Source organism: Natrinema limicola JCM 13563 (assembly GCF_000337475.1).
Lineage (GTDB): Archaea > Halobacteriota > Halobacteria > Halobacteriales > Natrialbaceae > Natrinema > Natrinema limicola.
This window is the reverse complement of record NZ_AOIT01000065.1, coordinates 1-57,671: the sequence shown is the minus strand read 5'-3', so window position 1 is coordinate 57,671 and position 57,671 is coordinate 1. Positions and strand designations below refer to the sequence as shown.

The following is a 57,671-nucleotide window of genomic DNA, read 5'->3' as shown; positions in this document are numbered from 1 at the left end:
CGATGCCCTCCGCAGTGACCTCGACGACGCGACGTTGACCGACGAGGAGATGGACGCCGACTGGGCTGCCTTCGAGGACCGCTTCCCAACGTTTGGTGGCGAAGAAAACGCCGAAGACACGACCGAACAGAACGATCAGACGAGCGAGGATCAAGCCGAGGAGATCGGCCTGTCGGGCTAACGATGCCGTCGCAGCGCTCGCTCTTTCAGACGGCTGTCGATGCAAACGTGCCGCGCCAGACGCGTGAGACTGCCATCAATGGGCTTGCCATGGCGGGTGCGACGACGCAACTTCGCGTCATCGTGGTCACGAGCGGTCTCGCCGGACCGTATCGTCGGCAGGCACTGTCTGCACTCGATCTGTGTGGAGCGACCGACGAACTCGAGCGACTCGCTGCCGACTCGAGCCTTCACCGATCGCTCCGAAAACAGGCCGAAGCGTCGGTGTAGTCCCACTTCTCGCGGTTCGCTTTTCGTCGCGTCACAACTGAAGATCGGATTTACGATATCGGCGCAGCCGAGAGAACACAGCGGGCGAGGATCACGGATATCCCCTCAAGTGGGGTGTGCAGGATCAACTGCGGTCCGGCGTTGTCTCCGTGAATCTGGACAACTCGCGAGGAGTCGCTCAGCAACTCGACGCGCACCGACGACGTTCCGAGCCAGTGGTCCGACCGTCGTCTCCGCGAGTTTCCCCGCGACAAATACCCTCGAGTCGGTGCCGTCAGTTCGTCGCCAGGCGAGTGTCCGATCGTTGAGGACGGGAAAGCCGTTTGCACCCCGCTCGAGTCCAAGCGTCTCGGCGATCTGGCTGACCAGCGGATGGTCGGGTGCCGGCTCGAGGCCCGTCGCAAGCAGGACCTGTGCGTTCGCTGTGGACCATCCATCAGCGAACCGGACGAGCAAGCCATCGCCGGTGGCGTGGGCGCATGCAATCTCGCCGATACGGATCGTGAGGTCACCCCGATCACGGGCATCGGTCAGTCGGTCCATAACGTAGGGTGGGATCGTCGCATCGTTCCTGGCGTTCCGAATTCGGTCGTGTCGCGCCTGAGACCCGGCTGGGAGCGTGTGGAGGTGGGTCTCGATATGTCCCCAGTTGATCCAGTATGGGTCGGCTTCCGCGAGTGCTGTCTTCAAGTCGTGTCGAGAAAGCAGTGTTACGTGCGTCTGCTCCGCGAAGCGGCATGCAAGCTGTGCGGCCGTGATGCCGCCACCGACGACGATCGTCGTGCCATCGAACCCTGTCGCCGCCATCGGATCGAATCCGTCGTCCCAGACGTGGGCGAGGGGCGCGGTGTCTGGCACCGTCGCAGTCCACACCGGGTACGTCGGCTGCGGACCGAGCCCGAGAGCGAGAACGACGCGACGAGTATCAAACGCCCCAGCATCCGTCTCGACTCGAAGGGAGTCTCTGGCGTCCGGATCCGTAATCGCGCTCACTGTTCCCCGGACGTGACAGTCCGCGAGACCGTGGCGGTCGATAACGTATCTGGCATGGTCGAGAAAGAGTTCGAGGGTGGGTCGGTTCGGGTAGTCGTTCGTTGCAACGAGTTCGTCCCCACGGTCGTGTCCCGTTGCGAACGTCTCGAGGGAGAACGGCTCGGTATCGATGTGGTGGACGAACGACGAACGGAGCGTCCGCATGCCACACTGTCGCGCTTTGGTGGCGAACGATGCGAGCAACTCCTCGTGGGGGTCGATGATCCGGAGGTCGTCGTGCGTGCAGCCGCCGCTATCGAGGAGGTGATTTGCAAGACAGGTTCCGTGAACGCCGCCGCCGATGATGACGTACTCGTACATTGGATTTCGGTCGGTGATTGTTGGGTGGCTGTGTGCTACTGCTGCTCGTCGCCGCCGTCAGCCTCGAGGACATCTCTGGAACGGCCGGTTCGACGTCGATCGAGACGTCCTCGAGAACCGGCCGCTCACCGTAGCGAAACGTCACCTCGTCGACGCTGACGATCGGGTCCGCTAGGTGCCGTTCGGTCGCTGTTTCGGCCGTCATCGCATGTCCTCGAGCTCGACGAACGAGTCGCCGTGGGCCGTTATCCACGCCGTCGTCCGATAGGGAGCGGCCACATCCGGAGGGAAGATGGTACAGGCTGCCTGCGCTCCTGATCCGACGACGACCGCTAGCAGTCCCGAACGCGATGGGCCGGTCGCCCCTGGTTCTGCCGATCCGGTCCACTCGGGGTCGGAATCGGTCGGCATTGAGTCGCTCATTACGCGTCGAGAGCCTCCGTCAGCGTCTCGAGATTGACGTTCTCCATAATCTCGACGTACCCCCAGCCGTCATCGGCCCACTCCTGGGTCTGTCCGGGGATCGGCGTCAGTGGAAGCACGTCCGTTGCATCCGTTGCTTCGACGAGTCGCTCCGCTGCCGTCTGTGATTCGAGCGGATCAGCACAGACGTACTCGAGGTCGTGATCGGCGATGATCTCCTGGGCTCGCTCGATGTCCTGTAGCGTGGGCTGGTCGTCCGGCGAGAGACTGGTGAGCGTTTGCACAGTGAACTCGTAGCGTTGTCCGAGATACTGGAAGGCGTTGTGCCCGGCGACGAACACGACGTCTTTGGACGCGTTCTGGAGTTCGGACTGGAACGTGTCGTCGAGTTCGTCCAGCCTGGTGCTGTACGCGTCGGCGTTTTCGGTATATACCTCGGTATTGTTGCCGTCGACATCGGCGAAGCTGTCGCGGATAGTCTCGACTGCCTGTTTGGCGCGCATTGGATCGAGCCAGAAGTGCGGATCGCGACCGCTGGCGTGGTCGTGATCGTGACCGTCATCGTCATCCGCGTGTGCTTCCTCGTCGTCACCGGCGTGGTCGTCCTCGGCTCCATGCTCGTGATCGTGCTCGCTGTCGTCACGAGAGACACCTTCCGCTAGCACCGTTACAGACGACCCGGTGTCACCGGTAAGCTCGAGCGTGACAGTCCCCGTTTCGGTGTGAACCACGTAGTATTCCTCCATACCCTCGCAACTCTCGACGCTGTGGGCTTCGTGAACGACGGTGCCCGAAGTCGGGCGGACCACATCGTGAGTGTCCGTAAAGAACGCGTACTCACCGCTCTCGTCGGCTTCGAAAGCAACGTAGCCGGTCGCTTCGGGAAGCTCGACGGCGTACGGCTGGTGGGTTTGTGAGAACGTCGCTGCGTTCGCTGCAGACGGGGCTGCGGTGAGTGGGTCCGTATCGTCGTCTTCCATGTGGCCACACGCGTGAGACACCGCGTGACTGTCGAGGGGGTCGTCACTGTGTGCTTCGTCGTGACCGCCCTCGCGGAGGGGTATCCCCTCGCCAACAGCCACGGTTTGCACGTCGGCGTCGTCTCGAACGCTCTGGACGAGGTCGTCAGCCCAGGGCTGGAACCCTTCCATCCCGTGGATGAACAGATCAGACTCGAGAACCGTTCCTTGGACCTTCGGGCCTGGTTCCCATCCGTGTCCATGCTGTCCGATCGGGACGAGCGTCTCTGCGGTAGCAGTGTCGCCTGCGACCTTGCTCGCAAAATCCCCAAACACGAAAAAGGATGACTGTGCCACTGTCCCGTCGCTGCCCGAAGAATCCGAGAGACATCCTGCGATCGTCCCGAGCGTGGCTGCTCCAAGGCTCGTTGCAATAACTTGTCGGCGGGTATGTTGCAGCATCTGTTACTAACTCGCCCACTCTAGATAATAATAGCTGTGATTTGGGTAGCTAATATTAATAATAGCAGCTGCCATTTTCCAAAATGGTATCAACATCGGTGTAAGAATTCACTCTCCCCCACCAGTCAACCGCCTCGGGGTCACGCCCTGTGGCATCTGCCTCATAATTCCGTGAAACCCGGTGCAAGCGAGCGCGTGTGCGCCAGTTTATTTGTACAAATTATTATGCGCATCGACAACGCGATGACCACCGTTCGCTGGACGTACAACGGCAAAGAGTGACCGCAGGAGACTCTCGAGGAGGTTACTCGCTTTGCTTCCGTTCCGCTTCAAGCGCCTGCAGCGTTTCGTAAGCGTCGACCGCGTACGTCAGCGCCGGGCCGCCCCCCCCATGACGACGGCGATTTTCAGTGCATCGACGATTTCGTCATGGGTTGCCCCAGCCTCGAGTGCGGCGTCTGTATGCCAGAGACTGCAGTGGTCACAGCGGGTGACGACGCCGATCGCGAGCGACAGCAGCTCCTTGGTCTTGTGATCGAGAATGGTGGTAGCTTCTGCCGACTCGATAAAGCCCGAAAACTGTTTCAGTTCCGGAGCTTCCTCTACGAGGTCGCCGAGCGTCCCCTTGAACTCGTCTAGCTCCTGTGTGCGTGACATCAAGTAGCTACTCACCGAGGAGAATTAAAACGTGATGGGGCCTCGAGTCATCGTTCTCCGCGATAGCAAATAGGCAAATCATCTCTCAATATTATATATAATCTTAAACTAATCAGGATCCAATATAATGTGGCTCTTCAGAGAGACTCCATCGAGCGATTCAGTCGCTGGCAACGCGCTTTCTGACAGTTCATTCAGTGTCAAGAGAAACTCACGGTTGATACGGAGACGATTTACCGAACTTTACACCTTGCTTTCATTCTCTACTATAATGATCCCGGTTCGATTCTGGACTGTCTAACTATAGTAACAACTGAAACTGTTTACACACTTATCGCACAGTCTCGTGCGATCAGATGTGTATTGATTTTCAGTGGCTACTATAGCCCAAAGCGTATCCTCCGTTAGGAAGACTCGTTGCTATCGAGTAACTGTCCCCGGTACCGCTCGGCGATGTCTAGATCGAACTCGTCGATCGAGATGACGCTATCGTCGTCGAGATCGTCGTACTGCTCGACGTATGCCGCTGCGTCCGATTCGTCCATGAACGGCAGCGGGTTCAGTCGCATTGGGTCTTCAACGCGGTCTGGATCCATCTCGAGCACGAAACTCGCCTGGAGCGCATCGATCAGGTCACGGGTCTCGAAATCGTGCACCCACGCCCCCACGATCGGTTCGTCGGGACCGTCGAACTGCTCAGGTACGACGTAATACGTGGTCAAACAGCCAGGCGTGCAGAAGTATACCCGCATGCTGTTCTCGTGGACGAGCTGCGCGTTCCAGTCGGGAAATTCCGCAGGGACCATGTTACAGACTGCACAGTTCGTATCCGATGGAACGGCAGTCGGTTCGACCGTATCGTTCGATGCGTCAGAATCGTCTTTTGCAGCGACAGAAGCCGATGCCGTAGCCGCAGTCGTTCCGAGTGCTGCGGCTGTGCCGAGGGCCATGAGTTTACGCCTGTGAATGCCGTGAGCGGATCGCGGATTCGCTGTGCATCGTGGGTCATCATCAGCCATACCCTCCCACACACCGTCGCTGGTAGTAAAGCCGACACCTGCAATGATATCGAATCGTGATATAAACAGTCGTTAGTAGCATGGTTCTTTATCCAGAAATATGCCTGATACGGACTGCTGTAAGTCAGCTCCGGTGCAACCGTACCCCGCACTGCGGTTGCACCGGGAAATCGTTGCAGCAGACCGTATGAAACCGAATCGGGCAATTCGGTAACTACAACTGCATATTGACCGAAAGATCTCTCCTCGATTAGGTCTGCGAGTGAGTCCGCTTCGAAACAATAAAATATACCAGCCCAGAGGGCGCTGCAAGTAGGCCAATAGTAAACCAAACACCCTCATCGGACAAAATTGAGAATAGCGGACGAGATGGCTGCATTATTGCTATCCCCACGATACTGCCACTAACAAACATCAGTAGAAAAAACGCTGTGCCAAGAACAGGCCGTTTCCGTAGATACTCGTTCACTCTATTGGTCATGTTTATAGTCATATGTGTGTTGTTTGCGTAGTAAAACGTTATGCCGTACTGAGCGCTAACTCTTCGCGCTGTACTGAACGATACGTGCTTCACTGTGTTGACCGTGACCGGGCAAGATGTATCAACTACAGAGGATTTCAATAGAGCCACGCTTCCTATTACCTCTTCGATAACTCAGTACAGTCAATATGAACAGTTGCCTGATACTACTGGACAGAAGTCAATACGAAGCCGGTCGCATGTATGCGGCCGTCACCTAGGGGACGGCCGCAAATTCGCGACCGGCTTCACGTCGTTCTATCCGGCAGTATGAAATCCACGACGGATCGGAAGTTAACACATATATCCGACAACCGTGTATCCTACTTTATATGCAATTCTGTGACGAGTGTGGTTCGATGATGCATACGGAGGGCGACACGTGGGTGTGTCGCTCCTGTGAGAACGAGGAGCCGCGCGACTCGCAAGCAGAAGCGGCGATGGCGACCCAAGATGGACAGCGGGACGACGGGGCACCCGCCGTGGCCGACGCGACCCAGAACTCCACCGAGACGATGCAGGAGCCCTGTCCGGCGGACGACTGCGACAGCGACCGGGCCTACTCCGAGTTGATGCCGAAGCCGGGCGGCTCCTACGAGGTTCGGCTGTTCACCTGCGTCGAGTGCGGCCACAAGTGGCGCGAGTCCTGACGGCGCATCTCGCGAACCCCGCCGCTTAAATATGTACAGACCGCCACATCAGACTCTCAACTCCCGGGGTTACTCGATCTCAAGTGGAGCCACACATCGACTCCAAACCAACCCCCACAACGTTCTTGATACTACCGGACAACAGTCAGTGACTACTCGATCGCGTCTCGACGGCTGTCACCGTCGGCGACACGTCTTAGGGATCGAGGGATGAACCGTTTTGTCCGGCAGTATGAGGCTATCAACAACCTCTGTCACAAGAGCCTTTGTTGGGATGTTCATTCCCCCGATTATCGGTACGGTAATCGTTGGAACACTCTCTCCAGAAACGGAACCGAAGACGGGGCAGTGTTCGGACTCCTCGGTAACCCAAAACACTCAATTCACAGGCCCAGTGAGCAGCTGGTTTAACGTCTCTGGCACGAAAGAAAAGAAGCCGCCGTGCTGCATGGTGCCTCTGAGTCGGTCACGCTATTCCTGACAGGAGTCGAGTAGTTTGAATTCTCCCTGCTGAACCCACAGCGCGAATGTGGTATGAGGTAACGGTCGATGATAAGAAGCGAAGGTCGGTCAGTACAGAGCGTACATTTATCACTCCACTCGAGCTGCTTTCCGTTTAGAATATGTCGGGAGAGCCACTGATACAACGGGTTCACGTTCTGAGATCGACCGGAGTCACTGTTCGTAAATGTAGATGAACCTCTCCCCGGAATGCCTGCCTGCGACGATTGTTGTTCCGTTTGTGGTCGCTATCACGTCGCCGAACTGCTCGGACGTATCGGGTGCTGTGAAATATATACCTCGCGGGTCGTTTGTACTGGACGGCTGATCCAGTTTGTATACCGCACCGACCGAGTCGCCGAACTGGACGTGCGGTGTGCCGACTAGCAACGTATTGCCGTCCATCGCAACTGTGTCACCGAAGTACTGAGACGAATCACCACTGGTCGCGGTGTACATCTGCTCGCGAGACCAGTGATCGTCTGAGAGGCTGAACACGTACGCTGTATCGTTGATGTAATCGCCGATCAATGCCTTCCTACCGGCCACCGAAACCGACCAGCCGAAGTGATCGCTCCCCGTCGCTCCGGAGAGGGTCGTCTGATGGTTCCACCTGTCTCTTATACACATCTCNAGAGATGTGTATAAGAGACAGCTCGCCATCAGCCGCAACTGATCTGACGATCCGTCCGTCATTCCGATTGTCAGCAGACAGCGTCTGTCGCTGTCCCCATTCTCCGTTTTCGCGCTCAAAGACATCTACGAGCTCGTCGCTGTCTGCCGTCCGCAGGACGGCCGTATCACCGTCCACGGCCATCGATTCGACGTAGACGCGCTCAGTTAGTTCCGTCGCCAGTTCCCAGCCGTCACCGTTCGATCGCTCAAACACCGACACGGGGATTCGCGACGTCCCCGAGTAGTTGTACTCGTTGCCGATCAGCAGCGTCGACCCGCTGGCTGCGATCTGTCCGCCGAAATAGTCGCGTTTATGTTTCCGACCAGTCAGTGTCGCTGTCTGCTCCCATCCATTCCCCAATTGTTCAAACACGGCCACGATTCCGGCTTTTTTGACGCCATCGGGAGTAGCTTGGGGCACGCCGACGAACACAGTATCGCCCGTCGTAGCGACTACCCGCCCGAAAGATTCCGATCGATTGGAGCCGCCGAATGTGGCTATCGGAGAGCGGGATTTGGCGACGGCGGTAAACGGGTTTGGCGAGACAGTCTTCCAACTTTCATCTTCGGATTTGGGACCGCTTGCGTTCTCCGAGAACATTTGCAGGCAGCCACCCATACCGGCGAGCGTTCCACCTGCAAGGGATCCCAGGACTGCCCGCCTCGTTGGTCGGTTCATACTAGAACGGAAGATGCAAATTGATAAAAAAGTTGTTAGTGGCTAAACAAATACTGGTGTTTCTATCGGCCTCACGTTATGTTACCGTAGATTAGTGTTGTACGACCTATTCTGATCGAAGTTCCACCTCCCCTTCTTTCGAAGCACGGTGAATACGCATATCTACTAAATATCTAATTCAACGCACCTAGTGTAAAATGTATAGGGTATCGTGCTGAACTCACCCTCTACATCTTGCATGCAATCTCTATCAGGGATTGGTCAGATCACAATCTGTCGCGTTACATCCTTCGCCTGTACTTGCCATTCGTTTCACGATCTACGCTAGATAAAGGAATGGCATTACCAACTACTGTAAACGCTGATCCACCCACTTGTATCGTGCGGCGTCTGCCGGTGAAGATTGAATAGGGGCCGACCTGAATTCATCACGATGACCGGTCCGTTCGGCGACCGTCTCGAGTCGGCACTCGACTCGATGGTTCCCATCGTCGAGTGGGTACCGAACTATAATCCCTCGTGGCTTCGACGTGACGTACTCGCTGGGATCACGGTCACGGCGTCGGTGATCCCTGAAGGGCTAGCGTATGCGTCGCTGGCGAATATGCCGCCGGTGACGGGGCTGTATGCCGGGTTGCTGGCAACGGCTGCGTACGTGTTCTTCGGCACCTCGAGACAAGTGATATTCGGACCCACGTCAGCACTGGCGATCCTGCTGGCGGCAAGTGTCGGGTCGGTCGCGACCGGTGGGACGGCCGCCTACGCCGCGCTCGTTTTCTGGACAACGGTCCTCGTCGGCGTCTTTGCCGTCGTTGCCTGGCTCTTCCAGCTCGGATTCCTCGTTCATTTCATTTCCGATGCCGTCCTTACTGGCTTCTCTACGGGGGCAGCATTGTACATCATGTCGACCCAGCTCGGGCCGCTGTTTGGCATCGACGGTGCAAGCGGTGTCTTCTTCGAGCGACTCGCCTACGTCGGAGCACATTTGGGTGCGACGAACCCTCCGACGCTGTTTCTCGGTGTCGTCGCTATTGCCATCCTCGCACTTGGCGAGTGGCGATTTCCACGCCTTCCAACGGCTCTGATCGTCGTCCTGGCGTCGATTCTTCTCCTCACGGTCACCGATTTCCAACAGCAGGGGATCGCCATCGTAGGACAGATTCCGAGTGGTCTCCCGTCACTGACGATCCCCGCAGTGCCATCCCTATCGACAATCCGGTCACTCATCCCGATCGCCGGGGCCTTGTTCTTGCTCTCGTATGTTCAGGGAATCGGTGCGATCGAGACGTTTGCTCGAGAGAACGACTACGATATCGACGCGAATCAGGAACTCCTCTCGACCGGCGTCGCTAACCTCGCTGCCGGCCTCGGTGGGGGGTTCGCCGTGGGCGGAAGCATGTCCCGCTCGGCGCTGAACGACGCGGTCGGTGGGAAAACACAGGTCACCAGTGCGATCGTTGCGGGCGCGCTCGTGGTCGTCTTGGTGTTTCTCACGGGGATTTTCACGAACCTCCCCGAAGCGGTTCTCGCGGCCGTCGTCATCGTTGCCGTCACGAGCCTCATCGACCTCTCGGGACTGCGTCGTCTCTACACTGTCAGTACGTCCGAGTTCGCTATCGCCGTCGCAGTGTTGGTCGCTGTGCTCGCCTTCGGGATGCTCTGGGGTGTGCTCATCGGCGTTGTCCTTTCCATGCTGAACGTCATCGCACACGTTACCGTTCCAGTCACTTCCGTTCTCGGACGCATCCCAGGGACGGGTTACTTCGTCGAACAGGATCGGCACCCCGAAGCCAAGCCGGTACAGGACGTGTTCGTGTATCGAGTCGAAGCACCACTATTCTACGCAAACGCACCCACAGTCCGTGACGACCTCCTGACTCGGGTTGACGCCGAAGAAACAGCGCCCTCGCTTGTCGTGTTCGATCTCATCTCGTCGCCATCGATCGATGTCACCGCAGCAGAGATGCTCAAGGACCTCCACAACGACTTACAGAAGCGAGAGATCGACCTCCGTGTCGCAGGTGCTGACCCGCAAGTCGCTCGAGTGCTCCGAGCGACTGGACTCGAACAGACGATCGGACAACTCGGTGATGAAGAACCCGTTGTCGAGGTCATCCAGCGATGGAAACAGGATACAACAGACTGACAGTCTCTCGCACCTGAAGACGTCCCCAGAACGCTTGAGATGGTCTGCTGTCCCGATATCTCGGGACACCCATCGGGTCGCGAATGCGCCGAGTCACCGTACCAGCAGATCTACGAGCGAAGCGGAGCTTCGCGCCGACTGCTCGAGGAGATGACGATTTCTCGCCGTCCGCGACACCACTGGGTTCGTTTGCACACGAGAGATGCAATCTCTCGAATACCATGACCTCGAGGCAGGTTACTGAGCGGTGCCACCAAACCGTTCGGGGATCACTGTCCGCTCGACGAGAAACGTGACTGCAAGACCGATAACGCTGCCAAGTATGCCGACGTCGATGAAAAAGAGGAGTCCCTCAACAACGAATCCAAGTCCAATGGCAAGTGGGACACAGAGGAGCACGATACCAGTCACAACGTAACTGAGACGTTCGCGCTGTTCTTTGGAAACACGATCACGAATAAGCCACGTGATCGGACCAAAAATGAGAGCGGTCACGACAGCGAATACTGCGATCCACCCCCACGGACTGGTCTCGTAGCTACTCACACGTGTCCCCGTAACGAGTGCGATGAGAACCAGTAAGCCAATTCGTGCAAGTTGGCGTGATCGGTATGATCCTAGCATAGACCTGTCGTCGTGTTGTCGTACATCGCTCGCTAACTTCAGTATATTTGAACACTTGGAGAAAGTCACCGAATGTCGAGCAAAATGTGACGGCGGATAAAATACGAGGAGACTATTCCTCAGTGATCGATTTCGGCACCTGTCGAGTGTACCGCTCGATTTCAGCATGACGAATAAAGGGATGGCCAGTTACGCTACCTTACAGCGGTGTACGTGTTGGATAACAAATATTGACTCAGCTGAACGCCTGTGACATGGATGACCTCACAGGATTTCAACGAGACCTGCTGTACGTGATCGCTGGGTTTGATCGACCGTCTGGACAGGAGATCAAAGAAGAGGTTGAGGAATACTACAGGAGCGAGATCAATCATGGACGGCTGTACCCGAATCTCGACACCCTCGTCAACAAAGGCCTCGTCGAGAAAGGACAGCTCGACAGGCGAACGAACTACTATGCGATTACAGCGGACGGCGAGCAAGCGATCGTGGACCGACACGAATGGAAATCACAGTATATCGGCTAACGGCGAGACCCGCCGTGTTCACTGCTGTCTCGAGCAACGATAGTGCCATCGACCGCAACTTACAGTTGCGTCGAAGGAGTCCCCTCGCAGCGAACCAGCAACAAGCAAGCTGACTATGGTTTCGGGCGCTGACGTGACCGTGTAGCTATGTTCTCCGATCGCATTCGAGAACGCGTTGGTGGTATCGGTATCGCGCTTCTCGTCATCGTTCTCGCCAGCATCGGCTGGCGTCGGCGTGAGACGGCCCGGCGCGTGGCCGAGCTTCGGCAGACTGCGACCACTGGACGTGAGCGTGTGGTCACCGAAGATGATCTTGAAGGACTACCCACCCCCGTCCGCACATATTTCGACACCGTTCTGCAGGAGGGACACCCATACATCGACTCGGTCCGTCTCGAGCAGACTGGCAGGCTACGTCCCGGCGGCGCAACAGCAGCGTGGAAACCGTTTGCAGCGACACAGTACGTCACGGTCGAGCCGCCAGGGTTCATCTGGGATACGTCGGTCCGTCTCGCGCCGCTCGTCTCGGTCCGCGTCCGTGACCAATTCCACGACTGGCAGGGCACGGCAAGCGTCTCGCTGTTCGGGGTCATCCCACTCGAGAGGGGCGACTCGAGTCCGGAACTGGAAGAAGCGGCACTGATGCGGTACCTCGCCGAGGCGGTGTGGTATCCGACTGCGCTCCTTCCCACAGCGGGGGTCGAGTGGGAGTCGATCGATGAGCGGACGGCGAAAGCAACCATCGAAAACGGGGCCGTGTCTGCTTCGCTCACGTTTTCGTTTACCGAAGACGATGTGGTAGCTCGCGTCCACGCTGACCGGTATCGGCGCGTCGACGATGGATACGAGTCGACACCCTGGTCTGGCTATTGGCGGAACTACGAGACACGGAACGGTATCCGCGTGCCGACGGAGGGAGAGGTCGTCTGGCACCTCCCGGGCGGCGACATGCACGCGTGGCAGGGACGGATTACGTCGTTGCAGTACAACGAGTTGTGACAGCCGTTTCGATCGCTCATCGCGTCTGTTGGCCCACTCACTGCGAAGTAGCGATAGATTCAACAGGCCGTTTGGTATATACTATCATGGCTGCCAGGGCAGCCAACGAGGACAGTCGTTTGCCGTAACTCGAGGGTGAGGACGGTGTCTCTCCCAACACTACTCGCCCTCTCCTGTGACTCCCGGCTTCTGTTCTCCATCCGACTCCGTATCCCAACCACTAACAGACGCGTTGCTGTGACGTATCCGAGAACGTCCCGGTCCGATACTCACGCACGTTCATCTGACAGATTTGGTCTATCACGAATTATTATACCTAATTTGTTGCGAAATTCGGGGAATTGAGTTAGTTTTAAACCACCGCCAGCACTCGATTGAATATGGATCGACCACTACTCGTCCCGCAGTTTTTAGACCGTGCCCGAACGTATTTTGGCGAGGAAGAGGCCATCGTCGCTGCGAACGGCGATCGATTCACCTACGACGAGTTCGGCGAGCGAGCCGATCGACTCTCGGCGGCGCTGCAGGACCGCGGTGTCGAAAAAGGTGACCGCGTCGCCGTGCTCGCGCCCAACACCCACTACCACCTCGAGTCTGTCTACGGGATCACGCAGATCGGGGCCGTTCACACGCCGCTGAACTACCGGCTCGTCCCGTCGGATTTCGAGTACATGCTCAACGACTGCGACGTGACTGCGATCATCGCAGACCACGAGTACGCTGACCAGGTCGAGGCCGTCCGTGACGAGGTTCCGGTCGAGACGTTCATTGCGTCCAACGCCGACGAGGTCGACGGTGACTGGGAGGACTTCGACGAGGTGCTCGCAGACACCGAGCCGACGTACGACCGGCCCGAAATGGACGAAGAGGACATCATCACGATCAACTACACCTCGGGGACGACGGGTGACCCGAAAGGCGTGATGCGAAACCACCGCGGCGAGACCATCCACGCCTACTGTTCGTCGGTCCACCGCGACATCAGCGACGACGATGTCTATCTGTGGACGCTGCCGATGTTCCACGTCAACGGCTGGGGTCACGTCTTCTCGATCACCGGCATCGGCGGCACGCACGTTTGTACGCGCGGCGTCGACGCAGGCGACGTGTTCGAGACGATTCAGGAGGAAGACGTCTCGTACTTCTGTGCCGCCCCGACCGTGCTCAACATGCTCCTCGATTACTACGACGAAAACGAGCCGGTGACGACCGGCGACAACGACGTTCGCGTCGCGACCGCCGGCAGCGCCCCGCCGGAAGCGACGATCCGAACCGTCGAAGACGAGTTCGGCTGGGAACTGGCACACGTCTACGGTGCGACCGAGACCGGCCCGCTCATCGCCACCTCCGAGGTCAATCGCTTCCTCGAGGACGATCAGGCCCGCTACGACATCAAGAAGCGACAGGGAATCCCGATGCTCGGCACGGAGATCCGCGTCGTCGACGACGACGGCAACGAGGTCCCGTGGGACGATGCGACGATCGGCGAGATCGTCGTCCGTGGCAACCAGATCATGGAAGGCTACTGGGAGAACCCCGAGGAGACCGAGCGGGCGTTCAACGACCGCCTCGAGGGCTGGTTCCACATGGGCGATCTCGCCACCGTCGACGAGAACGGCATGATCGCGATCCAGGACCGCAAGAAGGACATCATCATCTCCGGCGGCGAGAACATCTCGAGTATCGAACTCGAGGACACGCTCTACGAACACCCCGAGGTCGCCGAGGTTGCCGTGATTCCGTCGCCCAGCGACCAGTGGGGCGAGACGCCGAAGGCGTTTATCGTGCCTGCCAACGGTGATCCAACGGATCCCGGTGTGACCGCCGAGGAGATCATCGACTTCACTCGTGAGAACCTCGCGAGCTACAAGGTCGTCCGCCGGGTCGAGTTCGTCAAGCAATTGCCGACGACGGCGACCGGAAAGGTCGAAAAGTACGAACTGCGCGAGCAGGAGTGGGACGAAGAGGACTCGCTGGTCGGCCAGGGATAACAGGAGCCGACAGGACACGTTCACACGGGACGTCCCCATCTCGACCGTTGTCACCGAATCGAGATCGCCGACATCGTCCCGTGGACGTATCGCCGATTCTGATCGTCGTCAGCAGGTGAATTCACAACTTTTTTGGCTGAAATACCAGAACGACAAAGATATAATCGTGCTCTCGTGATGAGGTGTATGGTTCAGTACGCAGCCTCGCGGTGTTCCACCTGTGGTGGGAAACAAAAACTACGGGCGGACAACTCTACCTGGTGCCCGAACTGCGCTCAGTTTCTCCCCTCTGCGTCGAAGTCGTAAGCCCTCGAGTCGAACAGTCCTCGAAGCGAGCGCGATTTCTGTACGTCTCCGTGAAACATCGAAGATGCTCGTTTCTATCCCCAGCACAACCTGTTGCTCAGAACGAGTCGCGTGCTCGCTTATACCGGCTATTCTCTCCGATATCTGGGTTCGGCCGAAACGGTTCGAACCCGCTGCCGTTATGCTGTTTTCGGCGAATACGGCGTCTGCACGTCGGTAAGGTTTGCACGGGGCGATAGACGAAGGGAGACAGTGGGCCAACGTCCCGTATGTCGATCGCCCTGCGGACGCTCGACGACGGCGCATGGATCAGCGTCAACGACAGTCGCCAAGTGAGCGTCAGCGACGTCTGGACCCTTACGACTGGTACGTTCTGTGACTGTAGCCCGGCGTACGTCCTGCTCGAGGCGTTCGTCGATGTCGATGTCGACGGCTCGATCGTCGTCGCCCACGCAGTCGGGCAGTGTCTCGAGTGTGGCACGCGTGATTCGATCGAGCGCCTTCCCGTCGGCCGCATCGTGAACGATGACTTCTATCCATACGACCCCGAGGACGTCCAGTGGCTCGTCGAACCCGACGGCGAACGTCCGTAAGTCGCTAGTGGCAAAGACGACCGGAACCGCCGAGACGCGGGGAGAACTGACGACAGACGACGTGTCTTATGTGTACCCTCCATATGCGGTCGTAATGCCTACCGACGTCGAGCACTGGAAGGACGAACTCTATGGAACCGAAATACGCGCCGAAATCGAGCGCTTCGCCGGGGAGGGCTGGGAGTCGATTCCCGACGACGAGCGAGACGCCTGGTTCGAGCGCTTCAAATGGTTCGGCCTATATCACCAGCGGGCTGGGCAGGAATCGTACTTTATGCTGCGGATCGGCCCGCCGAGTGGCGTCCTCGAGCCGGGCCAGTTCCGGCGTCTCGTCGAACTCGCCGACGAATTCTCCCGCGGCCCCGCCGAAAACCCCGAGTTCGGCAACGGCTGGCTCGACGTGACTACCCGGCAGGCGATCCAACTGCACTGGATCCGACTCGAGGACGTTCCCGAACTCTTCGACCGGCTCGAAGAGGTCGGTCTCTCGACGGTGCAGGCGTGTGGCGACTCCTGGCGAAACATCGTCGGCTGCCCGGTCGCCGGCAAGGACAAACACGAGCACGTCGATGCGGGTGCCCTTGCCACTGAACTCAACGAGACGTTCAAACAGAACGAGGCACACTCGAACCTCCCGCGGAAGTGGAAGGTCTCAGTGACGGGCTGTGACGAAGGCTGTGGCCAGGGCGATATCAACGACCTCTCGTTCGAACCCGCCGAGAAGGAACTCGACGGGGAGATGGTCACCGGCTACAACGTTCGCGTCGGCGGTGGCCTCTCGCGCAACGAGCCGCGATTCGCCCGAGATATCGACGTCTTCGCCACGCCGGAGCAGGCCGTCGACGTCGCGGGTGGCCTCTCGGCGCTCTTTCGTGACCACGGCGACCGCGAGAACCGCTACAACGCGCGCATGAAGTTCCTCGTCGACGAGTGGGGGCCGGAGAAAATCCGCGAGACGCTTCAGGCGGAGTACGTCGACTTCGACCTCGAGACCGCCGGCGATGACCTCCGCGAGTCATACTCGTACAACGCGGGCGACGCCGACGGCAAACACGACCACGTCGGCGTCCACGAGCAAGTCGACGGGAATTTCTATGTCGGATTGAACGTTCTCGTCGGCCGGATCGGCGTCGACGACGCCTACGAGATCGCCGACGCGGCTGAAGAATACGCGTCCGGCGAGGTGCGGCTGACACAGCGCCAGAACATCATCCTCACCGACGTTCCCGACGAGAATCTCGACGCGCTGCTCGAGGAGACGGTCTTCGAGGAATACAGCCCCGATCCCCATCCGTTCCAGCGCGGGTCGATCGCCTGTACGGGGACCGAGTTCTGTTCGCTTTCGATCGTCGAGACGAAGAACCGACAGGTGCGTTACGCCCGCTGGCTCAAGGAGAACGTCGATCTGCCGGACGGCGTGGAGGACTTCCACATTCACCTGTCTGGCTGTACGGCCTCGTGTGCCCAACCTCAGATCGCTGACGTCTCCCTGCGAGGGATGAAAACGCGCAAGAACGGCGACCCGGTCGAAGCCCTCGATATCGGGCTCGGCGGCGGACTCGGTGAGAACCCACAGTTTGCGTCATGGGTCGCCGAACGCGTCCCGGCGGACGAAGTTCCCGGTGCGATCGCGAACTTACTCGAGAACTTCGCGGCTGCCCGCGACGGCACGGAGAGCTTCCGGGAGTTCGTCCTCGAGCGAGACGACGAGGAACTGGCCGATCTCATCGAGCCAGAAGAGACGGATTACGATGATCCGTACCTGCACAATACGAAGCGCACTTGGTATCCCTACGCCGAGGACGACGACCTCGAGGCAAGCCCTGCTCCGGCACGAGCCGATGGGACACCGATCCCATCGGACGACTAACATGGCTGACCGGCTAATGAAAGTCAACGCGTACACGACTCTCGATCTCGTCGACGCCGTCGTGACGGGCCACGACTTCGAGACGGAATCGCTCGCCGTCGTGAACGCAACGGCGAATCGAGACGACCCCGACTGCGTTCGGTTGCAGTTCGAACTGGACAACATGACCGAAGCCCACCTGCCCGCACACATGGAGGCCCTCGAGTTGACACCCGAGCAAGCTCGGACGCTTGCGGCAGACCTCGAGAAACACGCCGCGCGCGTCGAGGAGGCACACGACACGCAGTCGGCTGCGGATCGTTCCGACGCCTAATTACCATCCATACGGACTCCTGTCAGTCAGTTCCGGCGGGACCGTACCCCGCACTGCGAGCCCACCGGGACAGCGGGACAGCAGCCCGTCTCAGAAAACGTAACACCTTACGTATCAATTCGCATTTGAACACTGCCGGGGGAACCAACGACCATCGAGGAGAATACGAATTACGTCGATGAGAGCTTTCGACTGGAGAGTGCGAGGACGAGCATGACGACGATGAGCACGACCGAGAGTGCGTTGATCGTCGGGGTCAGTCCCGTCCGGAGCATCGTGTAGATGACGACCGGAACGGTGCTGGTGCCCGGCGAGATGAGAAACTGCGTTGCCGTGAACTCGCCGAACGAGACGACGAACGCGATGAACGCGCCGGCGAGGATGGCTGGCGAGATAATGGGACCAGTCACGTGCCGGAACGTGGTGGCGGGATCCGCACCGAGAACGCGCGACGCGCGCTCGAGGTCCCTGTCGTAGGTAAGCAATTCCGAACGCACCAGCAAGAAGACGTACGGAAGCGACAGCACCGTGTGGCCGAGGATGAGCGCCGGAAAGCCCGACGGAAGCTGGATGGTGCTGAAATAGCGGACGAGCGCGATTCCCGTGATGACAGGTGAAATAATCATCGGGAGGAGCATGACCGTCGAGATCTGTTCTTTGTAGGGGAACTCCCCGCGGACGAAGCCGATAGCGGCGATTGTCCCGATGATGGCAGACAGGATCGCCGATACCGTCGAGACGATCAGACTCACTGTGAGCGCGTTGAGCAGTCGCTGGTCAGCCAGCAGTTCCTGATACCACTTGAGCGAGACCCCCTCCTGTGGAATCGCCGGGAAGTTCTGTTGCGTGAACGACGTCAGAACCACGATCAGGACCGGCAACAGGAGGAAGGCGAACACGAGCGTGATGAGCGCCCGGAACGTAACTCCCTCGAGTTTCGTTGTCGTACGTGTACTCATATGTTCCCAAGCACCTCCTGAAGATCGAACAGCGTGTTGAACACTAACAGGAGTCCGACAAGCAGGACTGTGTACACGATCGCCAGTGCGGAGGCGAACTGGATGTTGAAGTTGTCCAAGAACGCCTGTGCGATGACGTTCGCGATCATGGTCTGGTTTGGGCCGCCAAGCACAGCCGGACCGAGGAACGAGCCGGCTGCGAGGATGAACACGATGAGCCCGGCAGCGACCAGTCCCGGCAGACTCAGCGGGAAGATGACCTTAGTTATCGTCCGCCATTTCCCGGCACCGAGCACACGCGAAGCGTTGACTAGTTCCTCATCGATGGCGTTCAACGAGTTGTAGATCGGCAACACGGCGAACGGCAGGTAGACGTTCGCGAGGCCGATGATGACTGCCGGGGTGGTAAACAGCAGATCCGTCTCGAACCCGGTCAGGTCGGCCAGCGGACCGGCCGGTGACAGGAACAGCAGGATGCCGAAGTACCGGACGATGTACGCGATCCACAGCGGAACGATGATGAGAATCATCGCTGTTCGGACGCGCTCGGTGCTAAACGCGAGGAAGTACGACAGCATGTACGCCAACGCGAGCGTGACGACGGTCGTGACGAACCCGTAAAGGAACGACCGGACGAACGCGTCCACGTAAATACCGTTTGCCACACGCCGGTAGGATTCGAACGGCGTCGTCGACCCGAGGTTCAGACTCTCCGGGATCAACAACAGGATCGGCAGGACGAAAAACAGGCCGACGAATCCGAGCCCGAACAGTGCCAGATGTCGATTGGCGATCCGCCCCTCGAGCCCTTCGCCGATAATGTGCGTCACTCTCCCCAGACCGCCCCGTTGGACGCTCATAGGACGATCACCCGCTCGGCTGGGAACCTGAGGAAGATATCGTCGTCGACATCGATATCCGGAAACCGCGTGGTGTGTGCAAGCGCCGTCGAGCCATCTTCGAGAGTGGCCGAGAGTTCCGCGCGGTTCCCGAGGTTCGCGATATCGGTTATGATCCCGCGGAACTCGTTTTCGGCCCCCATCGGCTCCGGGCTGACCTCGATGTCTTCCGGCCGGACGTACAGTGAGACGGACTGGTCGTCGTCGATGCTCGAGTCGGGGAGCGTGATCCGCTTTTCGTCGTTGTAGACGACGGCCTGCCCGTTCTCGTGGGTGACGGTGCCGGTGAACTGCGTGGACTTGCCGACGAACTCCGCGACGAACGGATTGGCTGGTGACTCGTAGATTCGCTCAGGGCTGTCGATCTGCTGGGCTTGGCCGTCGTTGAGGACGACGACCGTATCCGACATCGACAGCGCGTCCTCCTGATCGTGGGTGACGTACAGCGTCGTGACGTTGACTTCGCGTTGGATGCGATTGAGCCAGCCGCGCATCTCTTCACGGAGGACCCGATCGAGGCCCGTGAGAGGTTCGTCGAGCAGGAGGATGTCGGGCTCGTAGGCGAGCGAGCGAGCCAGCGAGACACGCTGTTGTTGGCCACCGGAGAGTTCGCCCGGTTTGTGATCGCCGTGGTCGGGCATATCGACGAGCTCGAGTGACTCCTCGACGCGGTCTTCGACGTCGGCCGCGGAGTAGCCATGCATCTTCAGCCCGTAGGCGATGTTTTCCCGGACGGTCATGTGAGGAAACAGTGCCGTCGACTGAAACGCCATCCCGATGTTGCGCTTCTCGGGTGGGAGGTCCGTCACGTCCGTCCCGCGAAGGCGGATGCGCCCATCGGTCGGTTCGACGAGACCGGCGATCGCGTGGAGCGTCGTCGACTTCCCACAGCCGGAGGGGCCGAGCAACGTGACGAACTCCCCTTCCTCGATCCGGAAGGAGAGGTCCTCGACGGCGCAGAGTTCCCCGTAGTACTTCGTGAAGGAATCTACTTCGAGCATTGGCTGTTAGTTCTGTTTGATGCTGTCGAGTCGCTGGGTCCACTCGTCCTCTTTCGGCAGCACCGCGTCCCAGTTGCGGAAGGCCAGATCCTCCGCGGGCGCGTAGTCGGGGAGTTCCTGCATCGAACTCGGCGGATTCTTGACCTGAACGGTGTAATTCATTCCCTCGGAGAGAGACAGGAGGTTCTCCCGCTGGTAGGTATGATTGAGCAACTCGTGGGCTGCCTCTTTGTTTTCCGATCCTTTGACGAGCGCGAGGTTGTCGGACCACCCCATCGCGCCCTCCTCTGGGATGACGTACTCAATGTTGTCGTAGCCCTCGTTCTGTAGGGCGAGCACGCGGCCACCCCAGGCCTCACAGATCCAGGCGTTCTCTTGGCGGAGGTAGCGAATCGACGTCGCGCCATCGCCCCAGTAGGCGAAGACGTTTCCATTCTCCTCACGCGCCTGCTCGAACATCGTGTCCGTTTTCTCTTCGTCATCCGGGACCTCATTGATGTCGAGCCCCGCTGCGGCTGCAGCGTTCGACAACCGGTCGATCGTCCGGTCGATGAGTGATACTTTTCCTTCGTATGCGGGGTCAAGAAGTGCCTCCCACGACGTGAGTTCGCCATCAATCTTGTCCGTATTGTATGCAAAGCCCGTCGCGCCGTTCTCGCGGATGAGGCCCATGGTGTCCTCGCCGTTCATGTTGAACGACAGCGTCCGCGCCGACTCCTTGATGTTCTCCTCGTAGTTTGGAACCTGCGAGAGATCGATCGGCTCGAGGATGTCTTCCTGCTGGGCGCGTGCCATCCCGGTGTCGTTGAGCGCGACGACGTCGAACGAGCCAGGGTTTTGCTTGATCAGCGAAATCATCTCCGTCGTTCCACCAGCCGACGTCCCCTCGACGGTCATCTCTGAATCCCAACTGTCGAACACGGACATCTGGGTCTCCTGTGTGTTCCCACCGAAACCGAGGAACCGGAGTTTGCTGCCCGAACTGCCACTGAGCACCGATGCACAGCCCGCTAGTGCCATCAGTGTCCCGACACCTGCTGTTGCCAGTACGTCCCGTCGATCCGCCATGCCTTTGTGTGTCATTGCCGTGAGTTTCTATTACATAATAGTATAATAGCCTTTCCCAGAAAGGCACCACTATTTTGTGAGATTTCTGAATTTGATCTCTATAATTAGGAGTGAGCAAAGGTTTATGTGTATAACTGATATGTGTCTACGTAGTCGCTTGACCATGACTACCACAGACACAGTGGCGGAGGAACCAACGCGGTATGAACGTGATGAGGACGTCGCACGCGTCCGGCTGAATCGACCCGATAGTCTCAACGCAGTGACGCCTGCGTTATACGAGGGAATCCGCGACGGCCTCAAGCGAGCAGCCGACGACGATGTGCGCGTCGTCGTCCTCGAAGGTGAAGGGCGGGCCTTCTGTGTGGGTGCTGATATGGAGAATCACGACGAGGTCGAGCGCACCCAGAAGGAGCGCCGTGAATACGTCTGGCAGGCCCAAGAGGCCGCCAAAGCAGTCCAGACGCATCCGCAACCGGTGATCGCGAAGGTTCAGGGATACGCCATCGGTGCGGGCGCTGAACTCGCACTGAGTGCTGATTTCGTGCTCATGGGCGAGGACGCGGAGATCCGATTCCCGGAAGTATCGATCGGAACGTACATCGGCGGCGGTGTCACGTACACGCTGGCCGCCCGCGTCGGGCAGGCCCGTGCGAAAGAACTCATCCTCTCGGTGGCGTCGCTGACCGGCGCGGAAGCAGCCGACGAAGGCGTCGTGACGAGTGCACACCCCGAAGGGGAGCTCGAGGCCGCTGTCGACGAGTTGGCAGAGGAGCTTGCAGGGAACGCTCCCATTCCGATGACGTTCGCCAAAGAACAGTTCGGGCGTGTCGGCCAGGCAACGCGCGACGACATGCTGACGGCCGAGGCGGAAGCGCTGCTGGCCTGTATGGCGACCGACGACTGGCAAGAAGGAATCGACGCGTTCGCCGAGGACCGCGAACCGTCGTTCGAGGGGGTCTAACCGTGGCGGACCGCTCGACCGACATCGACCGTATCATGGACCCCGACTCGGTCGCAATCGTCGGCGCCTCCACCGACGAAACGAAACGGGGCTATCAAGCCATTGAAACCCTCCAGGAAGGCGGCTACGAGGGCGATATCTACCCGGTCAATCCCTCCGCTGACGAGATCCGTGGCCTCGAGGTCTACTCGACCGTCTCCGCGATTCCCGGCCGCGTCGACCTCGCGCTCATCGTTACCCCGGCACCGATCGTTCCCCAGATCCTCGAGGACTGTGCGGACACCGACCTCGCGGGCGCGGTGGTCATCGCCGTCGGGTTCGGTGAAGCCGGCGAAGACGGCCAGGAGCTCGAAGACGAGATCGTCTCGCTCGCGCGCGAGCACGGGATCAGACTGATCGGTCCGAACACCTCCGGGCTGATCAACGTCCACCGGAGCTTGAACCTCGTCGGCGCGGACACGGTCCCCGAGGGCAATCTCGCGCTGCTCTGTCAGAGCGGGAATATGGCTATCTCGCTGTTCACCGAGGCCGCCACTCGAGCGGGTGTCGGCTTCAGCCACTACGTCGGCGTCGGGAACGAGGCCGATCTCCAGTTCCACGAGTACCTCTCCTTCTTCGACGACGACCCCGAAACCGACGCGATCGTCTGCTACGTCGAGGGCATGAGCGATGGCCGGGCCTTCCTCGAGCAGGCCCGCGACGTAACCACGGACACGCCGATCGTCGTCCTGAAAAGCGGGCGGTCGGACGTCGGCAAGCGCTCGGCCTCGTCCCACACCGGGTCGTTGGCCGGCGACGCCGCGGTGACCGATGCCGTCCTCGAACAGGCGGGCGTCGTCAGCGTCGAGCGCTCGGACGAACTCCTGTCGGTGGCGAATGCGCTGTCGTCGCTACCCAGCGCCGACGGCGAGAACGTCGCGATCCTCGCGGACGGTGGCGGCCACGCGACGCTCGCGGCGGACGCTCTCGCCGAACGCGGACTGGCTATCCCGCAACTCACCGACGAGACACAGGACAACCTCCAAGACGTCCTCCCTGACGCAGCCAGCGTCGTCAATCCAGTAGACGTTGCGGGCGGCACAGACGAGGATCAGTCCGTGTTCGTCGACTGCGCGGAAGCAATGCTCGCCGACCCGAACGTGGACGCGCTCATGCTCTCTGGCCTCTTCGGGGGCTACGGCATCCGCTTTGCCGAACAGTACACCGACGTCGAGATCGAGGTGGCAGACGATCTGGCCGACCTCGCGGCCGAACACGAGAAACCGCTCGTCGTCCAAAGCGCCTACGAAGGATTCGACACGGATCCACACGCAGTCCTACGCGAGAACGGGATTCCGGTCGTCGAATCGCTCGACGTCGCGACCGCGAGTCTCGAGGCCCTGGCGACGTACGGCGAGCGCGTCGCAGCCGCCACCGAGAGCAGCGACTTCCAGGTTATCGGGACGACTGACACGGCCGAGACGATCAGCGACGCGCTCGCCAGCGGTCGGACGCAACTCTCGGAGTTCGAGTCCAAGCAAGCGCTGTCGGAGGCTGATCTCCCGATCACGCCGTTTGAACTCGCGACGAGCCCGGATGATGCACGAGACGCCGCAGCGTCAGTCGACGGGCCGGTTGCCATGAAGATCGTCTCGCCCGACATCGTCCACAAGTCGGACGCGGGCGGCGTCGCACTCGAGGTGTCAACTGAGGCGGCCAGCGACACCTACGACGACCTGCTTGCAGCGGCTCACGACTACGATCCCGACTCACAGATAGACGGTGTGCTCATCTCGCCGATGGCCGACGCCGGCGTCGAACTCATCGTCGGCGTCGTCGACGACGAGCAGTTCGGCCCCGTGATCATGTGTGGTCTCGGCGGCGTCTTCGTCGAGGTACTGGAAGACGTCGCGTTCCGGGCACTGCCGCTTACCGAAGCCGACGCTCGAGGGCTGCTCGAGGACATCGATGCCCAGGAGTTGTTCGACGGCGCACGCGGGAACCCACCCGTAGATCGCGACGCAGTCGTGGACCTGCTGGTCTCGGTTTCCGAATTCGTCGAAGCCAATCCGTCGGTGTCCGAACTGGACCTGAATCCCGTCTTCGCCACCGAAGACGGCGTCGAGGTCGTCGATGCCGCGATCACGCTCGAGTCGGATGGCACTGCCCGAGTCGACGGCGAAGCACCCATTTCGCGAGGAACGACCGATGATTGAGATCGACGCACCATTGCACGTCGAACAGACCAACGACCACGTCGCTCGCGTCACCTACGACCGGCCCGACGCGATGAACGCGTACAACGAACTCCTCCTTCGAGGTGCGGTTGAGGCGTTCGAGCGCTTCGACGACCGAGACGAGATTCGCGCGATCGTTCTTACCGGCGCTGGCGACGCGTTCTGTGCTGGGGTAGATCTGAACGACATGCCCCTGACCACGGAGATGGACTTCGCAGAGTACGAGACGGGACTGGGGCTGTTCCAGAACGTCGTCCGAACGATCCGCGGAATCGACACGCCAGTCATCGCGGCGGTCAACGGCTACGCGCTCGGTGCCGGTTGTGATACGGCACTCGCCTGTGACTTCCGTATCGTCAGCGACGAGGGCGTCATCGGCGAGACGTTCATCGATGTCGGGTTCGTCCCCGGCGACGGCGGTGCGTTCCTCTTGCCGCGACTAATCGGCGAGGCACGCGCGAAGGAACTCATCTTTACCGGCCGGAAACTTGCCGGCGAGGAGATCGTCGAGTGGGACCTCGCGCGCGAACAGGTCCCCGCGGACGAGCTACTCGATGCGGCCGCAGCATTTGCAGATCAACTTGCCGGCCGTCCACCGATCGCACTTGCCCAGAGCAAGCGGCTCGTCAACGAGAGCTTCGATGTGGACCTCGAACGCGCACTCGAGGATGCCACTCGCGCACAGTGGATCTGTTCACAGACGGCTGACCACGAGGAGGCGGTTGCTGCCTTCCAGGAGGACCGGGAACCGGAGTTCGAGGGACGATGAAACGATTTACAGCCAGTGTGGTCCAGTTCGACAGCACGCTCGGTCCGGCAGATGACGGAACGCTCGACCAGATGGCAGATGCGATCGCCGCCGATGCGGAGCTGGTCGTGTTCCCGGAACTCGCGACGACTGGGTATCACGTTTTCGAGGACCTTCCCGATGTCGCGGAACCCATTCCGGGTCCGACGATCGAGGTTCTGAGTGGGGCTGCTGCCGACGCCGAGACCGCGGTGCTGTTCGGGATGCCGGTCCAGGACGGCGACGATGTCTATAACTGTGCGGTCTGGCTCGACGCCGACGGCACTGTGCGTGCGCGCTACGACAAGCGCCACCTCTGGAACGATGAGGCCACACACTACACGGCCGGTGATGCGTACACCGTCGTCGACGCACCGTTCGGCCGGGTCGGCATCCAGATCTGTTACGATCTGAACTTCCCCGCTGCGAGTTTGGCGCTCGCGCGTGCCGAGTGTGACGTCGTGATCAACATTGCCGCTTGGTCGGTCCAGATGGAACGCGACTGGCACACGTTGTTGCCCGCACGCGCAGTCGAACAGGGTGCGTACGTGATTGGCTGCAACCGCGCCGGCACGGAGGCCGGGAACACGTTCTGTGGTCACAGCACGGTGATCGAACCCGATGGGACGACGGTCGTCGAGCTTGGAACCGGCCCCGGTCAGGTCGCTGTCACGCTCGATCCCGGCGTCGTCGCGGCCGAGCACGAACGGAACCCGATGCGCGCAGACCGTCCGGTGATCGACGCTGATGCGGTCCGACAGTGACCGCATACGCGATCCGATTGGGAGCCGTCCAACCAAATTCCGCGACTATCGGAACGAACCTAACATATTAACGAGATGAATGCCAACAACCAATCGATGCCGAAGGTAGCGCTCGACGAGGTGGACTTCCAGATTCTCCGCCGGCTTGACGAAAACGGGGATATCGACGTCGACGAACTGAGCGAGGAACTCGACGTCAGTACCTCTACGATTTACTATCGGATGGAGAACTATCGGGAGAAGGACATCGTGAAAGGAGAGATCGCTCAGCTTGATCCCCAGAAACTCGGTCTCGAGCTGACAGCGATTACCGAAATCAATGCCGACTACGACGGTCCTGGGTACGAGGAAGTCGCCGAGAAAATCGCTGGCCTCTCCGGCGTTCAGCGGGTCTTCTTCATGCTCGGTGAGATGTCGTTCTACGTGTTATCTCGTGTCCGCGATCACGAGCATCTCCAGAAACTCATGGAGGAAATCATCCAGACCGAGGGTGTGGACAACTCGACGACGAACATTGTGCTGCGGACGTTCAAAGACGAGGACCGCCTGCTGGTCAACTACGACGATGAGGATCTAGAGCGGATCTTCGGAGACCAACGCCAGCCGGCAAACGACTGATACGGACTACTGTCAGTCATTTCCGGTGCAACCGCAACCCGCACTGCGGTTGCACCGGTACATCGTTACAGCAGACCGTATGAAGCCGTTCCACTCAATCGCCCAGCCTGCCACCACCTCGCCGAAAGCACTGATCAGTGCTGCTCTCTCTAATTCGGGTCGCTCGCTCACACATCCATCAGCGGTAGCATCGCCAGGATACCTGCCGCGAGCCCGACCAGTCACTCACGGTGTCCGTTATGCGGCAGTTCCGCGCCCGTTTTCAGCGCTTCCGGAATGAACGCTGTGGCCACTAAGTACACCATCGCACCGGCTGCGAACCCGAACGGCAGAAACGTCTCTGCCCACCTGACGAATGCAAACGCGATAACAGCGCCAATCGGCTGTGGAAGACTCGAGAAGACTGCTGCACCGATTATCCGCCAGTTTGACAGTCCCTTGGCAACGGCACTGTCTAGATGAGAGTTTGAGGAACGAGCAGGTGGTGGCAAGAGGTGTCCATGCAACTCGCCACCCTGCTCAGAGAGAGCTTAGACGTGGATTGTGATGAGGTTTGGGAGAACGAGCGCACCCCGACACCCATTAGGGTGTTCGGGGTGCGCCTGCATTTGAGGGGGTTGTCGGCGTGGGGCACTGTCTAGTTCCGCACCTCCTGATACTGCCGGACAGAACGACGTGACGATCGGTCGCGCTGCTGCGGCCGTCACCGGTGGAGACGGCCGCGAATTCACGACCGACTTCGTATTNTGACGATCGGTCGCGCTGCTGCGGCCGTCACCGGTGGAGACGGCCGCGAATTCACGACCGACTTCGTATTGACTGCTGTCCGGCAGTATGAGCTGGCGTTCGGCAATGGAGTGCTTGATTCAGCCGATCGTGGTTGTCGTGGTGTCTATACGGTCTGCTGTCAGTCATTTTCGGTGCACCCGCGACCCGTCCTGCGGTTGCACCGGTACATCGGTACAGCAGACCGTATAAACCGTCTGAGCCTCCACGAGTTATGTTTGTTCTGGGTAGAATAACTAAGATTCTAATCTAATAATCTAATGTGAGTGTCTATGGTACGTATCTAATTCGCTTTCTTTCTCCGGAGTGGTGCCAGTGGAGTCTCGAGCTCGACATGTCGGTCAGTCGTCGCTGGCCGGGCTACCGGCCGCCGACTGTGAACGAGATGCTTGCGGATCTTGCTGGAGCGAGAACGGGAGCACCATCGTCCCCGCGAGCGACTCGATGGCGCTGAACTCCTCGAGTCGAAGCGACAGCATTCCGAACACCGCCAGCGGTCTGCCCCATCATGCACGGTTTCGCGGGTTCGGGTTCTCGTTGCTCAGCGTGAGTGCCGAGAGCATACAGACCGCCGAACCGAGCGCCGTGATGATGTAACCCAGCGACGATGACGACGAATAGCACTGTAAGCACTGTGCCGTGCGGGTGATCTGGAGTACTTTCGCGATTGCTGCGGAATTGCCCGCCGCGGCCATCGCCTCGGCGACCGGTCGCTGGTAGCCCGGCGCGAGCACCCAGCCGCCGATGAGCCCGTGTTGGATCCAGCTGAAGGCTGTCGGGACCACGACGAGCACTCTATTTATTCTGGACAAACTATCTAAGATTCTAATCTAAGAATACATGATTATCATCTAAGTTTGCATACCCCTCCTTCTCGAGAGATGAATTGTATGAATAATAGACAGATCTAGCTACGAACGGTAGATCACAACTTACCATATCAATGTTCAATCGGCCATGGGTAGGAGAATATAGGGAGGGGTGATTGACAGAAAACCTCACTCGAAGTCGTAGCCCCACTCTCGGAGCTGCTCAGCGAGTTCATCGAGATGCTCAAGGCCAACGAGAAGTGCCGCCTCGCGAAGATCGGCTTTCTTCACTGATTCTCCTAAGACAGCCTCGACATCCCGCTTTCCCTCACGCTGGCGATCCAGCGTTGACTGCTGGAGATGCAATTGGACAGTTTGTGCACGCCCGTCGGTGATACTGTTGCGCTCGTAGATCCAAGGAAGGACGGTGCTCGAGGGACTATCAGATGTAGTCTCGCTCCCATCGTTGTCACGACCCTGATCACGGTCGACGCTGGCCTCGGACGCATGATCAGTCTGAGTCGTCGACGTCGACGCCGATGGCTCGAGCGTGGCTGGTTCATCCGTTCCGGCATCGCTGCCGCCAGAATCGTCGTCTGTGTCACCACTGCTGAACGGATCACCGGCGCTTCCGCTTTTGAACCCCGTCATGCTGTCACCTCTTGCTCGAGCGCACCAGGCTCAGGCGGATGTGGTGCCTCAATCCCAGCCTCCTGCTCGAGGTAGCGAGCCAGTTGATCGAACTGGGCGAGTGTTTCGAGCTCGTAGTCCCGTTGACGGGCGCGCTGCTCACGAACGTATTTGAACGCTGAACACTGCTGCTTCCAGCAGCCTTCCATCATCGATGTCCGGTCGTTGATAACCTCCGGTGTTGGGAACTCGATTTCCTCGATGAGTTCTTTCTGGTCGTTCGTCCGCTTGAATCCGTTCGGGACTGCGGCCAGAACACCGACTTCAATATTTAACTGGTCAGCGAAGTTACTCGCGAGTTCCTCGAGACCTTCGACCGATGCCCGTCCCTTGGCCGAGGGCTCGACGGGGATCACCAGATTTCGCGTCGCGAAGATGGCGTTGTAGAGGTGATCCGACTCGGTCGCTGGCGGATCGCAGATCAGGACATCGTACTGCTCCCCAACGCCAGCATCAGCGAGGACGCGCTGCAGTTGGGCGTAGATATTGTACGCGTCGCCGAAGTCCTCGGCTTTCTGCTGTTCGCGAGCGAGGTGATCTGCGAGATCCGAGAGCATATTGTGCTCTGGAATGATATCGACACCCTCCGACGTTCGGATAAGGTCTTCAAATGGGCCCTTCGGCGCATTAACCATATGACGGACGAGGTTGTCCGCATCGCTGCTGGCACGGTCTTCGTCGACACCGAGTAGCCGGCTGAGGTCGCCGTCCTGCGGATCCAGTGGGACGACCAGGACGTCGAGACCTGCTCGAGCGTGCGCGACAGCCAGATTCGCTGTCAGCGACGATTTTCCGACGCCACCCGCTTCGGAGTACACTGTGTACGAAAGCATGAGTGTCTCTTGTGAGTTACTAAGATAAGAAACTACGCAAAGCATCCAAGAAATATACCTAAGTTAGGCTTCTTAGACCCATATCTAGGATTCTTAGCTAAGAGATCTATAGCTACCACATAAATGTAGCGTCTTAGGGACAGAGAGCACAATCACAGCCAAGAAGTTTGTCTTAGAGTGGTGTCTAAGATCTTGAGGTAAGACGCGTATCTATGGTGACAATGGAGAGTGTAGCAGCGTGAACGAGCGGGAAGCCATATCTATGATCTATATCCAAGATAGGTATCTATGACTACCGTATACGGTGTGGGTGTTGGGGGAAAATTGATTAACACCTGAGAATCATATCTTAGACACTTATCTAAGGGCCCCCCAACACAGTATTGATATCTAAGATAGAGCACTGGCTCTCACAGATGTCATACTGACAGAAGGGAGAGTACGATTACATCAAAGAAAACAATCTTAGAAACACATCTATGAGAGTAGTATTAGAGTCTTATCTAAGGAAGTCAGCTAAGGGGCACATCTAAGAAAGTTAGTCAATATACGTTCAACTGCAGAAGATTTTCTCGAGTTCTCTCGGTCGTATCGACGTTTCGGTTCTCAAATCGGAGTTGAAAGACCGCACATTCTCAGCCAAGTCAGCGAGTTCTCCCGGAACTCGGTGAGGTGTTCTCCAGTTGGGTCGGCAAGCGCGAAAACGGGAACACGAAAGCGAACCCACCCGGCTACCGCAAAACGCAACGGCGAACACCCACACTCAACGGTCACGTTCAAGCAGGCTAGCTTCAAGCACGACGCCGCGACCAACCGTCTCAGGCTCTCGAATGGTGAAAGACTCAAGGACGATTGGTCTCACTTCGTGCTCTGTGAGTACGAAGTCATTGGCCCACCTGCAACGACAATCGAGAACGTTCAACGAGTTCGTGCCGTGTACGAACACGGCGAGTGGCGATTGCATATCGTCTGTCGCGCCGAGATCGACGTGCCCGATTCACCCGGCAACGGAGTTGCCGGGATTGACCTCGAGATTTGCAGCATCGCCGCTGTGTCGTTTGGCGACGAATCCGTGTTGTACCCCGGCAGGGAACTCAAAGAGGCGAATACTACTTCGCCAAGAAACGTGCCAGTTCGACACGAGTTCGTCGCGGGAAGCGCGACAGCTCGACCAACAGCGCACTGACCGCCGGATCCACTGCTTGCAGACGCTCTCGAAAGCGATTGTCATTGAGTGTCTCGAGCGGGATATTGGCACGATTGTCGTGGGCGACCGTGGGGGCATCCGCGAAGACGACGAAACCGGCGAACTCACCAATTGGGGCGACCATGGCAAGCCCCTCAGCGAGCGCTCGAGTGGGCGCGAGCAGGGTAGGGAAGATGTCAAGATACCATACTATTTCTTCAACGGTATCGATGTCATTGAAGTCCTCTGGTTCAGGATAGTGTGCCTACGACCCGTAGTGTGCGCCGTTGAGCACCCATGGATCACAGAGCACTGATGTATCGCCGTCTTTGATGGGGATCGCGGCCGATTCGAGGTCTGTACTCTGCATAGTACCCCCGAAGAAAAGAAGTCATTTTGTTATTCGATTGGTATTAGATACCGTGTAACAATTGTATTTTTGATAAGATGAGCGTATTGAGTGTACGCTTCTATGTCTCTGTAAATGGCTTGCGATAAGATGAAAGCGTAACTAGATCTGGTGGTTGAGAAACTCAGTTTTTGATATTATATGATTGCTGTGTGGGTGGGACATTCAAGACCGTTGGTGACGGTACATCTTCGATCTCGTTGGCTCCTAATTGCTTGATTTGCGTAGTAATTGGCCTCACCGACTCCGATAACCGTGCTATCAAAGCAGAGTTTGAGACTAACTATCAGCAACTCTGATATACTAGTTGAGACAACCAATGTCCGCGTTCGAAATATAGTGACATGTGTATTTCTTTGAAAATATGGGGTAAGAATCCACTAATAAACACATTATTCCTGATATTAATGTATACATCACCAATTATACATCGATATTTGTATACAAACTCGCTCGAGTTCTATGTCTGGTAGAATTAACTAATACAAAGGCTTCCCAGAGTTCGTGTGTGATCACCGAACAAGAGATGTTTCTAGTCACGGGCGCTGGTTCGATCGGCCGGTCACTGATTCCGCGGCTTCTCGAGCGGAATCCGGAACGGCTGCGAATTCTCGATAACGACGAGTCCAGACTCGTCAGACTGCAGACGCAGTTTGACGACGATCGGTTGCAGTTCGTTGTCGGTGATATTAGGGACGAGAGTTGTCTCGAGCGAGCGATGGAGTGCATCGATGTCGTGATCCACACGGCGGCGATGAAACATGTTGATGTCTGTCAGCATGACCCGTACGAGGCCGTCAAGACGAACGTCGTCGGCCTTCAGAACGTCGTCGATACAGCACTCGACGCAGGTGTCGAGCGGGTCGTCTTCACAAGCAGTGATAAGGCGGTGAACCCCGCAAACGCGATGGGAACGACCAAGCTCCTCGGCGAACAGTTGATATCATCTAGGCGAATCGGAGCGGACCGATCCGAACTCCGACTCGCGTCTGTTCGGTTCGGCAACGTCATTAACTCCTCACAGTCGGTGATTCCCCTCTTCGCTGAACAGATTCGATCGGGTGGCCCAGTTACGTTGACTGATAAGCGAATGACACGGTTCTTCCTCACGTACGACGACGTGTTCGCCCTGGTTATGCAATCACTCGATCGGGCCCGGGACGGCGAAGTATTCGTCTACAAAATGCCTGCTATTCGAATCATCGATCTCGCGAACGCGATGATTGAGACGATGGCTCCGGAGTATGGGTATGATCCCAGCAACATTGAAATTGAGCTGATTGGCCCTCGGATCGGTGAAACCTTCCACGAGGAAATTATGACGGAACGTGAGATAAATAGGGCGTATGAGACCGATTCACTCTATGCGATTCGGCCGGAGTCGGCAGGCAATGACCCTGCTGACTCCCTGTCTGATTTCACCCCTGCGACCGACATCGTCCGTTCGTCGGGGGATGCCGAGAAGCTTGACAAGTCTGAGATCGTCTCACTGCTCCGAAACACGGAGCCAAAAGCGCGCAACGACGACAAACGGTTCGTCGAAGCGCAGCAGGCTTGATCGTCTGGCTTCGGCTACTGCATAGTCATATCGTAATCATCCTCTGCTATTTTGCCGTTGACACAGTGGGGAATGAAACGAAAATGACATACAAGTGCGAACGGTCACGACGGTCGTTTCGATCCGCACGAACTATCCGCGATGTTTGAACTCCGAACGGATTGGACGGCGTTCAGACATATCCGAGAGCACTCAACCGGTCCTCAACCACGTCGTCATTGGTCTCTGTTTCGTCCTGCTGGGGTGGTTCCGAAACGATTCGGCGTCGATCGGCAGTCTCGAGTTCAAGCCATGGGACGGTCCGAACTTCATCGCGGTTGAGCCCGCGTGGGTGGCCGTACATACGCATTGGAATGGGGAAGCCTCGCTCGCCGATCAGGTTGCCATGGTCGGAGGTGACGACACTCTTCCCAGACAGTGTCTCGAGCAGCCGTTCGACGTGGGGAAAGAGGAGATCGAGGTTTTCCCGGTACGCCATGAGCACCGTCTCAGCGTCCACAGTATCCTCGTAAATAAGGCCGAACCAGGGATTAGGTGCGTCGCTTCGCTCTGCTGCATCGAGATCTTTGATACCCATGTGATCGAAAGTCTGGCCAGTTGGTCCGAGGAACGGAAAGTGTGGCTGCATGAAATGAACGATCAACCGTTTTTCGGGATAGCGATCGAGGGCTTCGATTGCCTCCTCGACAACTGCCGCTGGTCGAACCGTGCCTGACTCTTCGTCCCAGCGAGTTTCGAGCAAGTTCTCGACGGCGTGGAAGGTGTTCTCTGGGAGTTCGTAGACGTGTGGATTGGCCGTCACATAGACTGTGTCGTGGAGCGTGCGGCCGGCGAAGTTCGCGTTCATGAATTCCCAACTGTCGCTGCCCTTCGAGCGGACCGACTGAAGGTCTCCATTGAGTTGATTCCGCGCGTCGAAAAGGTCGTATCGACAGGCATCGAGGAGTATCAGATTGTCCCAGTCGGCGGCGATCATATCGATGTTCTCGTCTGTTCCGCTCAGAGCCTTGAGCACACGTCGGGACCGGGAGTTAACCCACAGCGTCCAGTTGAACAGTTCCCGGCGCAGCAGACGCGGGTTCTTGAATACTCGTTTGAGGTTCTCGACGGAGTAGTGGTCAGGCAGGATCGTAGACATCATATGGAATGACATGGGTCACGGAAGCTATTGTAATGTCGACGAAACAACCGCGTATTCGATACATACACGATAGGACGACACAGGAGGCTGCCGAAAGCTTGTTACCTCCAATCCTGATTCACGTCGCGGCTGACACAGAGGCCGATTACGACGAAGCCGTCGCTGGATCTAGTTTGGATAGGCAAGGGGATTCTAAGCCGTAATGACCGCACTACTAACTGGTCGATACTGGAAATTGCGCTGAATGTCCGAACAATCGTCTTCCACACTCAACTCTCTACGATCGGTCGCTGACGGCGCGTCGCTTCACTACGTCGGGATGCTCGTAATAAATCTCGCCGGATTTCTCTTGACTCTCGTTCTGACTCGTACGCTCGGTGCGACCATCTATGGCATTTACGCCTACGGGACGATGGTACTCCAGTCGGTATTGACTGTCTCGAACTTCGGGACCGATGTCTCGGCAACGCGGTATCTCGCCGCGAATCGCAGCGATCCAGCCTATCAAAACCGTATCCTCGGACTTGCGTATGCGACAACACTTGGCGTCAGTCTCGTCGTTGCGGTGTTTCTCTTTGTCATGGCACCGACGATCAATGCTTACACCCTCGAGGAACCGCTGTTCGAGCCAGCTATGCGGGTGTTTGCGGTCGCGTTGCCGTTCCAGGCACTGACCTATGTCGTTTCGAGTACGTTCCGTGGTCTCGAAATGGCCGTCGGGAAGACAGTCGTTGCCGTCCTTGGTCCGGTCGCCCAGTTGATCGCCATCGTGGCTGCGGTGGCGGTCGGCTACTCCGTGCTTGGGGTCGCCGCCGCGTACGCAGTCGCCTGTCTCGTCGCGTTCTCGATTGCATTCTGGTACGCCCTCGCTCAATCCGACCTGCGACCCGAGTTCAACTTTTCGCGTCGCGAGGCGCTTGACTTCTACGACTACTCAGCACCACTGACGCTGTCCAAGGCCGGGAACTTTCTGTTCAAGCGGATCGACGTGTTCATGGTTGGGATCTTTCTCGCAGCTGCCGATGTCGGTATCTACAACGTCGCGGTCCTGCTTGCGACGGTTCTCGCGATGCCGCTAATTGGCATCAACCAGTTGTTTCCACCGGTGGCGTCGCGACTTCACTCAGAAGGGGCGATCGACGAACTCGAGTCCGTATACGCGACGGTGACCCGCTGGTCGATCACAGCCTCGATCATCTTGGCGCTGCCGGTCGTTATCTATCGCACCGAAATCCTCGCCCTGTTCGGCCCAGAATTCGTCGCGGGAACAACCGTTGTGATTTTGTTCGTCGCTGCCCAGCTGTTCAACGCCGCTTCCGGTCCAGCCAATGATCTGCTGACGATGACCGACCATCAGTATCTTGTCATGGTGAACCACCTAGTATTTGGCGGCCTCAATGTCGTTCTCAACTATATTTTCATCCTCGAGTTCGGGATGATCGGGGCAGCACTTGCGACCGCGAGTATACTCGCTGCGTTGAATATCCTACGGGTCGCTCAGGTCTGGTATCTCGAGGGGCTATTCGCCTACTCTGTGACACTGTGGAAGCCGCTTGCAGCCACAGCCCTCGCTGCCGTGGTCATGTGGCTCGCTGGGTTGTACGTTGATGGATTGGTACTTGTAATCGTCGGCAGCACTGCCGGCGTCGCTGCGTATTTGATGTCTCTCTATCAACTCGGACTCGACGACCGGGATCGTGAACTCGCCGGTGAGTACCTTGGTCTGATGGGATGAGTTAGAATCCCGATTGGCAACTATTCATTCTTGCCTACAGATATAATTCGGAGAGAACGATACCCGTATGTAGAACATAGGTAAATGGTGTTGAATATTTCTAATTTGATTGGTTGCCGCACTAAACAATCCCATGGACGGGACAGCAGTCAGCCAGTACTTCGACGTAACGGCCCCTGGAGGGGGACCAACACTGTTGATACAGTCGTTCCTCGACCCAAGCCCAGTTCCGGCACCGAGAACAGCTGTGGAGCCCGTAACTGGAGATCACGTGAGGGGTGAGATAGATGACAGAGACACTTGACGTCGTAGTCATCGGCAGTGCGCTACTGGACAAACAGTACTCGGTCTCGAATCTCCCAGCACCTGATGGCGGAGCCTTCGCGCACGACGAGTCAGTAGCGTTTGGCGGCGTCGCCGCGAATGTGGCAGTGGCGCTCTCGCGACTGGGGCGATCGACTGGCGTCGTCGTCCGACTCGGCGACGATGATGTCGCCGACGCGGTCGCAGACAACCTCCGTGAGGAAGGTATAACGCTCGATCACGTCAGACGAGGGAACCAACCGTCGACCTACTGCATGGTCTTTTCCGACTCCGACGGGGAGCGGACGATCGTCACTCGGAGCGGAGCGGCCAAGAACCTGCGACTGACCGATCACGACGAAACGATCCTTCGATCGGCCACATTCGTGTTCGCCAACGGGTATTGTCCGGACTGTGTCACGAGCAGGCTGGGCGAACTCGCTGCGAACGGAGCGATTCGACTCGCGTTCGACCTCGCTAGCCCGCTCGACGGATTGAAAGACCGTGGGACCGAGCGCGAAACGGTCGACGCCCTACTCCCGCATCTTGAACTATTCGTTGCCAATGAGACGTCGGTTCGGTCCTATCTCGGGGCTAGCGGCTTGGATGCGGTCGACGTACTGCGAGCCCACGGCGTTTCTCGTGGAGCCCTTACCCGCGGGGAGCGTGGCGCGGTCCTCTGGGCGAACGGCTCAGTCGTCGAACTGTCGGCGATGGACGTGGACGTCATCGATACGACAGGCGCGGGTGATGCGTTCGTGAGCGGCTTGCTCCACCGTTGGTTGCTCGCGGATGCACCGATTCGCTCGGCCGGACGATTCGCGACGGCAGCTGCGGGCTACAACTGTACCCAGCAAGGTGCCCGCAGTGGGATGGTTGGCGAAGACCGCCTCAAAGCCGTGGTCCGGAATTGGCCTGCATAGAACGCGAGGACAACGTCCATTCTACAGACGAACTTCGCGTTTTGTCCAGGCCGAATCATCCAGTGTTTGGATCAGTACGGCTGTCGCTCATTTTTAGCGGTGACGGTGAGGGTGCCAAGCCCCCGCCCTACTCGCCGCCTTCGGCGGCTCCTCGAGGGCGGGGTCGTTCACCGTCTGTCGAACGGTTTCGTGAGATATTGCCGGTGGGACCGTGACCGTCCTGCGGCCCTACCGGGACATCGGTACAGCAGACCGTCTGAAGCAACACGAGACACCGTCATGACGTCTCTGTATTCAGCAGCTAATATATTACACACAGAGAACGCCGAACGGCAGATCGTATCGCAGAAAATACTAATACAAGCGTATCTCTTCGGTGGCGGGTAGATACTATGGATGGAGAAACTGTCGGCCAGTACTTCAACGCGGAGGCCGACACGTACACACACGAGCACAGTTCGAACGAAATCGAAAACTCGCCCATCGTCGACGGATTTATTGATCCGATATGTGAGCGGGGAGATCGTATTCTGGAGATCGGATGCGGTGACGGGCTTCTGCTCGAATATGCGCTCGAGAGCACTGATATTTCCGATGCATATGGAGTAGACATTTCGACGGAGATGCTCCCTAACGTAGGCGATGACGTTCAGGCGGAATATCTCCGAGCCTCAGCGACGGACCTTCCGTTGCCGTTCCAGCCCGAGTCCTTCGATTTCGTCATGATGAGTGACGTGCTTCACCACCTCGTGGGAGAGAGCCGGTCAGCGTCGAAGCGGAAAGCGCAAGCCGCTCTGATCGAGGCAGTGAACCTGCTCCGACCTGGGGGGCACCTAATTCTCAAGGATATCTACTATCAGAGTCCTGTCGGTCCTGAGACGCTGACCTCTCAGCTGATCTTCTATGGGCTGAAACACCTCCCCCAGATCGCATCGGTGGTCGATGAGGAGGTGCTTCCCGGACTCCTCGTCTCGTTTTACACGCCCGACGAACTTGTCGAATTGCTCCAACAGTCGGGGACGCGGATCGTCGAAAAGGAACTGGAGATAACGCCAGTGAGTTCGCTCCCAAGGCGACTTCTCATCGGTAAGTCGGGTTGTATCCGACTGTATGCCCAGAAGAAAGAACGTGGCAGAATCCGATCTAGTTTCTGATGACGCTGCCCTGCCCTCCCAGACACGGACGCACGGCATAGGAAGCTGGGGCGGCGAGGCAATTATTACTACCCCGGTACCCGATCTCGCTGTCGTTGATACGACGGGAGTGGGAGACGCATTTTCCCGTTATCGCTGTCACGGCTAGTTGGAATGGAAAGTCAGATAACGGGGACCTATGAACAGTATGTTTATTTTATCTTCATTTTCAGTTCGTACCGGCAGTCTGTTGGCTGCGGATTATTTTAAGCAGCTACAATATGGAGAACAGCATGAGAATTGGGTTCTATCACGACAGCATCGGAACGAAACATGCAGGCGGCATTGCCGTCTACGCACGGCAGTTGGCGGTAGAATTATCCTCCTCGAACGAGGTCTACGTGTACACGCAAGACGGTGATATGGCACACGACCTGACAGCGTCCCACGCCGAGGTCGTCACGACACCGAACTTTGACGTGCCAGCGTTCGAGATGCTATCATCGCTGCCACTCCCGATCAGTTCACAACCACTCACCAAACTGGCGATGATCGCCTGGTCGTCTTACGGCGACGTGATCGATCACATCAACGAGCATGTCGACGTGCTCATCTGTTTTAACATGCCCGACGATCTCCTCCTGTCAAACCTCGTTGATGTCCCAACGATTCGTGGCTTCTTGAGTGATGTCAGCGGAGGGGTTGGAACAGCGGCTCACAAACGATATACTACCACGGACACCAATTTCGCCATCTCGCCGTATCTAGCCGACCATGTCTCTAATTCGCTCGGATATGCGGTCGATGAGGTCGTTCTTCCCGGCCTCGACACCGATCAGTTCCATGAGAACGCCGAGCCGGCGTTCTCCTGCGATAGACCGAGTATCCTCTTTGTCGGCCGGCTCATCGAAGCGAAAGGGATCTTCGATCTCCTTGACGCAGTTGCGATGCTCGAAGAGCCCGTTCATCTCCGTATCATCGGAACAGGACACGCAGAGAGTGAGGTTCGTCGCCGCTGTCGAGAACTCGGTATTAAAGACGACGTCACCCTCGAGGGTGAAGTTTCACACGGCGAGTTGCCCGGGTATTACACCGCTGCCGATGTCTTCTGTCTCCCAACGCACGTCGACAGTTTCGCCATGGTGAATCTCGAGGCGATGGGATGTGGGACACCAGTGGTAACGACGGACCTTGAGGCGATCAAAACCTATCTGACGCCAGATGAAAACGGCGTTGTTGTTCCACCCGGCGATACGGATGCGCTCGAGACGGCACTCTCGGAATTGCTTTTGGATCCTGCCCGTCGGCAGGTACTGGGGGCGCGATCACGGGACCGGGCCCGCCAGTTTTCGTGGAGTCAACAGGCCGCTCGGTTGGAACGACTGTGTGCTGTTGCGATCGGGGAAGAGGGGACTGAACCGAAGCACAAAGCGAAAGCCGAATCGATCCCTCCGTGAGGAACAAGCAGCCAACATGTGAGTTTAGCTAATTGCTGAACACACTATATTATGCAGTAACTGGTGCTATCGTCGAATTTTAATTAGAATAGTGTGGTATAGCGCAAAAATCGGTTGCAGTTCGCGAAAGACGAGCAGTCCGATCTCGTAGAGACGGCGATGAAAACGAAGCCGAGTTCGGTCAGTTACTACGGGCGTTATATTCGACGTCGACGGTCGCGTTCCCGCTGAGCTGGAAGTCAGCGATGTCGCCGTCGAACCAGTAGGCATCGAGTCCGTCGTCGACCTTCCCGCTGACAGAGCGGCCGTCGATCTCGTCGCCAGGATTGACTGACGCGTCGCGATAGCTCGAAGTAATAACTTCGCCATCGACGCTGAATGCATACTCGGTCCTGCCGTCGGTATCGGTTCCATCGATCACGATGGCATGTGGCAGCAGTTCCTGCTCGTTGTACTGCTTGGGATCGATCCGCTGGTCGTCAACATACACCTGTGCCGAGCCGTCGAGGAAGGTGATGTCGGTGAGCGTCCCGGAGAACCGGAACTGCTGGGAAGCCCGTTCGATCGATCCCTCGACCGTATTTCCGGACGATACCGTGGCGTGCTCTTCAGAATCGTCGCCCGCGATCGTCTCGATCGTTCCATCGACGGTAAGCTCGTAGTTCGCGGTCGTCCCGTTCCCGACCAGCGTCAGCACGTGTGGCTTTTCCTGGCCATAGTCGGCAGGATCGACCCGCTCGCCGTTGACAAACACCCGTGCGTCGCCTTCGATGGTGAGTTCCTCGAGGTCGCCGGCAAAGCGGAACGCGTCGCGCCAGCCGGCGACGCGTCCCGTGACGTGGCCGCTCTCAATTGAATCGCCGTCATCGATCGTGGCTCCCTTGATGGTCGCTTTCTCGGCAGCCCCGGAGACGGTAAACTCGTAGCGCGTGTCGCCTGCCGTGCCGACACCGTCGACCAGCAGCGTGTTCTCGGAGCGATCCGCGTCCTCGTCAGTTGATGGGGAACTAGATGCGCTGTTGCTACTGCCACCGCTTGCGGCTTCTTCGCCACTTTTAGGACAGCCGTCGGGGACAAAGTGTTCGGGGTTCGAGCCGTCACCGTGGCCGTCGTCGGTGTGAACGTTGTCGATCGTCAGATTCGGATTGCCGTTCGTGGCGATTGAATCACCGGCCCCGTTTGTGATGAAGTGTGAGTTGCGGATCGTTGCGCCGCCGTCGTATTTCCCTTCCCAGATCCAGGCGTTGCGATTGGCCGCGCGCGTCCCACTTTTGTAGCTCATGCAGTTGTCGATCGACATGCCGTTGTCGCCGATCCGGAAGGCCGTGTGATGGCAGTCGTTGCCGTAACAGCTGTCGAGCGCGACCGTGCCACCGTTTCCGTTGTAGGCAGGCGCGGAGCCGTAGATGCCGTTGTTTCCGGGGACGTTGAAGTTGACGTTCGTCACGTCGAGATGGCCGTTGTGTTTGGGGTCAACCCAGATACAGATCGAACGCGTACTTGCGGGTTGTTCACCAGTCGACTCGCCGAAGTAGATGTTTTCCATCACCGACGTTCCAGAACCGGAGTCACAAACACCGAAGACGGCCGTGTTGTAGGGGATGGTGCCCGTAAATCCGATATTCCTGATCGTCCAGTTCGTGCCCTTGGCGATGATCGAAATCTCGTTTCGGTTGCCGAAGTCGATAAGCTTGTTCTCCCAGGTCTGACCGGAGTCGATGGTGATCGTCTGTCCGCGCGCCTCGATGACCTCGTAGTCGTTGCCCGCTGCGCTTGCCGCGCCCGCGCTGACGCCTGTCGCGAGCACCGTCGCACCGGCTAATTTCAGATAGGATCGTCGATCGATCACGCTGGTATTGTTCCGTTCGTCGTCACTCACTGTCTGTTCGGCGGGACCCGTCGTGTCCCGTACCGATTCGTCGCGTGCCATGCGATCTGAGAGGGGACACTACCAGACTATAAACTTTCCTTCCTCAACATCAGTAGAACTTCGTGATTTTAATTGAATCGGTACTATTATCCTATGCAATTGCCGCATTCTATGCCGGATTTTTATACGACAAATCAAGAGACGGCAGTGAGAGAACGGATACGCTCCGCTCTGGTCGACAGTATAAAAAGAGCATACCGATACCGCCACTGTCAATACTCGAGGAACGATCGCAAACGCCAGAGTCGTGACCTGACGATTCGCCAGTGATACGGACACCCGTCAGTCAGTTCCGATGCACCCGCGACCGTCCTGCGGTTGCACTGGGATATCGGTACAGCAGCCCGTATGAAACAGAGTCATCGATACTGTCGGCCAAACTGATCCACACCGATCGTGCTCGAACGACTGTTCGCTGACTAGTATTGACGGGCTGAACGGTCAGCTGAAGACAGCATCGCATCGCGATTCGAGCACGCTCTGTGAGGAGTGGATGTCGTCGATGACGGATGTAATCGCGAAGAGACGGTACACGGATGTCCGATCGTGCTCGGGATACGAATCGAGGAACCGACGGAGTTCGTCGGTCACGAGGACATCGTCGACGGCCTCACACTGTTCGATCTGTGTGCGAATACAGTCGACCGTATCCGGTTGCAGCTGTGACTCCGTGTCGAGGCTGTTGAGTGATTTGACGACTGGTCGTACTACGTCGAACAGCCGTGGATACCGCGAGAGCAATTCGTCTGCGAATGCCGCAACTTCGTGGCGGGTCGACGAGACGGGCACGCCGTAATCCGGATGTGTCAGATCCGCAGCTGCAGGCTCGAGCGCCTCGAGGAACGTCCGATACAGGTTGTAGCGAGCCTTCTGGTCGGCCGGGCAGTTCATCGCATACCGGAAGAATTCGATCGAGTAAAACGGGGTCGTACTCCAGAAGAAAAACCGATTGCGATCCTCACCTTCGAACAGGAAGTTAACGCCCCGCTCGTAGACGAGGAAGTGGACGTACTTCGACGCTGGATCCGTTTCGGGATACATGCGGAGGCGGTCGCGAACGCTCCGGCGAATCGACTCGGCCGACAGCCCCGTGATCCGAGCCACCTGCTCGAGTGAGAGAAACGAGTTTTCCCGAATAATATAGTCGACCAGCTCCGAGTCGTCCGAAATCGGCTTCGCGGGAGTGAGATCCGGGAGGGCTTTGTCCCCGCCGTCGCCGGTGACGTAAGTGAGGCCGGCGTCGTACTCCTCGCGGAGTTGCCGAAAGAACTCGAGAATAAACGAGGTCAGGAGGCCGATCTGCCCGTTTTTCGTCTTGATGATTCGATCGAGGTCCGAACCGTTCGGCGGACCGACCTCGTACTGACTCCAGTCGACGTCGAACTCGTCGGCCAACTGCTGGGCGATTTCGACATCGGATGGTGGCACGAAGTCGTCGGACACCATCGTGGCTGCCGTCATTGGGATCTCCTCCGCGTGATAGCCGGCCAGCACGGATCGGGAGTCAAGTCCGCCGCTCAGAGAGATTACGTCACGAGTGCCATATCCCGACCGCTGTCGGCAGGCCTGCTTGAACCGGTCGACGAGTTCGGCTGCGTTTCGCGTTCGGCTTCGGTCTTCGAAGGCCGGGTCACCGAAGTCGAATCGGTGTAACGCCGTCTCCGTGACCGCACCGCGCTCCGGATCGACGGTGAGTTTCGTCCCCGGACGCAGTCGATTCGCACCGTGGACGAGCATCCGGCCACCAAGCGAGTAGCCAAAGAGGAGACACTGGGCGATACCCATCGGGTCGAACCCCTCGATCGGCGCTTCGTTGATGAGATATCGCAGCTCTCGCGAGAACAGCACCGTCTCCCCGTCGTGGAAGTAATATGTTGGCAGGCGGGCAAGCGGGTCATTGAGCAGTCCGAGCCGATCGCTCTCCTTGTCGGCAGCAACGAGCAGGAACTCGCCGTCAGTCTCGAGGAGCCACTGGGTCAGAAACTCGTCGTCGCCGTCGGCCGAGAGAACGTGTGCGCCGACCGTCAGCAGTTCGCGCTCGAGTGCCTCGTCGTCACGATCATAAATTCGGCCTTCGAGACAGACCCATCGGTCGTCGTTCTCGACGACCCGGATCGGATATTCGGGATACGCCGTCGTCCCGATCGAGTGCGACGCTGACTCGAAGACGACGGCGGCTTCGTACCGATCGGTGTGAACGAGTGGCTCGAGCGAGCTGGCGAACGACTGCTCATCTATCGCAGGTGTTCGCCCAGTGATGCCGACCATAGCAGTAGCCGTGTGAGTAGACACCATTGTAATGTCGGCGTTTACGAGTCTCAGTTAGTGGCTACAGAATGCGAAGCCGTCGACGCTGCTGCGTTTCCATCGAGTCAACACAACAGGTATTCAACGTGAAAATCACACGCCATGACGGTCTCGACACTCGTCGCAAATCAGTCCGCTGAACCACTTTCGTTCGCTGCAGGCATGGCAGAGTTGGTGCCATTCAAAGACGAGGTCAATCTCTCTGTCCCCCTCGTTTGTGTTGCCGCTGTCCCCCATTCCCCTATCCATCATTTATTATGTTTAAGATAATACCATTTGCCGTGGCAAAGCGCTGGGCCATTCGTCGGTAGCTTGACGATCTGAGCAAGAGCGACTCCACAGACCCGTTGTCTGACGCTCATTGACCCACCTCCCTCCGGTGCGTTTCGAGTGGTTGCTCTCGGCGCTCGAGGCGAGTCAACGTCAGTCCTGCAGCAGTGAGCACGCCAGCGACCGGCAGGATATGGAGCGGCGTCAGGTCGGCGTATAACCCGCGGGCCGGTGGCGTCACGAGGGTCCGACAGCCGACGAGGATAATGACAAAGAGCGCCCCACTCAGCGTGACCGTCGCCGGGCGGTCAGCCGGTGACGTCAGATGGAGTGTATACGCACCCGCGCCCGCAAAGAGGGCGGTGAAATAAAGTTGGAAGTCGGTCACCGGGAGTTCGGTTCCAAGCACCAACCCGAGTGCGATGACGACCAGCGCATAGCCCATTGACAGGGTGAGCGTCATCGCAAGCAATGCCCGGCCATAGAGCAGCGTGAGACGGTGCATGAGTGTTGTCGCCACAAAAAGGACGACCACACCCGGGAGATAGATCGGCAGCACCCAGGCGTTCGTCAATGAGAGGACAGCGATCAACGGCACGGCAACTACGCCACCGAGTCGAAGTCCATAGCGTGCGCGGGCCGCTTCGACAGCGAGCGCACCGGCGAAGACGACCGCGAGGACACCTAAATCCGACAGGATTGTCGTCACCATTATTCGACACCTCTCGCATCGGCACTGGCATCCGGAGCCATTGCCGTCAGTGGTTCCAATTCGGTCGGAACCTTCAGACTCGTCACCGGCAGTGACAGGCCGCTCATCGCGAGCGTGCCAGCGACTGGAACGATCGCACCCGCGGCCAGCGACGCCAGAACCAGTGCGCGGCGATGAATCGATGTCCGCTGGCTACTGAGGCCAACGGCAGCAATCGCCACTGCAACGCTGCCCAAGAACACCGGGTGGACACTGACGGCCACGAGCGTAGCGAGCGCTACCAGCGAAACGACGACCACGCCGCTGAGTCGCAGGCCGGTCAGTTGCACGAGCGCGATACTCGCCGTGAGCCCGAGGACTGTCACCAACACTGCGCTGAGCATCACCGGTCGGTCCCCCCAGCTTGCGTTTGGCTGCAGTTCTCGCAGCCGCCTTTGTCGGTCCGGTTCGTATCGACCGTCGCCGCGTCAGCGGCACGCTCGGGCTCACGCTCGAGCGTGAGATCACGCTCAGCTTCGATCTGGATTCCGTCTCCACTGGCGTCGATCTCGATCGTTCCCGTCACCGTGCCACTGGCTGGCTGACTGGCCGCTGGATCGATCTCGACGGTGACGCGCTCGCCAGGGCCGAGTCGATCACCGGACGTGTCGAACCGGAACTCGTCGGCTGCGAGCGTGACTGTGATCGGCTCCGGGAGTTGGTTGATCACGTCGAACGAGGCCGGTGACTGACGAGCGTCGCCCTCAAATAGCAGGCCGCCGTCTTCGACTCCGTCATCGGTCAGTCCAAGGTAGGCGTCGGCATCGTCGACGACCGCGACACGAATATCACGATCGGCTTTCGCGGTCGAGAAGCTAGTAGTGTCGACCGCGAGGACGCTACTCGAACCGACGATCATCGCCAGTGTTGCGCGTCTCGTCCGTTTCATAGCCCTCGTGTACTCTCGGAGACTCGTTCAGATATCGAGCGTAACGCGTCCACTCGTCGATACATCAGTTATCTCGTGAGCGGGCGTGGTACTCGAGTTCCACGTCCGGTGGTTCCTCTGCAATGCCGAGCCGGTTTTGTCGCTCGCAGTACTGGTGTGCGATCGCGGAGACACCGAAGGAGACGATGACGAACACGAACCAGGAAGACGGCGAGAGCTGACTGAGCGGCGTCAGGCCGCTCGTCGCGACCAGGTACAGCGCGCCGGTCAGTGCCGTCAGTCCGAAGTAGTACGCGCCCCAGGGAATCTCGCGTCCGTGAACGACGTCCATATAGATTTCAACGTTCTCGAGTGCTGGCGTCGGTTTGACCGTTCCCCGATCGCGGTCGAACTCAACGACGCCAGCGTTGTCCATCTTCGGGAGGTGCGTCTGCTGGATCGCCGTGTAGACTCGCTTGCGATCACTACTCGATACCTTCTCGTACTCGAGACCGTCTTCCCAGGCGGCAATCTCCTGTGAGAGATCGCCGATGTCGACCGTGTCTGCTTCTCGCATAAGCGTATGCAAGATGTATCGTCGTCGCTGGTTGGACAAGAGCGTGAAAAGCTCGTCTTCGGTGAGTGCATCGTCTTCCTCCCCCGATGAGTCCGTTCGTTCGTCGTCTGTGTCCAACTCTAGCGTATCGGTCTCTTTGGATGTCTCCGCTTGAGTTGCCCCCATTACAGATCTACCATCCTACATTACCCACTATAAGTGTTGATGATCAACAATTAGTTGAGTGCCATTACTTCTGTAACCGACGGAATTCGGGTTCTCATCGAATTTGAGTCGGCCGGTCAACGACACTACTACCGTCTAGATGGTCGGTCAACCGGTGATATACCGGTTCTCGAGGGTCGGTCAGACCCAGTTTGACCGCCAGTCAACCGCCCCGATACCGACTCGCGGTGGTCGTCGACCGCGAGTCAACGATAGTCCGACCGCAGTTTTCATTGAGTCCAGTAGTGGTCGACTCGAGTCGACCTGTCCCATACATCCGTTCCGTTTCGGTCGGGCGTGTGTTGACTACTGGACACCAAACTTTGCGATCGACTCCACGACTGTATTACAATACCCCTTGCTGGACACGGATGATCTGTGATCCCCGCGGCGGGGATCTGGGCGACGACGAACTGACGTGGCGCGATGAGGTGTGGTCGCCCGTGAGAGACAACCAATACGGAGAATCCAACAATGCAACGACGCAAATTCGTCATCGGAATGGGAGCACTGGCATCGGGAGCAGCTGCGGGCATCGGGTCGGGTGCGTTCGATAGCGTCTCTGCCCAGCGCGATATTACAGTCAACACTGCTGGCGACGCATCGGCGTACGTCGCTATCGAACCGGAAACCGGTGATAATGCTACCGAGTATGTTGATGACAGCGGTGACACTGTCGGAATTAAGCTAACTACTACTGAGGAGAATGGGACAGGCCTAAACAAGAACGCCGAAACAATCATCCGTGATCTCCTCAAGATCACAAATCAAGGAACACAGGATGTGATCGCAGGGTTCACGAATATTCCTGATGGGATGAGCTTCTACACGGACGACGATAAATTCGGGGATGCCGGAAGCAGTATGAACGCCGATTCTTTCGGCCCCGATAACCTCCCCGCTATCCCGGTCGGTGAGACGCTTAACCGTGTTGGACTGATTGTCCGCGATCCTGAGAAGGCGGCAAACAACGATGGGAGCGTGACACTGCTAGTCCAGACCGAAGACGAATTCTGATGTAGTATAGTCGGGAGTCAATCGAGGAGATCAACAAAGCTATTTTGGAGCCGTTGACCGTGGATCGATAGTGTTTGGGACACACGGTCAACGACTTGCAGACCTACACTTCGAGAGTCAACCGGATCAATACAGTGCTGTCGTTTCTGAGTACTGTTGATTGACCGACCCTCAACGATTCACGGACTTGAATCCACGACTGTATTACAATACCCCTTGCTGGATACGGATGATCTGTGATCCCCGCGGTGGGGATCTGGGCGACGACGAGCTGACGTGAGCTGACGTGGTGCGATGAGGTGTGGTCGCCCGTGAGAGACAACCAATACGGAGAATCCAACAATGCAACGGCGCAAATTTGTCATCGGAATGGGAGCACTGGCATCGGGAGCAGCTGCGGGCATCGGAACTGGCGCGTTCTCGAGCGTGAGCGCAACACGAAACGTCGACGTCAAGGTCGCCGACGACGCGTCCGCCTACCTGCGACTGCATGGAACTGGCGGTAACAACTCGGATTACGTCACCGACGACGGGGACGGCGGTACGCTGACGATCGATCTCAGCTCGAGCAACAGCGGAGATGTTTCCGGCGGTGGTGAGGGTGTCAACCCCGACGCAGTCACGAAAATCGATAACCTGTTTACCGTCGAAAATCAGGGGACTCAGGAGGTCGACGTGAGCATTTCCAAGTCCGGAGACAATAAGGGGCTCGTCGAGTTCTACCCCAACGCTGACTACGACGGCGATCCGCTCTCGGACAGCGCCGAGACGCTCGGAACTGGTATCAGCACGGATGTCAGCATCAAAATCGACACGACGGATGCAGGCCTCAGCGACGAAACCGAACTGCTCGACTCGGTGACCTTCAACGCAACCGCGACGTCGAGCTCGGACACGACGTCGAGCTAACTGGGCTGGAACGTCATGGAACGACGCAAATTCGTCCTAAGTGTCGGCGCGCTCGCCGCCGGTGGCAGCCTCACGCTCGGCACCGGCGCGTTCAGCAGTCTCGAGGCCGAGCGCGACGTCGCCGTTAACGTCGCCGCCGACGCCAGCGCGTACCTCGGGATCCAGCCCGGCGATGGACCGAACGGCAACTACGTCGATACGACATCCAGTGACGCGCTCGCGATCAACCTCACCGGCGATAATAACAACATCGGTAATGGACTCGCCGGTGGCCAGGGATTGAACGCGAACGCCATCACGGGGATCGAAGACATCTTCCAGGTCAAGAACCAGGGCACCCAGGAGATCGAACTCAAGATTGCCCCGCTCGCCTTCAGCGACGTCGACATGAACGACTTTGACGGCATTCTTGGCGTCCTGCTGGTGCCACGGATCGGTCAGCTCGAGCTCAGGTATGACCTGTCGTGGGAGCCTTCGGTGAACCTCATGTCCATCTCGACGCTGTCACCCGGCGACAAGATCGAGTTCAGCCTGGTGGCGTTCGCACTGCCCGACAGCGCAGTCGACTCGGTGGCTATCGACGACGAAATCGAACTCACTGCGGAGGCGATCTAACATGGCAGACGACACACCAACGCTCACCGATTACGAGGAGACCGCCGATATCGAATTCGACCTGAGTGACGAAGAGATCGACCGCGAGACGATCAACGCGGAACTGGAGCGACTCTTCTCCAGTTAGGAAGCTGACACTGACTTTTTTGCCCGTCGGCGTCGCTCACCCAGCCACGATCACCCCTCACAATCGGACTATCTCGTCGCTGATCTCGACCAACAGTTCTCGACGATCGTCTCGCCAACCGTTTTGGATCGTAAATTGGCGTCCTCGCTCGTTTTCGAACGCAGCCGTGGCTACCCGAACCTACAGCCTCACATTAACTTTCAGTTTGACGACCGTGAGACGGCTCAACGGCTGTATTACAATGGTCCGTGGCATGTGCTAATACTCTCGAGCAGCAGCTGAGTGCCGCCCGAAACAGCCACGCAGGAAAACAGGAAGCCCTCGAGCCATGGACGGAACACCGATACGACGCTATCTTCGAGCACTGGTCGCCGCGATCGATGATCGACAGCCGGACGAACGAACAGGGATCGTCAACAGAACACCGACTGACCGACGACTCTGGCTTGCCGTCGTGGTCGCGATCGGTGCCGACATCGGAACCACGGTCAGCGGTCTCATGTTCGGTCTCGAGGAGTCGAACCCTGCGGGGGTACTCGTACTCGACAGTGTGGGTGTGCTCGGACTTCTCGGGTTGAAAGCGCTGGTCGTCGGGTTTGGACTCGTGGTCGCCGCTGCCGTCTTGCAAGCGCCGGATCGGATCGCCCCCGATTACGTCACGCTCATCGTGCCGACTGGGCTCGCAAGCGTCTGGCTGCTTGCTGCGATGTGGAACGCCTACCTGCTGGCGAAGGTTCTGATCGGTGCCTGAGACGGGCTGCTGTCCAGATGTCTCGGTGGGCCCGCACTGCAGGGTGCGGTCCCACCGGTACTAACCGACAGGAGTCCGTCTGCCAGCGTGAGCAGTTTCTCGCCACCCCCAGAACACAGGGTCAACAGGAGCAATACCGGTCGCTCGAGTTTGAAAACCGGTCGTTGACCACGTCCTCTGGTCGGTCAACGATTGTCTTACAATGGATGTGGGCGACCATCATCGGATCAATACGATCAGCAGCACGAACTAGTTATCTATCAATAATTACAAATAGATGGACATGACTTGGCTAGATAACGGATGATGCGGCGGAGGGTCGAACAGGGGCTACAGGGGGTGGTGCTCGTCGTACTCGTTTCGCTCGTCGCGGGACAGGTACTCGGCCAGCCGATCCTGCTCGGGTTCGTCGAGACGGGGAGCATGGAGCCGACCATCGAGACCGGCGACGGCTTCGTCGCACTCCCGAGTGAGGTGACCGGCGAGCCGGAGCAGGGCGATGTCGTTGTCTTCGAGGCAAAAGAGATCCAGGGCGGCGGACTGACGACCCACCGTATCGTCGAAGAGACCGATCAGGGGTATGTGACGCGCGGCGACGCGAACCCGTTTACCGACCAAGACGGTGACGAGCCGTACGTCCAGGACGCCCAGATCGTCGCCGAAGCGTGGCAGGTAAACGGCGAAGTCGTGACGATCCCAGCGTTCGGGACGGCAGTCATGACCGCAAGCAACACACTCGAGCGCGTCCAGACGCGGCTGGCCGGCACACTCGGCGTCCGGAGCCTTTCGGGTACCTCGGGACTTGCGCTTCCGATTCTCGGCGTTTCGATCGTTCTCTACGTCGTCGAGACGATCCGCGAACGCCGGGAACCGTCACTCGAGTCGCACACTGACGACGAGGGCGACGACTGGCTCGATCCCCGACTGCTCTCGGCCGGCTTCGCGCTACTGGTCGTCGTCGCGGCCGCCGCAGCGATGATCGTGCCGGCCGGCACGCAGTCCTATGCTGTCATCAGTGCGGAGTTCGATTCGGAGCGACCAGTCGTGATCGAGCAGGGGACAACCGGTGAGATTCCGTACCCGGTTTCCAACGGTGGGTTCGTTCCCGTACGCTCCTATATCGAACCCGGCAGCGAGGACGTGGCCGTCGATTCCGGCCGGATGATCGTCGGTCCACGCGAGGAGACGACGGTGACAGTCTCGATTACGGCTCCCGAGGAGACGGGTCACTATCCAACGTATATCACCGAGTATCGCTACCTGTACGTGCTCCCGGCACCGGTTATTGACGCCCTTTATGTGTTCCACCCATGGGCACCGCTCGTGACGATCCTGTCGCTGCTGGGCGGTGGCACCTACGTCCTCGGGCGTGCCTTCTCTGGACCGGGCGACGTCCGCTCGAGACGAGCGGCGATCCGAAGCCGCTGCAGGGAGACGCAATCGATTGTTCGACGGCAAGACTGAGACACACATGACATTCCTATCGACAGCAACAAGCGAAGCGGGGGATGAGGAGCGACGGCTGCGGCTTCACGTTTTGCTCGAGAAGTATCGAACGATACTGATCGTCGCGTGCATTGTCTTCGTGGCGCTCGGCGGGNGGGGGATGAGGAGCGACGGCTGCGGCTTCACGTTTTGCTCGAGAAGTATCGAACGATACTGATCGTCGCGTGCATTGTCTTCGTGGCGCTCGGCGGGTGGTTGAGTTACGGCGCGTACGCGAATCCAGGCGAGGAGACGATACAGCAACGTGAGCACGCTTGGACTGCGACGGGCGACGTCGCACACGGCGTCACGGTTACGGAGCCGAACTCGGTCTATCCGACTGGAACGCGACTCGAGAACGAGTCGCTGTACTACACGGCGATCAGCCCGACGATCGACGGCGAGTTCGTCGGGGGATACGAGTCACAGACTGGAGACAGCGTCAACGTCTCGCTTTCGGTCGATCTGGTCTACCGCGCGGTCGAACCTGACGGCGAGGCTGTCTATTGGAGCGAGCGAGAACGGGTCGTCTCAACGACCAGTGAAGACGTCAAGCCGGACGAGAACGTCACTGCGGCGTTCGCTGTTAACGTCAGCGACGTCGCAAGCCGGATCGACGAGATCGAATCTGATTTAGGGGCCAGTCCAGGCGAGACCGAGGTCGTACTCGAGTTCAACCGAGAGATCGAGGGGACCATCGACGGCGAGCAGCGATCGGTCGCGAGCAGCTACCGGGCTCCGATCCACGTCGAGGAAGGGACGTACTGGATCGAAAGTGCGAGTTCGTACGATGAGACGTACGAGGAATACGAGACCGAGGTTGTCCCTGCCTCGGTTGGCCCACCACGGACCGTCGGTGGACCGGTATTCTTGCTGATCGGCGTTGGCGGTCTTGGGGGACTCGCGTACGCTTCACGACGTCTCCCCGACCTGACGGCCGCCGAACGCGAGTGGCTTTCGTACCGCGACGACCGCGACCAGTTCGAGGAGGTAATCACGACCGTGGCGTTGCCAGATGCGGCACTCGAGGGACCGCACGCGAACTCGGCGACGCTAGCGGCGCTGGCCGAGTTCGCGATCGACGTCAACGCTGCGGTCGTCTTCGATCCGGAGCGGGGGCTGTACGTCGTCCGCCACGACGGAATCGTATACGTCTTCGAGCCACCGACGCCCGCGTCGAGAGCCGATAGCCACGACAACACGGATTCCGTCGACGACGAGCAGATTTCGTTCGTCGATGCGTCCGATTTGGTATCTCCGAGCGAGGACGAGGCGTCGAACGGAGGATCCACATCGAAGTCGGATACCAATCCCTCGCAACCGAAAGCTGATGACCTGGGTATGTCTACCGGACCCGAGACAGCACCAGATGAGACCGACGGCGTCAACTCGGACGATCGAGATGCACGTATAGACGAGTCGGAGTCGGAGTTGGAGTCGGACGTGGTCGATGTAGACGACACGTCCGGTGGCGACTGATCGAACGCGAACGATTTGCTGCCATGATATTCGTTTCCCATCAGATTTATAATGATAGATTCCTAAGTATTAGCTGGCGGGAGACACATAGGGTGGCACTCTGCCACCGATCCAATCTGATCTGAGACACCGCTCCCGCCAGTTCGAGATCAGTTGTCCCTACAGTCAATTGCCAGCTTTCCCCCGCATGATCTCGACTCTTCCGGTGGAACCCACCGAGGGGGGCTCCAACGTCAGCCATTGGCTGGCGTTTCTGATTGCACCGCTCTCCCACGAGTGGGTCGTTACCGCTTGCGTGAACTCTCTAGAACGTACGGTTTTCGTCGAACTGGCGGCGGTGCGTTCTAGAGCATTCAGGCAGTCGTCGGCCTCGAGAGCAGCGATTCAAAGATTTTCTTCTGTGCGCGACGAAGGTGTTGATGGAACGTCGCCGGCGCGATCTCGAGTGAGTCGGCGATCTCCTCGCCGGTGGCATCGCGCGGCCACTCGAAAAAGCCTGCGTGGTAGGCAGCATCGAGGGCTGCTCGCTGGCGGTCGGTGAGTTCGTCCGTGAGCACGTGACGGACACGTTCAGCGGTGGTGTCAGGACGCGCGGTCTGACGGTGTTTTAGCAACTCTGCGGTCGGATAGGTCGTCTGGACAGCGTCGATGACCTGTCGGATATCCGCACCTGGGGCGAGGTGAAGCGTCATCTGATAGCCATTGTCGTCGATGACAGCGCTCTTGACGGCACCACCGAGTGAGGCGAGCGTCGACAGTACCGGCGGTTCGGAGAGCCGAAGTTCGAAGTTCGTCATCCCGTCGGTAGTCCGGTAGGTGACAGCAGTCCAGTGAGGGAGTGCATCGACGAGCTCATCTAGACTTTCGATAGCGTCTTCAGTGACTGTCCCGTAGACGAGGAATTCATCGTTCTCGATGGGAACTGTGTGGTCAATCGTGATCGAGCCGTCGGCTGGCGTCTCGGCTCCAGTGACATCGAAGATGTCGCGGATGCGGAACTGGAGTTCGACGACATCGTCGCTCATCAATGCCCGCTTGCGCTCGGTGGCAGCGATCGCGTGGCCGATCACCTCGCCCAGTTGACTGATAACTGCCCGCTCTTTGCCCTCGAACGCGTTCGGCCGGTCGGCATAGACGTTCAAGACTCCGTAGACGGTGTCCTCGTAGATGATTGGGATTGCCGCCGACGAGCGGAAGCCGTACTGTTCGATGTGGTCGCGCCACGGGTCGTGTCTGCTGTCAGCCTCGATATCCTGTGTCGTCTGGATCTCACCTTCGAGAATCGCCCGCCCTGTCGGTCCCTTGCTGCGCTCGTCGTCGGGATCGGTGGAGATCGTGATATCATCGAGATAGCCCTCAACGCCGGCTTCCGTTCGCATCGTCACCGTCTGTGTGGCAATGTCGACATCCCCGATCCACGCGAACAGGTACGACTCCGCCTCGGCGAGTCGCTCGCAAGCTACTCGCTCGATCTCCGAGCGTGTAGACTGGTCGATGACTTCATCGGTGATGCTGCGGACGACGTCGTTGAGATTGTTGAGTGCAGCGAGTTGCTCGCGCTGGCGCTCGAGGACCTGTTCGTATTCTTTGCGCTCAGTGATGTCCTGTGCCGCGCCGCGGAGTGCGATGATCTCGCCGTCGTCTCGAACGGGCTCACCGATACTTCGGATCCATCGCTGGTCACCAGCAGCCGTGATAATCCGGTTTTCGATATCGTAGGCGTCCCCGTCTTCGATCGCACGGTCGAGGGCCTCGTTGAGGTGGTCCCGGTCCTCTGGCGGCAGATGATCGAGTACCCACTCGAGATCGACCCCCTGATCGGGCGAGCGCTCGAAGATCCGGTAGATCTCGTCGGTCCAGTGGAGGTCTGGAGGGTCGTCGGTCAGGTCGAGTTCCCAGGCACCAACGCTCGCCAGTTGCTGTGATTGCTCCAGTAGCTCCGTTGTTCGCTCGAGGCTGATCTCCCGTTCGCGGAGCTGGCGCTCGTGTCGCTTGCGTTCGGTGATGTCGGTCGCATACACCGAGAGGCCGGACTCCGAGGGATACACGCTGATGATCTCCCAGATGTCGAGCGGCGCAGAGTAGCGTTCGAAACTCGTCGCGGTCTGGGTGGCCAGCGCCGTCTCGTATCGGTCCCGGAGCGGGTCATCGTCGGGGATGGACAGCGCCTGCCAGATATTCCTGCCCAGGAGTTCTGACTCGGAGTGGCCCAGCAGTGTTTCGGCACGGTCATTGACGTACGTAAATCGCAGGTCGTCGTCAAGCGCGTAGAACGCGTCGTCGATCCGCTCGAACACTGCTTCGAGTTCGGCCTCGAGGTCGTCGTGTTGGCGCTCGAGGTGCTGTGCCTGCGCTTTGAGTTGCGTAATATCGGCTGTTGTGACGATGACGCCGTCGTCGAGCGGTTCGGCGTTTACGGAGAGCCATCGTATTTGGCCATCACCACTGTCGACCTGTATGTGCTGATCGGCGACTGACTCGCCGGTCGCGAGTACCCGCGCTGCCGGTCGCTCTGCGTACGGAATTTCCGCGCCATCCTCGTCGAACAGGGGCACGTCGCCGAGCACGTACGTCGTCGGATCGTCTCCACTCACTCCGAGATACTCGGCGAATCGGCGGTTAACACGGCGTATTTGGCCATCAGCGTCGAAGATGCCAATTCCGATCGGACTGGACTCGAGGACGCGCTCGAGGAGGGTTCGTTCCGTACGGCGGGCACGCTCCGAGCGCTTCTGGTCGGTTATGTCGTAGTAGAGTTCGATGCGCCCGCCGGCGTACGTACCAGACTCGATCGGCTTGCTCTGGTGTTCGAGCCAGCGCGTCTGTCGGTTCTCACTCACCGTGACGCGACACTCGAACTGTTCGATGTACGTATTATCCTCGTAGGCCGCCAGCACGGTGTCAGCAAACGACGTGCCGTCTGCGACGGCCGGGGCAAGCTGATCCCTAATGAGGTCGCGCTTGTTCTGACCGAGTGCATGCTCACGCTCGAGGCCGAAGTACTGCTCGGCCGTCTCGTTGAGCTGTGCCACCTCGAGATCTGCGTCGATAACGAACAGCCCGATTTCGGCGTCGTCAAGCACGTCGCTGACTGGGAGCTCGGCACCGGGCGGTGGCTCTCCATCACTGGTCGATCGATCGGCCGCTGACGGTGGCCGCCACCAGACACGGGCACTTGCACCGACCTTTTTGGTCTCGATCCGGTCGTGTTCGACGAGTTGCTCGAGTCGGCTGTAGGTGCTCCGTCGGCCGAGATCGAGTTGGTCTGCCACCTCGGTTGTCGTCCGCGGTTCTCCGGCGTCACCAAAGCATGCAAGCGTTTCCCGGAGACGCTCGGTCAACGCAGAAGCTGTCATTGCGCGCTCTAGAGCGAGTCTGGTAAATAACTCCTCCGCCGGTGGAAGGATCCCGGTCTGTAAGGGTGACAGTCATGCCACTCGCTCGTCTTGAGCGGACTACAGCAATAAGCCCGATCCGTTCGGCGCAGACTACCTAATCGTATCTAGTATCTGCGTCCCGATACTGGGTCACTGTGAGGAATCCCACCGATTTGACAGTCCAACAAGCGAATCAGGCATTGGTTTAGGCCGACCTAAATCGAAAGCGATTAATTGGTTTAGGTGAGCCTAAATCTTGCATGTCACAATCAGAGCGACACGGGTTAGCACAGCTACGTGTGGTATTTGTCGTTGGAATACTCTGTTGTTCGCTGCTCGCCGGGGCAGGACTCACTACCGCATCGGCATCGGATGTCTACGTCACCGTTTCCGACGTTACAGTTTCGAACGACGAACCGACAACTGATGAGGCTGTCACAGTCACGCCGACAGTCAGCCTTTCGGGCCAGAAAGACGGTGGATTCGAGGTCACGCAAGTTATTTTGACGGCTCCTGACCAGGGGCGAGTTGACGAAGCGGGTGATCTCGGCGTCATCGCATCCGGTGAAAGTATCGATATCCCGCTTCAGACGACGTTCGACACTGCAGGCGAAAAGCGCTTAGTGGTGAAAGTGCGCGGAATCAGAACAGACGCAGACGGGAGCACGCAGAAGATCGGTGTTATCAAGCGGCCGGTCTACGTCAGCGTCTCCGAGCCCTCGTCCAATCCGGTGACGGAACCACAACTGCAGATCAATACTGACCGTGCAGTCGCTGGATCCGACGTCCCAGTCACGGTATCGGTGTCGAACGGCAACGACAACGCGTTGACTGACCTCGTTCTCCGACTCGAGAACAACGGAACCGTCGAAGACCCAACGCGGATTCGTCCGACGCTCGGTGCTGAAAACATGACGACCTTCGATTTCTACGTCCAGCCTGAGAAAATCGGTTCTAACGGCTCTATTGAATCGCCAGAGGGCGTTGGAATCAGCGGGTCACGTACTGTTTTATGTTGTAGACGAGACACATCAGCACGATCTCACGG

The 57,671-nt window shown here is 58.5% G+C and carries 50 protein-coding genes and 4 pseudogenes (1 of these 54 running past the window's edge); 30 read left to right on the top strand and 24 right to left on the bottom strand.

Annotated features, from left to right (window positions below):
- On the top strand, positions 1-181 hold the 3' portion of the coding sequence (locus tag C476_RS15555) for a GTP-binding protein (RefSeq protein ID WP_008014631.1). 1,100 nt of this gene lie to the left of the window's left edge; the window shows 181 of its 1,281 coding nt (coding positions 1,101-1,281); its start codon lies beyond the left edge, outside the window; the stop codon is at positions 179-181.
- A 2-nt stretch (positions 182-183) separates the two neighbouring features.
- On the top strand, positions 184-450 hold the full coding sequence (locus tag C476_RS15550; RefSeq protein WP_008014628.1) for a hypothetical protein: 267 nt from the start codon (positions 184-186) through the stop codon (positions 448-450).
- Between the two features lie 105 nt (positions 451-555).
- Here C476_RS15550 and C476_RS15545 read toward each other — a convergent pair whose 3' ends face one another.
- The 5 genes from C476_RS15545 to C476_RS15525 form a co-directional block, all read right to left on the bottom strand.
- Positions 556-1,803 (bottom strand): FAD/NAD(P)-binding protein, encoded by a 1,248-nt coding sequence (locus C476_RS15545; RefSeq protein ID WP_008014626.1) that lies wholly within the window; start codon positions 1,801-1,803, stop codon positions 556-558.
- 201 nt (positions 1,804-2,004) lie between these two features.
- Positions 2,005-2,226, bottom strand: coding sequence for a DUF7511 domain-containing protein (locus tag C476_RS15540; RefSeq protein WP_008014624.1), 222 nt, complete (start codon positions 2,224-2,226; stop codon positions 2,005-2,007).
- Entirely contained in the window at positions 2,226-3,647 is a 1,422-nt protein-coding gene (locus C476_RS15535) for a metal ABC transporter substrate-binding protein (RefSeq protein WP_049911958.1), read from the bottom strand. Before C476_RS15535 ends, C476_RS15540 begins: the two co-directional genes overlap by 1 nt.
- 369 nt (positions 3,648-4,016) lie before the next feature.
- Entirely contained in the window at positions 4,017-4,304 is a 288-nt protein-coding gene (locus C476_RS15530; RefSeq protein ID WP_008014620.1) for a carboxymuconolactone decarboxylase family protein, read from the bottom strand.
- Positions 4,305-4,708: 404 nt separating this feature from the next.
- The gene (locus C476_RS15525) at positions 4,709-5,254 is read right to left on the bottom strand and encodes a nitrous oxide reductase accessory protein NosL (RefSeq protein WP_008014619.1); all 546 of its coding nucleotides are present in this window, start codon (positions 5,252-5,254) and stop codon (positions 4,709-4,711) included.
- A 921-nt stretch (positions 5,255-6,175) separates the two neighbouring features.
- On the opposite strand from C476_RS15525, the gene C476_RS15520 reads away from it, so the two are divergent.
- Positions 6,176-6,493: an RPA12/RPB9/RPC11 RNA polymerase family protein gene (locus tag C476_RS15520; protein ID WP_008014618.1), complete on the top strand. Its 318-nt coding sequence runs from the start codon at positions 6,176-6,178 to the stop codon at positions 6,491-6,493.
- A gap of 675 nt (positions 6,494-7,168) precedes the next feature.
- Here the strand turns inward: C476_RS15520 and C476_RS19460 are convergent.
- Positions 7,169-7,543, bottom strand: coding sequence for an FG-GAP repeat protein (locus tag C476_RS19460; RefSeq protein ID WP_049911957.1), 375 nt, complete (start codon positions 7,541-7,543; stop codon positions 7,169-7,171).
- A 1,238-nt stretch (positions 7,544-8,781) separates the two neighbouring features.
- Between C476_RS19460 and C476_RS15505 the strand changes: the two genes are divergently transcribed.
- Entirely contained in the window at positions 8,782-10,494 is a 1,713-nt protein-coding gene (locus tag C476_RS15505) for a SulP family inorganic anion transporter (protein ID WP_008014617.1), read from the top strand.
- 237 nt (positions 10,495-10,731) lie between these two features.
- Here C476_RS15505 and C476_RS18750 read toward each other — a convergent pair whose 3' ends face one another.
- Positions 10,732-10,905, bottom strand: coding sequence for a hypothetical protein (locus tag C476_RS18750; protein WP_160162905.1), 174 nt, complete (start codon positions 10,903-10,905; stop codon positions 10,732-10,734).
- A 467-nt stretch (positions 10,906-11,372) separates the two neighbouring features.
- Here C476_RS18750 and C476_RS15495 point away from each other — a divergent pair, with 467 nt between their 5' ends.
- The 6 genes from C476_RS15495 to C476_RS15470 all read left to right on the top strand — a co-directional run bounded on the left by C476_RS15495 (position 11,373) and on the right by C476_RS15470 (position 17,717).
- Entirely contained in the window at positions 11,373-11,645 is a 273-nt protein-coding gene (locus C476_RS15495; protein WP_008014615.1) for a helix-turn-helix transcriptional regulator, read from the top strand.
- Between the two features lie 147 nt (positions 11,646-11,792).
- Complete coding sequence (locus C476_RS15490) at positions 11,793-12,644, top strand: DUF6544 family protein (protein ID WP_008014614.1); 852 nt, start codon at positions 11,793-11,795, stop codon at positions 12,642-12,644.
- Positions 12,645-13,024: 380 nt separating this feature from the next.
- On the top strand, positions 13,025-14,635 hold the full coding sequence (locus C476_RS15485; protein WP_008014613.1) for a long-chain-fatty-acid--CoA ligase: 1,611 nt from the start codon (positions 13,025-13,027) through the stop codon (positions 14,633-14,635).
- A gap of 575 nt (positions 14,636-15,210) precedes the next feature.
- Complete coding sequence (locus tag C476_RS15480; RefSeq protein WP_008014611.1) at positions 15,211-15,534, top strand: hypothetical protein; 324 nt, start codon at positions 15,211-15,213, stop codon at positions 15,532-15,534.
- A 94-nt stretch (positions 15,535-15,628) separates the two neighbouring features.
- Positions 15,629-17,404, top strand: a complete 1,776-nt coding sequence (locus C476_RS15475; protein WP_008014610.1) for a nitrite/sulfite reductase — start codon at positions 15,629-15,631, stop codon at positions 17,402-17,404.
- 1 nt (position 17,405) lies between these two features.
- Positions 17,406-17,717 (top strand): DUF6360 family protein, encoded by a 312-nt coding sequence (locus tag C476_RS15470; protein ID WP_008014609.1) that lies wholly within the window; start codon positions 17,406-17,408, stop codon positions 17,715-17,717.
- Positions 17,718-17,887: 170 nt separating this feature from the next.
- Here C476_RS15470 and C476_RS15465 read toward each other — a convergent pair whose 3' ends face one another.
- The 4 genes from C476_RS15465 to C476_RS15450 are packed head-to-tail and all read right to left on the bottom strand — an operon-like array spanning position 17,888 to position 21,659.
- On the bottom strand, positions 17,888-18,676 hold the full coding sequence (locus C476_RS15465) for an ABC transporter permease (protein ID WP_008014608.1): 789 nt from the start codon (positions 18,674-18,676) through the stop codon (positions 17,888-17,890).
- Positions 18,673-19,536 carry an ABC transporter permease gene (locus C476_RS15460; protein WP_008014607.1) on the bottom strand — a complete coding sequence of 288 codons (864 nt, stop codon included), beginning with the start codon at positions 19,534-19,536 and terminating at the stop codon, positions 18,673-18,675. Before C476_RS15460 ends, C476_RS15465 begins: the two co-directional genes overlap by 4 nt.
- Positions 19,533-20,576: an ABC transporter ATP-binding protein gene (locus C476_RS15455; RefSeq protein WP_008014606.1), complete on the bottom strand. Its 1,044-nt coding sequence runs from the start codon at positions 20,574-20,576 to the stop codon at positions 19,533-19,535. Before C476_RS15455 ends, C476_RS15460 begins: the two co-directional genes overlap by 4 nt.
- Before the next feature lie 6 nt (positions 20,577-20,582).
- Positions 20,583-21,659 (bottom strand): ABC transporter substrate-binding protein, encoded by a 1,077-nt coding sequence (locus tag C476_RS15450; protein ID WP_008014605.1) that lies wholly within the window; start codon positions 21,657-21,659, stop codon positions 20,583-20,585.
- Positions 21,660-21,807: 148 nt separating this feature from the next.
- Here C476_RS15450 and C476_RS15445 point away from each other — a divergent pair, with 148 nt between their 5' ends.
- The 5 genes from C476_RS15445 to C476_RS15425 all read left to right on the top strand — a co-directional run bounded on the left by C476_RS15445 (position 21,808) and on the right by C476_RS15425 (position 26,993).
- Positions 21,808-22,608, top strand: coding sequence for an enoyl-CoA hydratase/isomerase family protein (locus tag C476_RS15445; protein ID WP_241430509.1), 801 nt, complete (start codon positions 21,808-21,810; stop codon positions 22,606-22,608).
- A gap of 2 nt (positions 22,609-22,610) precedes the next feature.
- On the top strand, positions 22,611-24,803 hold the full coding sequence (locus tag C476_RS15440) for an acetate--CoA ligase family protein (protein WP_008014602.1): 2,193 nt from the start codon (positions 22,611-22,613) through the stop codon (positions 24,801-24,803).
- Positions 24,796-25,593 (top strand): enoyl-CoA hydratase/isomerase family protein, encoded by a 798-nt coding sequence (locus tag C476_RS15435; protein ID WP_152418228.1) that lies wholly within the window; start codon positions 24,796-24,798, stop codon positions 25,591-25,593. The genes C476_RS15440 and C476_RS15435 overlap by 8 nt, the downstream gene beginning before the upstream one ends.
- Positions 25,590-26,375 (top strand): carbon-nitrogen hydrolase family protein, encoded by a 786-nt coding sequence (locus C476_RS15430; RefSeq protein WP_008014600.1) that lies wholly within the window; start codon positions 25,590-25,592, stop codon positions 26,373-26,375. The genes C476_RS15435 and C476_RS15430 overlap by 4 nt, the downstream gene beginning before the upstream one ends.
- 96 nt (positions 26,376-26,471) lie before the next feature.
- Positions 26,472-26,993 carry an Lrp/AsnC family transcriptional regulator gene (locus tag C476_RS15425; protein ID WP_049911976.1) on the top strand — a complete coding sequence of 174 codons (522 nt, stop codon included), beginning with the start codon at positions 26,472-26,474 and terminating at the stop codon, positions 26,991-26,993.
- Positions 26,994-27,214: 221 nt separating this feature from the next.
- On the opposite strand, the pseudogene C476_RS19455 reads toward C476_RS15425, so the two are convergent.
- A pseudogene (locus C476_RS19455) lies at positions 27,215-27,436 on the bottom strand (ZIP family metal transporter); the annotation flags it as partial.
- 57 nt (positions 27,437-27,493) lie between these two features.
- Here C476_RS19455 and C476_RS15420 point away from each other — a divergent pair.
- A pseudogene (locus C476_RS15420) lies at positions 27,494-27,616 on the top strand (IS6 family transposase); the annotation flags it as partial.
- A 504-nt stretch (positions 27,617-28,120) separates the two neighbouring features.
- Here the strand turns inward: C476_RS15420 and C476_RS19450 are convergent.
- The 4 genes from C476_RS19450 to C476_RS15405 form a co-directional block, all read right to left on the bottom strand.
- Positions 28,121-28,258: a hypothetical protein gene (locus tag C476_RS19450; RefSeq protein WP_008014598.1), complete on the bottom strand. Its 138-nt coding sequence runs from the start codon at positions 28,256-28,258 to the stop codon at positions 28,121-28,123.
- 27 nt (positions 28,259-28,285) lie between these two features.
- Positions 28,286-28,564, bottom strand: coding sequence for a hypothetical protein (locus C476_RS15415; protein WP_241430508.1), 279 nt, complete (start codon positions 28,562-28,564; stop codon positions 28,286-28,288).
- A 213-nt stretch (positions 28,565-28,777) separates the two neighbouring features.
- Positions 28,778-29,239 carry a hypothetical protein gene (locus C476_RS15410; protein ID WP_008014595.1) on the bottom strand — a complete coding sequence of 154 codons (462 nt, stop codon included), beginning with the start codon at positions 29,237-29,239 and terminating at the stop codon, positions 28,778-28,780.
- A complete protein-coding gene (locus C476_RS15405) occupies positions 29,236-30,111 on the bottom strand; it encodes a ParA family protein (protein WP_008014594.1) in 876 nt (291 codons plus the stop codon). The genes C476_RS15410 and C476_RS15405 overlap by 4 nt, the downstream gene beginning before the upstream one ends.
- Positions 30,112-30,783: 672 nt before the next feature.
- Here C476_RS15405 and C476_RS19830 point away from each other — a divergent pair.
- A pseudogene (locus tag C476_RS19830) lies at positions 30,784-31,445 on the top strand (transposase); the annotation flags it as partial.
- Between the two features lie 769 nt (positions 31,446-32,214).
- Positions 32,215-33,264: a polysaccharide biosynthesis protein gene (locus tag C476_RS15390; RefSeq protein WP_049911950.1), complete on the top strand. Its 1,050-nt coding sequence runs from the start codon at positions 32,215-32,217 to the stop codon at positions 33,262-33,264.
- Between the two features lie 172 nt (positions 33,265-33,436).
- Here C476_RS15390 and C476_RS15385 read toward each other — a convergent pair whose 3' ends face one another.
- Positions 33,437-34,405 carry an alkaline phosphatase family protein gene (locus C476_RS15385; RefSeq protein WP_008014590.1) on the bottom strand — a complete coding sequence of 323 codons (969 nt, stop codon included), beginning with the start codon at positions 34,403-34,405 and terminating at the stop codon, positions 33,437-33,439.
- 244 nt (positions 34,406-34,649) lie between these two features.
- Here C476_RS15385 and C476_RS15380 point away from each other — a divergent pair, with 244 nt between their 5' ends.
- The 4 genes from C476_RS15380 to C476_RS15365 all read left to right on the top strand — a co-directional run bounded on the left by C476_RS15380 (position 34,650) and on the right by C476_RS15365 (position 39,956).
- Positions 34,650-36,140: a flippase gene (locus tag C476_RS15380; RefSeq protein ID WP_008014589.1), complete on the top strand. Its 1,491-nt coding sequence runs from the start codon at positions 34,650-34,652 to the stop codon at positions 36,138-36,140.
- Positions 36,141-36,427: 287 nt separating this feature from the next.
- Complete coding sequence (locus C476_RS15375; RefSeq protein WP_008014588.1) at positions 36,428-37,366, top strand: carbohydrate kinase family protein; 939 nt, start codon at positions 36,428-36,430, stop codon at positions 37,364-37,366.
- Positions 37,367-37,758: 392 nt separating this feature from the next.
- On the top strand, positions 37,759-38,520 hold the full coding sequence (locus tag C476_RS15370) for a class I SAM-dependent methyltransferase (RefSeq protein WP_008014586.1): 762 nt from the start codon (positions 37,759-37,761) through the stop codon (positions 38,518-38,520).
- Positions 38,521-38,792: 272 nt separating this feature from the next.
- A complete protein-coding gene (locus tag C476_RS15365; RefSeq protein ID WP_241430507.1) occupies positions 38,793-39,956 on the top strand; it encodes a glycosyltransferase family 4 protein in 1,164 nt (387 codons plus the stop codon).
- A 181-nt stretch (positions 39,957-40,137) separates the two neighbouring features.
- On the opposite strand, the gene C476_RS15360 is transcribed toward C476_RS15365, so the two are convergent.
- The 6 genes from C476_RS15360 to C476_RS15335 form a co-directional block, all read right to left on the bottom strand.
- The gene (locus C476_RS15360) at positions 40,138-41,886 is read right to left on the bottom strand and encodes a hypothetical protein (RefSeq protein ID WP_008014584.1); all 1,749 of its coding nucleotides are present in this window, start codon (positions 41,884-41,886) and stop codon (positions 40,138-40,140) included.
- Between the two features lie 441 nt (positions 41,887-42,327).
- Complete coding sequence (locus C476_RS15355; protein WP_008014583.1) at positions 42,328-44,154, bottom strand: asparagine synthetase B family protein; 1,827 nt, start codon at positions 44,152-44,154, stop codon at positions 42,328-42,330.
- A gap of 397 nt (positions 44,155-44,551) precedes the next feature.
- The gene (locus tag C476_RS15350) at positions 44,552-45,175 is read right to left on the bottom strand and encodes a poly-gamma-glutamate biosynthesis protein PgsC/CapC (protein WP_049911949.1); all 624 of its coding nucleotides are present in this window, start codon (positions 45,173-45,175) and stop codon (positions 44,552-44,554) included.
- Positions 45,175-45,558, bottom strand: a complete 384-nt coding sequence (locus C476_RS15345) for a poly-gamma-glutamate biosynthesis protein PgsC/CapC (protein WP_049911948.1) — start codon at positions 45,556-45,558, stop codon at positions 45,175-45,177. The genes C476_RS15350 and C476_RS15345 overlap by 1 nt, the downstream gene beginning before the upstream one ends.
- On the bottom strand, positions 45,558-46,103 hold the full coding sequence (locus C476_RS15340; protein WP_049911947.1) for a hypothetical protein: 546 nt from the start codon (positions 46,101-46,103) through the stop codon (positions 45,558-45,560). Before C476_RS15340 ends, C476_RS15345 begins: the two co-directional genes overlap by 1 nt.
- Positions 46,104-46,167: 64 nt before the next feature.
- Entirely contained in the window at positions 46,168-46,824 is a 657-nt protein-coding gene (locus C476_RS15335; protein ID WP_008014579.1) for a DUF7344 domain-containing protein, read from the bottom strand.
- Positions 46,825-47,337: 513 nt separating this feature from the next.
- Here C476_RS15335 and C476_RS15330 point away from each other — a divergent pair.
- From C476_RS15330 to C476_RS15305, 7 genes are all read left to right on the top strand, one after another.
- Positions 47,338-47,880 carry a hypothetical protein gene (locus C476_RS15330; protein ID WP_008014578.1) on the top strand — a complete coding sequence of 181 codons (543 nt, stop codon included), beginning with the start codon at positions 47,338-47,340 and terminating at the stop codon, positions 47,878-47,880.
- 342 nt (positions 47,881-48,222) lie between these two features.
- The gene (locus tag C476_RS15325; RefSeq protein WP_008014577.1) at positions 48,223-48,789 is read left to right on the top strand and encodes a DUF1102 domain-containing protein; all 567 of its coding nucleotides are present in this window, start codon (positions 48,223-48,225) and stop codon (positions 48,787-48,789) included.
- A gap of 15 nt (positions 48,790-48,804) precedes the next feature.
- Positions 48,805-49,404 carry a hypothetical protein gene (locus tag C476_RS15320; RefSeq protein ID WP_008014576.1) on the top strand — a complete coding sequence of 200 codons (600 nt, stop codon included), beginning with the start codon at positions 48,805-48,807 and terminating at the stop codon, positions 49,402-49,404.
- A gap of 1 nt (position 49,405) precedes the next feature.
- Complete coding sequence (locus tag C476_RS19695) at positions 49,406-49,531, top strand: hypothetical protein (protein ID WP_275039682.1); 126 nt, start codon at positions 49,406-49,408, stop codon at positions 49,529-49,531.
- A 328-nt stretch (positions 49,532-49,859) separates the two neighbouring features.
- Complete coding sequence (locus C476_RS15315; protein ID WP_008014575.1) at positions 49,860-50,282, top strand: hypothetical protein; 423 nt, start codon at positions 49,860-49,862, stop codon at positions 50,280-50,282.
- 303 nt (positions 50,283-50,585) lie between these two features.
- Positions 50,586-51,746: a signal peptidase I gene (locus tag C476_RS15310; protein WP_049911944.1), complete on the top strand. Its 1,161-nt coding sequence runs from the start codon at positions 50,586-50,588 to the stop codon at positions 51,744-51,746.
- Between the two features lie 219 nt (positions 51,747-51,965).
- Entirely contained in the window at positions 51,966-53,246 is a 1,281-nt protein-coding gene (locus C476_RS15305; protein WP_241430506.1) for a DUF5305 domain-containing protein, read from the top strand.
- Between the two features lie 353 nt (positions 53,247-53,599).
- Here C476_RS15305 and C476_RS15300 read toward each other — a convergent pair whose 3' ends face one another.
- Positions 53,600-56,602, bottom strand: a complete 3,003-nt coding sequence (locus C476_RS15300) for a PAS domain-containing protein (RefSeq protein ID WP_083857075.1) — start codon at positions 56,600-56,602, stop codon at positions 53,600-53,602.
- Positions 56,603-56,883: 281 nt separating this feature from the next.
- On the opposite strand from C476_RS15300, the pseudogene C476_RS19225 reads away from it, so the two are divergent.
- Positions 56,884-57,671: pseudogene (locus tag C476_RS19225) on the top strand (hypothetical protein); the annotation flags it as partial.

Coding starts and splice junctions, on each gene's coding strand:
- C476_RS15355 (WP_008014583.1), bottom strand. CDS start 44,154: ATGGTCGGCATCACTGGGCGAACACCTGCGATAGATGAGCAGTCGTTC.
- C476_RS15460 (WP_008014607.1), bottom strand. CDS start 19,536: ATGAGCGTCCAACGGGGCGGTCTGGGGAGAGTGACGCACATTATCGGC.
- C476_RS15385 (WP_008014590.1), bottom strand. CDS start 34,405: ATGATGTCTACGATCCTGCCTGACCACTACTCCGTCGAGAACCTCAAA.
- C476_RS15485 (WP_008014613.1), top strand. CDS start 13,025: ATGGATCGACCACTACTCGTCCCGCAGTTTTTAGACCGTGCCCGAACG.
- C476_RS15475 (WP_008014610.1), top strand. CDS start 15,629: ATGCCTACCGACGTCGAGCACTGGAAGGACGAACTCTATGGAACCGAA.
- C476_RS15425 (WP_049911976.1), top strand. CDS start 26,472: ATGCCGAAGGTAGCGCTCGACGAGGTGGACTTCCAGATTCTCCGCCGG.
- C476_RS15340 (WP_049911947.1), bottom strand. CDS start 46,103: ATGAAACGGACGAGACGCGCAACACTGGCGATGATCGTCGGTTCGAGT.
- C476_RS15310 (WP_049911944.1), top strand. CDS start 50,586: ATGATGCGGCGGAGGGTCGAACAGGGGCTACAGGGGGTGGTGCTCGTC.
- C476_RS15320 (WP_008014576.1), top strand. CDS start 48,805: ATGGAACGACGCAAATTCGTCCTAAGTGTCGGCGCGCTCGCCGCCGGT.
- C476_RS15505 (WP_008014617.1), top strand. CDS start 8,782: ATGACCGGTCCGTTCGGCGACCGTCTCGAGTCGGCACTCGACTCGATG.
- C476_RS15520 (WP_008014618.1), top strand. CDS start 6,176: ATGCAATTCTGTGACGAGTGTGGTTCGATGATGCATACGGAGGGCGAC.
- C476_RS15380 (WP_008014589.1), top strand. CDS start 34,650: ATGTCCGAACAATCGTCTTCCACACTCAACTCTCTACGATCGGTCGCT.
- C476_RS19695 (WP_275039682.1), top strand. CDS start 49,406: ATGGCAGACGACACACCAACGCTCACCGATTACGAGGAGACCGCCGAT.
- C476_RS15525 (WP_008014619.1), bottom strand. CDS start 5,254: ATGGCCCTCGGCACAGCCGCAGCACTCGGAACGACTGCGGCTACGGCA.
- C476_RS15480 (WP_008014611.1), top strand. CDS start 15,211: ATGTCGATCGCCCTGCGGACGCTCGACGACGGCGCATGGATCAGCGTC.
- C476_RS15405 (WP_008014594.1), bottom strand. CDS start 30,111: ATGCTTTCGTACACAGTGTACTCCGAAGCGGGTGGCGTCGGAAAATCG.
- C476_RS15545 (WP_008014626.1), bottom strand. CDS start 1,803: ATGTACGAGTACGTCATCATCGGCGGCGGCGTTCACGGAACCTGTCTT.
- C476_RS15360 (WP_008014584.1), bottom strand. CDS start 41,886: ATGGCACGCGACGAATCGGTACGGGACACGACGGGTCCCGCCGAACAG.
- C476_RS15410 (WP_008014595.1), bottom strand. CDS start 29,239: ATGACGGGGTTCAAAAGCGGAAGCGCCGGTGATCCGTTCAGCAGTGGT.
- C476_RS15325 (WP_008014577.1), top strand. CDS start 48,223: ATGCAACGGCGCAAATTTGTCATCGGAATGGGAGCACTGGCATCGGGA.
- C476_RS15490 (WP_008014614.1), top strand. CDS start 11,793: ATGTTCTCCGATCGCATTCGAGAACGCGTTGGTGGTATCGGTATCGCG.
- C476_RS15535 (WP_049911958.1), bottom strand. CDS start 3,647: ATGCTGCAACATACCCGCCGACAAGTTATTGCAACGAGCCTTGGAGCA.
- C476_RS15550 (WP_008014628.1), top strand. CDS start 184: ATGCCGTCGCAGCGCTCGCTCTTTCAGACGGCTGTCGATGCAAACGTG.
- C476_RS15335 (WP_008014579.1), bottom strand. CDS start 46,824: ATGGGGGCAACTCAAGCGGAGACATCCAAAGAGACCGATACGCTAGAG.
- C476_RS15350 (WP_049911949.1), bottom strand. CDS start 45,175: ATGGTGACGACAATCCTGTCGGATTTAGGTGTCCTCGCGGTCGTCTTC.
- C476_RS15530 (WP_008014620.1), bottom strand. CDS start 4,304: ATGTCACGCACACAGGAGCTAGACGAGTTCAAGGGGACGCTCGGCGAC.
- C476_RS15375 (WP_008014588.1), top strand. CDS start 36,428: ATGACAGAGACACTTGACGTCGTAGTCATCGGCAGTGCGCTACTGGAC.
- C476_RS15370 (WP_008014586.1), top strand. CDS start 37,759: ATGGATGGAGAAACTGTCGGCCAGTACTTCAACGCGGAGGCCGACACG.
- C476_RS15445 (WP_241430509.1), top strand. CDS start 21,808: ATGACTACCACAGACACAGTGGCGGAGGAACCAACGCGGTATGAACGT.
- C476_RS15430 (WP_008014600.1), top strand. CDS start 25,590: ATGAAACGATTTACAGCCAGTGTGGTCCAGTTCGACAGCACGCTCGGT.
- C476_RS15315 (WP_008014575.1), top strand. CDS start 49,860: ATGGACGGAACACCGATACGACGCTATCTTCGAGCACTGGTCGCCGCG.
- C476_RS15365 (WP_241430507.1), top strand. CDS start 38,793: ATGAGAATTGGGTTCTATCACGACAGCATCGGAACGAAACATGCAGGC.
- C476_RS15450 (WP_008014605.1), bottom strand. CDS start 21,659: ATGACACACAAAGGCATGGCGGATCGACGGGACGTACTGGCAACAGCA.
- C476_RS15495 (WP_008014615.1), top strand. CDS start 11,373: ATGGATGACCTCACAGGATTTCAACGAGACCTGCTGTACGTGATCGCT.
- C476_RS19450 (WP_008014598.1), bottom strand. CDS start 28,258: ATGCTGTCGCTTCGACTCGAGGAGTTCAGCGCCATCGAGTCGCTCGCG.
- C476_RS15435 (WP_152418228.1), top strand. CDS start 24,796: ATGATTGAGATCGACGCACCATTGCACGTCGAACAGACCAACGACCAC.
- C476_RS15470 (WP_008014609.1), top strand. CDS start 17,406: ATGGCTGACCGGCTAATGAAAGTCAACGCGTACACGACTCTCGATCTC.
- C476_RS15455 (WP_008014606.1), bottom strand. CDS start 20,576: ATGCTCGAAGTAGATTCCTTCACGAAGTACTACGGGGAACTCTGCGCC.
- C476_RS15345 (WP_049911948.1), bottom strand. CDS start 45,558: ATGCTCAGCGCAGTGTTGGTGACAGTCCTCGGGCTCACGGCGAGTATC.
- C476_RS15540 (WP_008014624.1), bottom strand. CDS start 2,226: ATGAGCGACTCAATGCCGACCGATTCCGACCCCGAGTGGACCGGATCG.
- C476_RS15330 (WP_008014578.1), top strand. CDS start 47,338: ATGCAACGACGCAAATTCGTCATCGGAATGGGAGCACTGGCATCGGGA.
- C476_RS15465 (WP_008014608.1), bottom strand. CDS start 18,676: ATGAGTACACGTACGACAACGAAACTCGAGGGAGTTACGTTCCGGGCG.
- C476_RS15300 (WP_083857075.1), bottom strand. CDS start 56,602: ATGACAGCTTCTGCGTTGACCGAGCGTCTCCGGGAAACGCTTGCATGC.